Below are 57671 nucleotides of genomic sequence, written 5' to 3'. Positions count from 1 at the left end.
ACTTTCCAACTTTAAAACTTTCGAACTTCATTACCAGATCTCTCAGTCGCTTCGCTGCTTAGAAATGCCCATAAAAAAAAAGCAGAAATTTTGAATCCTGAACCTGGAATTTTGAATGCACTGCACTTTCAACTTTCCAACTTCAAAACTTTAGCAATTACAAACCAGATCTCTCCGTCGCTTCGCTACTTGGAAATGCCCCGTAAAGAGGAGAAATTTTGAATCTTGAACCTGGAATTATGAATTTAAAGCACTTTAAACTTTCCAACCTTAATACTTTCGAACTTCATTACCAGATCTCTCAGTTGCTTCGCTTCTTCGAGATGACCCATAAAAGAAGGAGAAATTTTGAATCCTGAACCTGGAATCTTGAATCCTGAACCTGGAATTTTGAATCCACTGCACTTTCAACTTTAAAACTTTAAACAAAAATTATCAATTCTTAGTTTTTGTCCTCAAGCAGTGGCACAAACCTGAAGGCTCCAAATTCCTTTTTATCGAACTCTTTAGCCGACTTACGAATGAAAAGGGTCATGGTTTGTACATTGCTTCCTACCGGAATTACCAGGCGCCCACCTACCTTTAATTGACCCAGCAGGTCCTTAGGTACTTCTGGAGCTCCAGCTGTGACAATTATTTTTTCGAAGGGAGCATATTCTGGCAAGCCCTTATAACCATCACCAAAGCTCAAATGTTTAGGCCTGTAACCTAATTTGGAAAGGAACAGCTTGGTTTTTTTATAAAGTTCCCGCTGCCTTTCGATACTGTACACTTTTGCCCCAAGCTCGCAAAGTACCGCGGTCTGGTATCCGCTTCCGGTACCGATCTCCAGCACTTTATCACCTTTTTTGACTTCGAGCAGTTCGGTTTGAAAAGCTACCGTGTATGGTTGAGATATGGTCTGGTCTGCAGCAATGGGAAAGGCCTTATCCTGGTAGGCATGATCTTCAAAACTGCTGTCCATGAATAGGTGTCGGGGAATCTTCCCGATGGCAGCCAGCACTTTTTCATCGGTAATCCCCTTTTTTTTAACGGTCTTTACCAATTGCTGTCTTTTTCCCTGATGTCTGTAGGTATCTTTCAACTCGGTTAGGCTTTTTTCAGGTTATAAAATTAACGAAAGCAGCTGATTTATGCCAGTTAAATCAGCCCCGGATTCCTGCGGGATTTATAAAGTATTTAATATCAAAATGCTATTTTTGTGAAAAATGCAAAAATATGCTGAAAGCTGGAGTTCTGGGTGCAGGCCACCTCGGAAAGATTCATCTGAAACTTTTACAACAATCTGAAGAATATGAGCTGGTTGGTTTCTATGATGCCAACATCGAAAATGCCGAGATAGTCGCCTCCAAATTCGGATATAAAATGTTCGAAAACCTGGATGAACTCATTGCCGAATGTGACATGATAGATGTGGTCACTCCTACCCTCTCGCATTTTGAAGTAGCCAAAAAGGTGATCACTGCAGGGAAACACCTGTTTATCGAAAAACCAATCACCAATACTTACAAGGAAGCTACAGAACTTATTGAACTGGCCAGTAAACACCGGGTAAAAGGCCAGGTTGGCCATGTAGAACGTTTTAACCCTGCTTTCCAGGCAGTTTCAAATCGAATCGAAAATCCTATGTTCATCGAGGCGCACCGTCTCGCCGAATTCAATCCTCGTGGTACGGATGTGCCGGTTGTGCTGGACCTGATGATCCATGATATCGACGCGGTGTTAAGCGTGGTACAATCTAAAGTAAAGAAGATCAACGCCAGTGGCGTTTCGGTAATTAGTGAAACACCCGATATCGCCAATGCCCGTATCGAATTCGAAAATGGCTGTGTGGCAAACCTTACAGCCAGCCGTATCTCGATGAAGAATATGCGTAAATCGCGTTTCTTCCAGCGAGATGCCTATATTTCTGTTGATTTCCTCGAAAAGAAATGTGAAGTCGTAAAAATGAAAGATGCTCCGGAAAATCCTGATGATTTTGCTATGATCCTTCAAAATGCGGAAGGTATCAGGAAACAGATCTATTTTGATAACCCGGAAGTTTCTCCAAATAACGCCATCCTGCAGGAACTGGAAAGTTTTGCAGATGCGATCAGGAACGATAAGGAACCAGTAGTGACCATGGAACAGGCTGCAGAAGCCCTGAGGGTTGCCAACCTGGTCATCGAAAATTTTAATGTATAATAGTATCAAACCTGTGAGGTCTTCGAGACCTCACAGGTTGTTAAAAAAACTAACTAAATGAAAAATATAGCAGTAATAGGTGCAGGAACCATGGGTAACGGGATCGCCCATACTTTCGCCCAAAGCGGTTATAAGGTAGAATTGATCGATATTTCAGAAGATAGCCTTAAAAAAGGAATGGATACCATTTCCAACAACCTGGACCGCATGATCGCCAAGGAAAAGATCAGCGAGCAGGATAAAAAAGCGACCCTTGAGAATATCACCACCCATACCGAAATTTCAAATGGAGTTAAGAAGGTAGATCTTGTGGTGGAGGCTGCTACCGAAAACACCGACCTGAAACTGAAGATTTTCAGACACCTGGACCAGAACACTTCAAAAGATACCATCCTGGCAACGAATACATCTTCCATCTCGATCACCCAGATCGCTGCGGCGGTTTCAAATCCTGAGCGCGTGATCGGAATGCATTTTATGAACCCGGTGCCAATTATGAAACTGGTGGAGATCATTCGTGGTTATAATACCAGCGATGAGGTTACCAACAAGATCATGAAACTTTCCATGGACCTTAAAAAGGTGCCGGTAGAAGTAAATGATTATCCCGGTTTTGTGGCCAACAGGATCCTGATGCCGATGATCAACGAGGCAATCGAGACACTATATAATGGTGTGGCCGGGGTTTACGAGATCGATACAGTGATGAAACTGGGAATGGCTCATCCTATGGGGCCGCTGCAACTAGCCGATTTTATAGGGCTGGATGTTTGCCACTCGATCCTTGAAGTGATGTACGACGGATTTAAAAATCCAAAATATGCTCCCTGCCCGTTGCTAACCAATATGGTGAGAGCCGGTAAGACCGGAGTGAAATCGGGTGAAGGATTCTATGATTATTCAGAATCTAAGAAAGCAGAAAAAGTTTCTTCTCAGTTCGGTAGTTAGTATTGAGTACTGATTAGTGAGGTTTTTTCCCTGAAGTTTTAAGACTGAAATTAAAAGAAGGAAAAATCTCTTAAAAAGCATGATCAAAATTTGACAAAGATACTTCCATTCAAGGCGGTTAGACCGGCCCCGGCTTTTGCGGGGCTGGTTGCATCCCGCCCTTATGAAGATTACAGCGAGAACGAATTAAGGGCCCAGCTCGATTATAATCCGTATTCATTCTTGCATATCATCAATCCAGGCTATAAGTTTCAGCATGAAATTGGAGGTGAAAAGCGCTTTGGAATGGTTCGCAATCGCTACCTGGAATTTCGGGAAGAAGGGGTATTCCAGAAAGATGAAAATGCCAGTTATTACATCTATGAAATTCACAGCCGGGAAGGTTCCTGCTGCGGAATCATTGCCGCTGCCAGCATTGACGATTATGAAAAAGATGTGATATGCAGGCATGAAGATACCATAGCCCACCGCGAAGAATTGTTCAAGGAATATTTGAAGGTGGTTGGTTTCAATACTGAACCGGTATTGCTTACCTATCCAGATAATTCAGTGATCAATGAATTGCTTGCCGAAAAAATGAAGATGCGACCCGAATACGAATTCGCGACCAATAACAAGGAACTGCACAGGCTCTGGCTTATTGATGATCCCGAACATGTTTCAAAGATCCGCAGCGAATTCGAAAAGCAGGAAAAGATCTATATCGCAGACGGCCATCATCGCAGTGCATCATCCTATTTGCTGGCTAAGGAAAGCAGGGAAAACAACCCCAATCATACCGGAGAAGAAAGTTATAATTTCTTTATGAGCTACCTGATTTCAGAAAGCAACCTTCGTATCTATGAGTTTAGCAGGCTTATTCGCGACCTCAACGGACATACCAAGGAAGAGTTCCTGATCCTGCTGGATGAATGGTTCCGCATCGAAAATCGGGGGTATGAAATATACAAGCCTTCCAAAAAGCATCATTTCAATATGTACCTGGATGGGGAGTTCTATTCCTTATATCTGCGGAAGACCAATTACGAGTTCACCGATTCCCTTAGCGAATTGGATTCCTTTATTTTGTTCGAAAAGATCCTGAAACCTATTTTAGGCATTGAAGACCTGAGGTATGATAAACGAATCGAATATATTCATGGCCGCAATGATCTAATCGAGCTGAAAACCCGTGTGGACAGCGGTGAATTCGCCGTGGGCTTCGGAATGTTGCCGGCCAGCATCGAAGAGATCAAACAAATTGCCGATGAAAATTTAACGATGCCGCCAAAAAGTACTTATATTGAACCAAAATTAAGAAGCGGTCTTACGATCTATGAATTTTAGGCTGCACTCTCCTGCCCTACCAGGAATTATCCTTAATCTAAAAAGACACAAAGGATGAACATTTCAGAAAATATAAAAAAATACAGAAGCGAACTTCCTGAACATGTGAAGCTCGTGGCCATTTCCAAGACCAAACCCAATGAAGACCTGCTGGAAGCCTACCGGGCTGGCCAGCGGATATTCGGGGAGAACAAGATCCAGGAAATGACCGATAAATGGGAACAACTCCCTAAAGATATCGAATGGCATATGGTGGGCCATGTTCAGCGGAACAAGGTAAAATACATGGCTCCATTCGTTTCCCTTATCCATGCTGTGGATAGTTTAAAATTGCTTAAAGAGATCAATAAAAGGGCAAAACAGAACGAACGAACGATCAACTGCCTTTTACAGATCAAGATTGCCGAGGAGGATTCCAAATTTGGAATTTCAAGGGAAGAGGCCCGGGAAATCCTTACTTCTGAAGCCTATTCCAAAATGAATAATGTGAAGATCATCGGGCTTATGGGAATGGCGACCTTTACCGACGATATGGAGCAGGTAAAAAGAGAATTTCAGCATCTTAAATCGGTTTTTGATGATTTTAGACAGGAATTTCCGGCGCTGGAAGAACTTTCCATGGGTATGAGCGGTGATTATCAGGTTGCTGTAGACTGTGGTTCCAGCATGGTTAGAATTGGAAGTAGTATCTTTGGAGCCCGGAATTAAAATTAACGAAGCAGAAGTATTTGTACGCGATATTAGACATAGAGACAACTGGCGGAAAGTATAATGAAGAGGGAATCACCGAAATTGCCATTTACAGGTTCGATGGTCACAAGGTCGTAGACCAGTTCATTAGTCTGTTGAATCCCGAAAAGGCCATTCAGCCTTTCGTAGTGAATCTTACCGGGATCAATAATGATATGCTGCGCAATGCGCCTAAATTCTACGAGGTGGCCAAACGCATCGTCGAGATCACCGAAGACTGCATTCTTGTGGCTCATAATGCTAAATTTGATTATCGCATCCTTCGAACCGAATTTCGCAGGCTGGGTTATGAATTTGAACGAAAAAGCCTTTGTACCGTAGAGCTATCCAAAAAACTGATCCCTGGTATGCCTTCTTACAGCCTGGGGAAACTCGTGAAATCGCTGGGAATCCCGCTTAGTGAAAGGCATCGGGCCGCTGGTGATGCGCAGGCGACGATCAAGCTTTTTAAAATGTTACTGAACAAGGATGTGGAAAAGGATATCCTTAAAGAACATATTCGAAAAGAACCTAAACGCTCCCTGGACACTAAACTGGTTTACTTACTCGAAGAACTACCAGCCGAGACCGGGGTATACTACTTCCATGATGAAAATGGTGAGATCATCTATGTAGGTAAATCCAGGAATATTAAAAAGAGGGTGAATCAGCATTTCACCAATGAGAATTCGAAATCCAGGGAAATGCAGCGCAAGGTGGCTTCGGTTTCCTACGAGCTTACCGGGAACGAATTGATCGCCCTGCTCAAGGAGAACCAGGAGATCAAAACCATCAAGCCCCGCTACAACCGCGCTTTGAAACGAGATGTTTTCAGCCATGCGCTATATCAATTCAAGGATGAAAATGGATATCTCAACCTTAAAGTTTCAAGGGCCAGCCAGAAAAAAGGGAATATCACCACCTTCGGAAGTTTAAGATCTGCAAAAAACGCACTCGCCAAATGGGTGGAAGAATACCAGTTATGTGAAAGGCTTGCCGGCCTGCATAACGGAAGTGGGAATTGTTTTGGTTATACTATTAAAAGCTGCCATGGAGCCTGTGTGGAAGAAGAATCACCTGAAGAATATAATGAACGAGTAAACCTCCTGATCAATAAATACTCCTACGAAAATCAAAATATGTTGCTGGTTGGAAAGGGCCGTGAAGTGGATGAGAAAAGCGCCCTTTTAATCGAAGACGGGGTCTTTAAAGGAGTTGGTTATTTTAACCTGAATCACCAGATCAACAATATGGACATCATTCGATCTATTATCAATCCTATGGATAATAACCGGGATGCCCAGCATATTATTCAAAGCTTCCTGAGAAAGAAGCACCAATTTAAAATCATCCAACTAAGCATCCATGAGTAAATTCTTCCTGAGCATCGCCTTACTTCTTGCCGTGCTCACCAGCCAATCACAGAATTATAATTCTGCCAATGCCACAGTTTCAATTTTTGATATGAGTGCAACCACCTACGCAAAGGATACAACGGCCAATGCGCTCTACATCTATGAAGAAGGCTTTAGCGAATTTCAACCCAAACATGATTACGACCTTGTCACTAATTACACCGCCAAGTTAAAGATCCTGAATAAGGAGGGCCTGGAACATGCGACCGTAGAGATCCCAGTTAGTAAAGGCAAAACTTCTTCAGAAAAAATTATCAATCTAAAGGCCTATACCTATAACTATATTAACGGGGTCAAAACTCAGTACAGGCTCAATCCGGAAAAAGTCTACAGGGAGGAATTTGAGACCTACGATATTTTGAAATTCACCTTTCCGAATGCCCAACCGGGATCGGTCCTGGTATATAGCTATGAATTGGTATCTCCTTTTATTTTCGATTTTCATACCTGGCATTTCCAGGACTATATCCCAAAGATCTATTCAAAATTCACAGCCAAGATCCCCGGAAACTATGAATATTATGTCACCAAGCGCGGGGAACTTGACCTGAAAAGTGTGAACAGCCGGATCATTGAACGGTGCATTAGCTTTAGTTCCAGGTCTGAGCCTGCGGGCTGTGGGGAAACGGTTTACGACATGGAGAACATTCCTGCTTTCAAGGTGGAAGAATACCTTACCTCAGAACGCAATTTTAAAAGCCGTGTCGAATTTGAACTAATACAGATCACCAGGCTGGATGGGTATGAAAGAAAGTTCACCAGGTCCTGGGCCGATGTGGACAAGGAAATTGAAAAAGTCAGTGATATTGGAAAACAACTGGGAAAGACCAGGCTGGTGGAAGACCTGCTTCCAGGGGAGATCATTTCTATGCCTAACAATCTTGAGAAGGCCACGAAGATCTATCAGTTCGTTCAGAAGAATTACAGCTGGAATGGCGAATATCGCATCCATGCCGATATGAACCTAAAAGACATCCTGGAAGATCAATCTGGAAATGTTCTGGCCGTTAACACCCTCCTCCACAACCTATATGTTACTGAAGGCTTTAAGGTCTACCCGGTACTTGCTTCTACCAGAAATAATGGATTCGCCGGGAAAGTCCATCCTGTATTAAGCGATTTCAACTATTTCTTTATCCAGCTTGTTCTGGATAAAAAGGAATTTCTATTAGACGCTACTGAAAAGAATCTAGATTTTGGTCGTCTCCCCTTCAGGGCACTGAATCAATACGCGCGAAAAATGGATTTTGAAAAAGGCAGCTCCTGGCTGGAAATCGTGCCGCAGGATTATTCGCAGATCACTTTTATCGATTCCTTAAAAGTCCAGCCAGACGGAACAGCCTTAGGTCAATCCCGGCAGATCATGACCGGATATCATGCCCTTAACTTTAGGGATCATATGAAGGAAGCCAGTGAAGAAGAAATATTCAATATCGTCTCCAAACCCAATGATCACACCAGGGCGATCGAAACTATTTTCGAAAACGAAGAGGCTCCTGAAGAAAACCTTTTTATCACATACGGACTGGAAAATAAAAGTCAGAAAATCGAAGACAGGATCTACCTGAATCCTTTCAGTTTTAAATTCTTTGACGGGAATCCGTTTAAACTGGATGAAAGACATTACCCTGTAGATTTTGGCTACAAAGATCTTTATAGCTATACCGTTTTTCTGGAAATTCCTGAAAACTATTCGATAGAAGAATTCCCGGAAAAGAAAGCGATCACAATGCCCGGAAATGGAGGAACCCTGATGTTCTCTACCCAACAGTTAGATGATCACACTTTAAGCGTAGTTTGTAGATTAAGCTTTAAGTCGGCTATGTACCCCTCGGTCATGTACGATGGCCTTAAGCAATTTTTTGATGAAATTATGCAGGTACAAACACAGTCGCTCATTGTACTAAAGAAAATTAGTTAAATTTGAAGGTAAACCTGTCTTTACTTTGAGAGAAGAAGAAAAGAAAAGTATGCCCCGGTGGAAATTCAAGCTTCATGAAGTGATCTATGAGGCCGATACTCCCGCAGGTAGATTCTTTGATATTGCCATCCTGGTCGTTATCATCATTAGTGTTGCATTAGTGATGATGGAGAGCGTTAGCGAATTGCTTATGAAATATGCATGGCAATTCTATATCGCGGAATGGATCATCACAGCGATCTTTACCATCGAATATATACTCAGGATCATCGCGATCAACAAACCCAAGCGATATATTTTCAGTTTCTATGGGATCGTTGATCTTTTGTCTACCCTACCCAGTTATATAGGATTTATTTTTGGAGGTGCCAACCTGTTATTTGCTATCCGGGCATTAAGACTGCTACGTATCTTCCGGGTGCTCAAGATCACCAGATATCTAGGAGAATCACGCAAACTTATGCTGGCATTGCGTAAAAGTCAGGCTAAAATCCTGGTCTTCCTTTTTGCTGTACTTATAATTTGCATCATAGCCGGAACCCTGATGCATTTAATAGAAGGTCCCGGTTCAGGTTTTGATAATATTCCCTTAAGCATCTACTGGTGTATCGTAACCCTTACCACTGTTGGGTTTGGAGATATTGCTCCCGTCACACCGCTGGGAAGGCTCATTGCCTCTGTTATTATGATCACTGGTTATGGGATTATAGCGGTACCTACCGGCATCGTTAGTGCTGAATTCAGCAAAACTTCGGAAAAAGCCCTTAATAATACTCAGGTTTGTCCTTATTGTAATGAAAAAGAGCATCTGAATGATGCTGAATACTGCCATAATTGCGGGAATAAACTAAATGAATAATTTTCTGGTCAATATCATAGGACCTACAGCTATTGGAAAAACCTCACTTGCTATTGAAGTGGCGAAATATTTCAATACCGAGATCCTTTCAGTCGATTCCCGACAGTTCTATAAAGAAATGAGCATAGGTACTGCAGTTCCAGATAAAGAAGAACTGGCCGCCGTTACTCACCATTTTATTCAGCATATTTCGGTAAGGGAAAATTACACGGTGGGAGATTTTGAAAAAGATGCGATCAATAAGCTGGAAGAGCTTTATAATAGTTCAAATATCGCCGTTATGGTGGGTGGTAGCGGACTGTACACCAAAGCGGTTACCGACGGCCTTGATGATTTTCCGAAGGTAGACCCTGAGATCAGGGAAAATTTGAACAAACATCTTGAGGAAGATGGGATAGACTGGCTTCAGCAGCGACTCTTCGCCCTTGATCCTGAATATTATAAACAGGCCGATGTTCAGAATCCGCATAGACTGGTTCGGGCTTTGGAGATCTGTATAGGGACCGGGCAAACCTTTACCTCATTTTTGAAAAGAGACAAACCCAGGCGAAATTTTAAAACCATTCACATTGGTTTAAAGGCAGACAGGGAAGTGATCTATGACCGAATCAATCAACGGGTGGATTTAATGATGCAAGAAGGCCTGCTTGACGAAGCACGGAAACTTTACCCAAACCGAAATCTGAATGCCCTGAACACGGTTGGTTATAAGGAACTGTTCCAGTACCTTGATGGTGAAATAGACCTGGAAACAGCCATTTCAGAGATCAAAAAAAACACCCGTAGATTCGCTAAAAGGCAACTTACCTGGTCCAGGAAAGACGACAGGATCAAATGGTTTGAATTCAACACAGACCGGGCTGTAATTCTCGAATACCTGGAACAGCAAATTAGTGCTTAAAGATCATTCGCTTTACCACTTCCCCTTCATTGGTATCCAGCTTCAGGATATAGATCGCTTCCTGTAAGCCTTCAACCTGCATATTATATTCCGTATCATTTTCGGTGAAATTCCTCGCCGTGACAAAACGCCCGCGATGATCAAAAATCTCAATCCGGCTGATTGTGATATCCCCCGGTGTGGCTACCTGGAACTCACCCGAATTCGGGTTGGGATAAATGAAAATATATTCTGAACCTTCGGCTTCCGAACAGATCCCTTCCTCAACAAAAACCGTGACTCTCACCATGGCGGTGGATACATTGCCTGAAGCATCTTCCGCAGTTACCCGCACCAGGTTCTCGCCAACCTCCTTACAGGTGAACACATTTTTGCTCAGGATATATACCACATTGGGATCGCAGGCATCAAAAGAGCCATCATTTATATCCTGGAAATTGATGGTCGCAACCCCTTCCAGATTCAGGTCGATACTGATATCCTGAAGGTTTAAGACCGGAGGTTCATCATCTATCACTTTCACAGTGATGTCGCAACTGCCTTCCAGCCTGCCGGTATAAGTTAAGCTAACTATATTATCCCCAATATCTTCACAGCCAAAATCCTGCCTGCTAATGCTGAATTCAAGACCGTCGCTATCCCCGGAATACAGGTTTGATATATCAAGGCTGGCTGCTCCATCAGGACCCAGGTTGAGCACAACCTGGTCTGCACAGCTAAAATCGCCGGAATCATCTATCACGTAAAGCGAAACGAACATGATATTGGAATCTAATTCTCCATCACTGGCGATATAAGTAAAATAATCCTGACCTATGAAATCCTGATCGGGAGTATAGATAAAGGAGCCATCTTCATTTAATTGAAGATTTCCGTTTTGTACATCGGTATCCAGTCGTACACTGAGTTCGTCATCATCCAGATCGTAATCATTAGCCAGGACGCCATCGGTTGCTGAAATATTGAGTTGGGTATTGACGGTTGTAGTATAAATATCCTCTATGCCCACGGGCGGATTATTTACATTTGAATCAGAAATAATGACTCTTACCAGGCTCTCGCAGGTGGCTGTATTCCCTGCTTCATCGGTCACTGTAAGAATTACCGTGTTATCTCCTTCATCTTCTGAAGTGAATTCGCTTTGATCTATACTCAGGCTTACTTCCCCGCAAGTATCGAATGAGCCATTATCGATCATCTCGGCGGTGATGATTCGGGTTTCACCTTCCTCAAGCACGATATCAAGCTGGCCTACACAAACCGCTTCCGGAGCCTTATCATCTACCAGTGAAACATACAGAATACAGGTTTTGATCTCCCCTTCATAAGACACGCTTACCTGCAATTCGGTGTCTTCTTCCAGCAGAGTTCCAGGGCTTATAGCCTGGGTGAATTCAGCATCCTCCGGTCCGTATTCAAGGATAGTGCTAAAGTCGGGCATTCTGTATTCACAATCTTCATTCGGCGAAAGTTCGTATTCCTCGATAATACAGCTAAAATCGATGCTTCCTTTCTCCCTGATGCTCAACAGGAAATCACACTGGGTCGTATTCCCGGCCTCATCGGTAATATTCAGAAAAATAATGGTATCATCTTCCAGTTCGGTGCCCGGGATGGGCTGCTGAGTGATTTCGGCTATTCCGCAATTATCAGAGCGGTCCAGTTCGTTTCTGAAATCTGGTAAGCTATATATTTCCCCTTCTTCTACTTCCACCGTACGATCGGCCAGGCAATTCACCACGGGAGGAGTCTCGTCCACTAAGAGCAGGTAGATATCACAACTTTCGGTTTCACCTTCGTAGGTCGCCCTAATGGTGATAAAAGGATCGGCATTGGTAATCGTGGTAGCACCTGGTTCAATGGACTGTTCAATTATGGCGTCCTCAGGAGTAAAACTGATGATTTCAGAAAAATCGGGAATTACATACTGACAATTCTCATCAGCAAAGATCTCATATTCACCCGGGCAGGAAAGCGAGAGTTGATTCTCCCTGATTACAACTATTTCAAAGCTGCAATCCAGCTGTCTTCGGGCTTCATCAATAGCCGTAAAACTTACCAGGTGAGTGCCTACCGGAAAAAGGCTACCCGAAGCCGGGCCCTGAGTTTGTTCAATTTCAACTTCACCACAAGCACCGGTAACGGTAGGTTCATCAAAATTCACAATTACTCCATCTTCTGAAGCATCTATTTCGTAAATATTCACCCCGGTTAAGGGGCAGAGCATACTGTAATCATTTGCCGGATTGATCACCTCCAGTTCGAACTCACAGGAAACGGTTTCACCATTGAGTGTTGCGCTGAAGTTTATTTGCTGGGTTGAACTGATCATGGTTCCTGGAGCAGGTGTTTGAATAACTTCCAGGTCAGGGTTGGTAGTAACTAAATCGGTATAATCTGGCAGGGGGATCTCGCAATTATCTCCTACATCCAGTGTTTGTTTATCCGGACAGGTAATTTCGGGAGTTGTATTGTCATTCTCCTCCAGTATTACTGTAACTACGCAGGTTTCTACATTATCATAAGTATCTGTTGCAGTAAGGTTGATCGTATAGGTTCCAGAACTGTCTAAAATAGTTCCGGGCTCCAGGTCCTGCACCAATTCCAGTTGTTCAATAGTATTACAATTATCGCTTACCCTGTTTTCAAAAAAGTCAGGAACCAAATAACCATCTTCGGGCAGGTCTAAGCTGATTGGTTCTGCCGGGCAGATTATTAGCGGTGCTCCCACATCCTCAACACTTACCTGGACCGTACATGAATATTCCTCCCCGGTTTCTTTATGACTGGCATTGATCTCAAGATCGAAAGTACCAATATCATCACAGGTAAACTGCTGAACATTTAATTCCAGGTCTAAATTCGAAATATCGCTGGTTATAAATTCTGAAGTAGGTATTTCGGTAACCGAAGAATTTTGAGCCTCCTCTCCCAGGAGTACGGTTAGCTCTCCGATACAACGGAATTCGTAGGCTTCCTCCACATTTATTTCAACAGTGAAACTACAAAGCTCAGATTCATTGCCCGATTCATCAACTGCCTTTAAAATCACTTGCTGGTCACTCGTTATTTCAGTTCCCCGTGGAGGCTGCTGAGTAATAAGCGGATCATTATCACAATTATCACTAACTAAAACCTGGGTCGTGTAATCATCTATAATGTGTGATTCCCCTTCCAGGATCGTAAAAGATGGATTCTCGTCGATACAATTTGAGATTACTGGAGCTTCATTATCTTCAATGCTAATCGTAAAACTACATTCAGAAGAGTTACCAGCTTCATCGGTTGCACGGTAACTGAGGGTTGTGGTTCCAACCGGAAAGTAATCTCCATTATCGAATTCGGTATTATCGATCCTGGTAATACTTACATCGCTGCCGCTATTATCGGTCGCTGTAACCTCCACAAAATTGACTATGGCTCTGCATTGCCCGGGATCTGTTCCCTGAAAAATATCATCTGGACAGTTAATCACAGGGGCTTCAGTATCTTCCTCCACAGTCACTGTGACCGTAAAACTACAGTCCTCAGTATTTCCTGAAGCATCGGTAATCACGAAGGTATTGGTGATGGTTTCACCCACAGGAAATTCCTCACCCGAAGCTATCCCTGCAGTTTGCTGAACAGAAAATCCTTTACAGTTATCATCAAATCCTACTGTATAGTTGACAATTTTACTGGTTTCTCCGAATGCTACAGTTTGATTAATATTCTCCGGACAACTGATGGTAGGATCTTCATTATCATCTATCGTGATCGTAAAACTGCAATCTGAAAAGTTTCCGGCTGCATCGGTCGCGCGAAAACTGATAGTAGTGGTTCCAACGGGAAAAAGATCTCCGGAATCCAGCCCGGTATTGTCGGTTCTGGTGACGCTTGCAGTCCCGCTATTATCGGTGGCAGTTGCATTGGGGAAGTTTACTATCGCACCGCATTCACCAGGATCGGTTTCCTGGCTAATATCATCTGGACAGCTAATTACAGGATCATCGGTATCTACATCCTCGTCTACATTTATCGTTACAATTGCCTGACATGTTGATTGCTGTCCATAATTGTCGATCACGGTTAGCGTAACAAGGTTATCACCCTCATCTGTGGAAGAAAAATTAACTTTATCTAACCTTAATTCAACTTCACCACACAGGTCAAAAGAACCAGAATCAATATCTGATTCTTGAATGGTAATTGTCTCATCAACACCAATGTTAAAAACCAATGGATCAGAAATACATACAGCCAACGGCGGAGTTACATCCATCGAAGGAGTTCTACGATAAATTTCTAGATCAAATTCTATAGTATTAGGTACATAACCAATGAAAATAACATTACCTCCGTCTACAAAACCATTATTGACATACATTTTGTCACAGGAATTAAAAGCAATGTCTACCGGAAAATCAATTTCTTGTTTATATAAATATGCGAAGGTTTGATCAGGTCTATAAATACGGATCCCAAAAGCATTATCATCTATTCCATTATCAATATCCTGAGCAATGTCCTGAGCCTCAGAAAACCCTATATTATCAAAATTTACAAACTTGCTAAAATCCAGTCTTCCTGCATATTCATTAACGTGAATGAAATCGAATGCATCAACAACTACACTTCCCGGAGATTGTACTTCTGGAAGTTCTCCCTGAATATCTAATTCGGAGTTCATTATTAAGACAGCAGGATTGTCTCCTCCTTCCTGACTTACATAAACCACACCTTGTGAGTTAACAGCAATTCTGTAAGGGCGGATGACATATGGATTATGATCTATTCTCGTCCCGTCCTGATTGTAAACACTAACCCTACTCATTTCGGTATTTTCACATCCACTACCACTAGGGTTATATTCCGCAACATAAATGTTACCGTTTCTTCCGACAGCTACACCTAACGGCCGGTAAAATCCGGTGTAGAATTCATTGACCTTGACGCCTTCAGAATTATACTTTTTGATTTTACCATTAGTACCACAAGATCCCTCTTCTGAATAATCTGCTACATAAAAAAAATCAGAATCATCAATATAGAAATCAACGGGACTATTTAAACCATTTATAAATGGAACAGGATTTCCTCCGGCTTCATTTCTTTTTTGAATACCGTTCCCAAAGGTTAAAACAAATACGTTATTCTCAGAATCGGTATCTATACTTATTGGCAATTCAGAAGTGTCAATACCAGAAAAACCTATGTTTAAATCCGCGAGTTGGATTTCATTCAAATGAGAATAGCTTGGAAGAATATTAGACCTTTGAGCAAAAGAGGAATTATAAGCAATAGAAAGTATTACACTTAATAGAACAATCCTTAGGTTATAGGTACCTAATGATATATTAAAAAGGAAATTACTTATCAAATCCTTGCTTATTTTTGAATGATAAAGATAAGTATTGTAAGAAAACCTATCTTAAAAAAGAAAGGGAATGTAAGAATATGAAATTCAGGAAGTTTTGAGGTGTTCCTGAGCGCTGTTTCAGTTTCACCGGAATCTAGGAAGAAGCTGCACCACAGGCAGGCTGTGATGCAGAATTTCCCCGGAAACTGAATTTGATATTATGCCTCGGTCTCTTCCTTGTTCTTTACAACAAGCCTGAAACCTTCACCGTGGATATTCAGAATCTCCACGTTTTCGTCTTTTTTCAGGTATTTCCTCAATTTGGCGATATAGACGTCCATACTTCTTGAAGTGAAGTAGTTGTCGTCTCTCCATATTTTGGTTAAGGCCAGTTCTCTTGGCATCAGGTCGTTTTCATGCAATGCCAGCAATCTCAACAACTCATTCTCCTTCGGAGAAAGTTTTTGAGGCTCCTCATCCCTGAAGGTAAGGAATCTCAGTTTTGAATTCAGGTGGAAATCACCGATCTCGAACTCGAACTGCTTGCTGTCTGCCACACTATCGGTAGCTTTACGCTGCATGATCGCCTTGATCTTCATCAGCAGTACTTCAGAGTCGAAAGGTTTGTTCAGATAATCATCGGCTCCAACCTTATATCCTTTTAGTACATCTTCCTTCATCGCCTTTGCGGTTAGGAAAATGATTGGAATTTCCTCGTTTTTATCCCTTATTTCCTTGGCCAGGGTGAACCCATCCTTATAAGGCATCATTACATCAAGAATGCAAAGATCAAAATCATCTTTCTTGAACTTTTCAAAACCTTCCATTCCGTTTTTTGCATGAGTTACCTCGTAGTCGTTCATCGCAAGGTAATCTTTAAGTACCGTTCCAAAGTTTGGATCGTCCTCTACTAGTAGAATTTTCTTGTTTTCAGTTTCCATGTATTTAAGATATTAGTGGTAGTTTAATTATAAAAGTGCTTCCTTTTCCTTTTTCGCTTATCACACTTATCTGGCCATGATGGTCTTCAATGATCTGCCGGGCATAAGCCAGGCCAAGACCATGACCTTTCACGTTGTGAATGTCGCCAGTATGTTCGCGATAGAATTTTTCGAATATTTTCTTCTGCACCACCTTGCTCATCCCTACTCCCTGATCCCTGATCTCACAGTAGATGAAGTTCTTCACGTTGGTGGTATAGATATCGATCTTTGGTGATCCTTCTGAATATTTGATCGCATTATCCAGGATATTTACGATCACATTGGTAAAATGGTCCAGGTTTGCCAGAATTGATGAACGAAGCGCACCAAAATGGGTTTGAATATAACCTCCCCTGTCTTCGGCTATGAGCTCCACATGACCAACAGCATCATTAATGATATCGTGCAGTTGATGACGTTCCTTTTTTAGGTCGAGTTCATTCTTTTCCAGTTTTGAGATGCGTAAAACATTCTCGACCTGCGCGTGCATTCTTCGGTTCTCGTCCTTGATCATTTGCAGGTAACGAGACACCTTGCTTTGATCATCCATGACCTTCGGATTCTTGATCGCGTCCAGAGCAAGATTGATGGTCGCTATGGGAGTCTTGAATTCGTGGGTCATATTATTAATAAAATCGGTCTTAATTTGTGAGATCTGCCGTTGTCTTATCAATTGTGATAAGGCACTGGAATAGGCAATTACGATGATCAATGTAAATATGATCGAAAGACTTGCCATAAGAACTACTGAAGATAATACAGCTTCTTTCTTATTGGTGAAATTCACCAGCAACTGGTAACCGCTTATCCCTATACTATCCATAAACAAAGGCACAGCATAGGTTGCAGGGTGATCCAGGCTAAAATTTTCTGAATGCAGGCTGGTAGCGATCGAGTTGTTGTAAACAGCATATTCAAATCCACTCTTTAACTCGCGCTCTTTCAGTTCCTTTGCCAGTAATTCTGAAATGGCTTCTTCAGATACTCTCCTGTGAATAGGTAATTTCCCTACAAGCTCCGAAATAGCCGACCGCAGAATATCCTTTTCAACTTCCTCCATCCTGGAGATTCGCTGAATATGTTCAATTCTTTGCCTCGCGCTTAGATCCCGATCATCAACCTGGTTCTTATTTACAATATCGCTCACCCGCTTGTTGATCATTTTGGTGAACTGGATACTGTCTTCAGCAAATTGCAAAAAGCCGGATGAAACCTTATAATCTTCCTCCAGTATGCTTTCTGAATTGAAATAAGTCTCATTTCCCGGACCCCTGTGAGAATAAAAATACTCGGTTAAGGTTCGGTTATTCAACCTGCTATTGCTGCTATCAGGGTTTTTGAACTGAAAATAATAACGCTCGAATTCCCTGTTCTGGATCTCTTCAGAAACGTTTAATAAAACCTGTCTTGCCTCATGCGAAAATTGTTCCTCCCGGTCGTCTATCGTACTCTTTATCCAGTATCCCTGTACAAAAATAATTCCGATTAAGGATAGACTCATTAGGGCAACGAGAAGAACAAAAAGCTTCTTATTCATGCGGTCAAAAGTAATATTTTAACATTTAGAGCTTAAAGTGTTTAACCAAATGTTAACAGAACTTCTAGCAATTTTGACCTGCTTTTAAGATTTTGTTGTGGATATGTTCAACCTGAAGCCTGGTATCTTTCAGGTCTTCGTTTTTTATTAGGAAATCTGCCAGTTCAGCCTTCTTTTCATCGCTCCACTGGTTGTCCATTCGTTGCTTGATTTCAGACTTTGTAGACTGGTCTCTTTTCTGTAACCGCTCGATCCTTAACTTTTGTGGAGCAGTGACCAGGATGCTGAAATCACATTTCTTATAACTCCCGGTTTCGAATAGAATGGCCGCCTCATAGATCACATACTCAGCTTCCTGTTTGGAAACCCAATCCCTGAAATCGCTTTCCACCGCAGGATGAATGATCTCATTGAGTTTTTTTAATTGTTCCTGGTCATTAAAAACTTTGGAAGCTATGAATTTTCTATCGGGCTGTTTTCCATTATAGGCAGCTTCTCCAAAAAGAGAAACAATCTTTTCCCTGATATCTTCTGAAGTTTCCATCAGGCGTTTTCCAGCATCATCGGCAATATAGACCGGTATCTCCAATTCCCTGAAGAAACCTGCAACGGTTGTTTTCCCGCTTCCAATTCCGCCTGTTAATCCTACGATCTTCATCTTTTGATCACGAATTGAATGCGACGCTCGTTTAGCCTTACGTTCGTGATGAAATCAGGCTTTTCTTCCACCTGGGCGATCATATAATCCTCACCCTGCTTAACCTTTTCATAATCACAGATCACCCTGAAGTCTGATGTATCCACCTCGTCAAATAACTGGAGGTTCACCTGGTAGTAAACCACCACTGTTTTAGGGAAATAGGCCAGGTTAAGGCCCGCTGGCACGTTGATGACCTCTACAGAGATCTCGGCACTGCCCTCTGTAAATTTCTCAACCTTCTGTGAGTAGTTCACGCTGTTGGTATAAAAGCTCAGCATTCCCAGGCCAGTGGTATCCAGTTCCACGCTACCTTCAATATTAGAATTGACCTTTCGAAGGCTTAATTCCCTGGTATATACTGACTCTATACTATCGATCACGGCCTGTGGACCGCTTACCTTAACCGAATCTGGTTCCAGTTGAACCGGGTTTTCGGCAGAAAAACCAACCGCATAATTCACCTCGATACGGGGAATTACCTCAACCACTTTTTCTTTTTTATACTGAAATGGGATGAGGATCTCATCCTGAATGATCCTGGATTTTTCAAAATTGATCTTTAACTGCTCTTCGATCTGAGATAAATGATTTTCCAATATATAAACCAGGTTGTTGGGAGTCTCGGTTGCCTGGGAAAGATCAATGCTGAGAACAGGGTTAAAAACCTTATAGTAAAAAATATTAAATGCATTATCCTGCATCTGAAGGTCTACATGATCTGGCCTTTCTTCACTTAAACTTTTATCCAGCGGAATATTTTCATAGATCACCGGGATCTCGATAACCTGGGTATAGGTTTTCGAAAACTGTACAAGCACCCAGATCACTGCAGAAAAAAACAGGAAAAAACTGAATGTCTTTAAACTGGATTTCTTGAATGTTGGTCTTTTAGGCACTGCTGTGTTTTTTAAAAAATAACTTCGGAAAAGCTTTTTCTGGCTGTATCTTCAGGATCCCGATCTTATAAGTGGAATTTAAGAATCCATATCCATACCCCAAAAACTGGACAAAAACCGCTCTTATTGCCAGCAATCCAATATAAATACTTTTATTCTTTATCGCGGCATCGATCCCTACAATTAAAAAATAGATTGCGAAAATTCCAAGAAATTCAGGCACTCCAAGGATTGCGAGAATCAGGGAAAGCAACAATCCCAGCATAAAAACGCTCGGAAACCAGTAGGTGATCCTGGCCGAGCCTGGATGCCATAAATTAAGGATGGGCCGTACCAGTCCGAATTTTTTAACCTGGATATGAAATTTTTTCCAGTCTATTCGCCGCTTATGAAAAACCCTGGCATCAGGAATAAGGCAGATCTTAAATCCCATTTTTTTCAGCCTGAGACTAAGATCGGGATCTTCTCCGGGATGAATTTCGCCAAATCCGGCACTGCTTTCAAAAGCGTTACGGCTAAGCCCCATATTGAAACTTCTCGGCTGGAATTCGTTCACTGCTTTCTTCCCTCCTCTAATTCCGCCGGTGGTAAGAAAAGAGGTCATGCTGTAATCGATAGCTTTCTGAACATTGCTGAATGATGGATGGGCAGCATCGGGGCCTCCAAAACAATCACAGGGATTCTTTAATAAGAATTGGTGAACCTGTTCCAGATAGTCTTCCGGCAGCAGCACATCAGAATCAAGGATCAGGAAATAATCGGCTTTCGCCTTTTTCATCCCATAGTTGCGGGAATCACCCGGACCGGAATTCGGCTTAAAATAATAGGAGATCTCCAGCCTGTTTGAGTATTCGCGAACGATCTCTTCCGATCTTAGATCTGAACCGTCTTCCACGATCACCACCTCAAAAGGAACGGGAGCTTGTAGATGCAACATACTTTCCAGCAACTCCCTGATCTCTTCGGGCCTGTTGTAAACCGGAATGATAAAAGAATATTCGGGCCGCATCCTGTGTATATAAAAGAAAACTGCCGAAACCCTTCATATTAAAGGGATTTCAGCAGTTTAAATGGTGTGAACTTAATCTTTATCTTCGGTAAAAGCTTCCATAACTTCCTGGCTTACTCCGGTATTGGAGAAACCTCCGTCGTGATATAGATTCTGAAGCGTTACTTTTTTAGTAAGATCAGAGAACAGGGTAATGGTATAGTCGGCACATTCCTGGGCAGTTGCATTTCCAAGCGGCGACATTTTTTCAGCAAAAGCGATAAAACCGTCAAATCCTTTTACACCCTGGCCAGCTGTTGTAGGAGTTGGTGACTGGGAGATCGTGTTGACACGCACTTTTTTATCCTTTCCGAAGAAATAACCAAAGCTACGGGCAATAGATTCGAGGTATGCCTTATTATCGGCCATATCGTTATAATCTGGGAAAACCCTTTGGGCAGCCATATAGCTCAGAGCAACGATACTTCCCCATTCGTTCATCGCATCTTTTTTGTAAAGCACCTGCATGGTCTTGTGGAAAGAAACTGCAGAAACGTCCCAGCCTTTGGTAGTGAAATCATAGTTCATATTGGTATAATGATTTCCTTTTCTAACGTTTACCGACATCCCGATGGAGTGAAGAACGAAATCGATCTTCCCGCCAAGGATATCAACTGCCTTTTCTACTAGGTTCTCAAGATCTTCAACTTTAGTGGCATCAGCAGGGATGATCTCAGAATTGGTCTTGGCTGCAAGATCTTTAATACTACCCATTCGCATGGCGATAGGTGCATTGGTCAATACAAATGTTCCTCCCTCTTCGTGAACTCGTTCTGCTGTTTTCCAGGCGATCGAATTCTCATCGAGCGCACCAAAAATGATTCCTCTTTTACCTTTGAGCAGGTTATATGACATGTGATTTTATATTTTGTGGTTGTTCGCCTGTAAAGATAGGAAAGTTGTTTGAATATGATTCCCGCTTTTCATCTTAGAATTCGGTATAAAGATCTCATCAAAACAGAAACCAGACATCCCGGCCATGGCATGATCGAAATTTTAAATCTTAAATCCGGAACCTTGAATCTTGAATACTGAATCTTGAATCTGAAATTTTGAATTAATTCAGTAATGACTTCGCATGAGCACGAGCCGAGTCGCTTCGGCTTTCTCCGCCCAGCATCAGAGCCAGTTCATCGATTCGCTCCTGCTCTTCCAGCCTAACGATCTTGGTTTGAGTTACCTGTTCGTTGTCTTCCTTGAAAATCTTGAAATGCGTGGCTCCTTTTCCGGCGATCTGCGGAAGGTGAGTAATGGCGATCACCTGCATGTTCTGTCCCATTCGTTGCAGGATCTCTCCCATTTTCTGTGCAATTTCACCCGAAACCCCCGTATCGATCTCATCGAAAATGATGGTTGGCAAATTGCTTTGTGCAGCGAGGATACTTTTAACCGCAAGCATGATCCTTGAAAGTTCTCCTCCCGAAGCGGCTTTTTTCATTTCCTTGAAACTGCCTCCTTTATTCGCAGCCAGGAACCATTCCAGCTGATCACTTCCGTTGGAAAGAAATTCGGTTCCTTTTTTTAACTCGATGTTCAACCGGGCGTTGGGCATCCCGAGATCTTTCAGGATCTGTTCGGTTTGCTCGATAAAGGCCGGGATGATCTTTTTTCTATTTTCATGTATCCTGTCGGCCACCAAAGAAAGTTTTTCCTGCTGTTCCTTTATAGCCTTCTGAATTTCATTCAGCGAGTTTTCAGCATTTTCGGTAATAGAAACCTTTTCGCGAAGTTCCTCCAGGATCTGGAGCAATTCCGCTACATTTCCGGCATTATGTTTTTTCTGAAGATTATAGATCAACTGAAGTTTCTGGTTGATCATTTCCAGTTCATCCGGATTGGCCTCTACTTTATCCAGAGCATTTTCCAGCTCGGCCTGCAGATCATCCAGTTCGATGATCACGCTTTGTACCCGCTCGTAGAATGATTCATAGGTTGCAGCAAACTGGGCAATTCGTGATAAATTACTTCTAACCGCTTTTAAACTTTCCAGGCTTCCTACTTCTTCCTGCTGCAGCGAATTGATCGCGGCACCCAGGTTTTCGGTAAGTTCTTCCACATTGTTCAATTCTTCGTAACGCTCCTCAAGCTCCTCCTGCATTCCTTCCTTTAATTGAGCTTCTTCCAGTTCGTTCAGAAGGAAAACATGGTAATCATATTCCTTGGCAGCCTGGGACTGCTCTTCCTTAAGCTGTTCGAATCGAGACAGCAATGCTTTATATTCCTTTAATTCTTTCCTGTACTGCAGGATCTCCACCTCATTTTTAGCGATGGTATCTATCACCTTAAACTGGTATTCTGCATTTCCCAGGCTTAGCGTCTCATGCTGGCTGTGAACATCTATGAGGTAGGAACCCAGTTTCTGCAATGCAGCGATCTTTACCGGTGTATCATTGATAAAGGCCCTTGATTTCCCCGAAGGCAATATCTCCCGCCTGATGATACTCTGGGTTTCATAATCCAGGTCTTCCTTTTTAAAGAAATTCTGAAGCTTATAATTCGAAATTGAAAAACTGCCTTCTATCACACATTTCTTTTCGGCGTTTCGAATCGAGCTGAAATCTGCCCTGTCACCCAGCAACAAGCCAAGTGCACCCAGCATAATGGATTTTCCAGCCCCGGTTTCTCCAGTTATAATGGTAAATCCCGGTTGAAGATTGATATTGATATCTTCAATTAACGCGTAATTCTTAATGGAAAGCGATGTTAGCAAATCGGTAAAAATTTGAGCTAAATATACGTGAGAAATAAATTGAAATCAACCTAAAAGCCTACTGAATATTTCTCCAGTTCTTGGAATATCTGGGCGCGATATTGTTGAGGGTTTGAATAAGGGCGTTGCTGTTCACAGGCGGCCCTCCGGAATAGATCTGAGAGATCTCATCAGCCTTTGCATCAAAAAAAGTTCGCAGTAACAAGGAATTATTTCTCCGGTTATTCATCACCTCTAGCTTTTCCATGGCTTCCGCGATCGCCTCCTTTCCTAAAAGAATATCATCATGCATCACATCCAGCCCCAGCCGGTGATATTCATACATAGAAATTCGATATTCAGCAAAGGTATTGGCCAGCAGATCGGCATTTAGCCTGAATCGCGAACGCTGCCCGTCGGCCCCTCGCCAGCCCTGTGAATTTCCCTGTTGAGCCGTAGTGACTATCCGGTTGGCCTCTTCGAAATATGGAGTGCCGCCCTGGAGTTCAAAAGTATCGGCATCCAGCCCTAAAATGGTGTATACATAGAATGAAATAACCGAAATAAGGTTGGAAGTATAGGTATTCTGACTATAATTGAGCGGCTGATATTCCCGGTAGGTAAAACCAAGCTGCTCATCCTTGAAATTGAACACCGGCGTGATCATGGAAGTTCCGTAAACAGGCCGCGAAGACTGCACCTGTATACTGCCATTAAAACTCTCGCCTTCAAAACTGGAAATCGTAATGAACATACTGCAATTGATGCGCTCATGATCCTGGAATTTCACATCGGTCCAGTTAGTTTGATTCACGAACTCGGTCAACGCGCGTTGCAGGGTCTTGAATACTGAAAGGTTGGCCTGCCCGGTCTGTTCGGCATTGATGATGACCTCGCAATTGAGTTCCTGGGCCTTGGTGACCTGCAAACTTAAAAGTATCAATATGAAACTTAAAATCTTACGCATTCAGTAAATCTACGATCTCTTTTATAATGTCCTGAGCAACCTCTTTTTTGCTTTTCAGCTCAAAATCCTTTTTTGAATCCGGGTAAATAATGCTCACTTTATTGGTTTCGGACTTAAATCCGGCACCCTTATCATTGAGTGAATTTAAAACAATAAAATCAAGATTCTTCTTTTTCAGCTTTTTTCTTGCATTCTCCAGTTCATCGTTGGTTTCCAGGGCAAAACCTACCAGCTTTTGATGCTGCTTTCGCTCGCCCATACTGGCCAGGATATCCCGGGTTTTGGTTAATTGAATAACCGGGTCTTCGCTGGTCTTTTTGATCTTCTTATTGGCCACCGTCGCTGGACGGTAATCGGCTACCGCGGCTGCTGAAATGAACACATCGGCTTCAGAAAATCTTGACTCCACCTTTTCATACATTTCTTCAGCACTGGTCACCCGAATGAGTTCCAGGTTGGTTCGTTCCAAATTCAGATGGGTAGGCCCGGACACTAATGTGACCTGAGCTCCAAGATTAAGTGCCGCTTCTGCCAGTTCATAACCCATTTTTCCGCTGGAATGATTTCCTATAAAACGAACCGGGTCTATAGCTTCGTATGTGGGACCTGCAGTGATTAGAATATTCTTTCCGCTAAGAGGATAACTTTCGGAATAATGCTTTTCCAGGAATTCGATGATCTCTTCAGGCTCGGCCATCCTGCCTTCGCCGTGAAGACCGCTGGCCAGTTCACCGCTTCCTGCCGGGATCATGATATTCCCGTACGATTCCAGTGTTTCGAAACTCTTTTTGGTAGACGGATGTTTATACATATCCAGGTCCATCGCCGGGGCGAAGAACACAGGACATTTAGCTGAAAGGTAGGTTGCCAGTAAAAAATTGTCGCTATTGCCCGATGCCATTTTGGACAGACTACTGGCTGTGGCAGGGGCTATAAGCATGAAATCGGCCCAGAGGCCGAGTTCAACATGATTATTCCATTTTGCGTTCTCATCTTCCTCATCTGTGAACGAAGAAAATACTTCGTTTTTAGAGAGAGTAGAAAGCGTAAGCGGAGTTATAAAATCCCGGGCAGCCGGTGTCATAACGACTTTCACCTCGGCCCCCGATTTAATGAACAAACGCACTAAACTGGCAGTTTTGAATGCAGCAATACCCCCGGTAATGCCCAACAATACTTTCTTGCCTTTTAGTACAGACATGTTCCTGAAAATCCGGATTCTATTCTTCGGTATCTTTTGTGTTGCGGAAGTAGATCTTATCTTCCAACCATTCCTGGATGGCTAATGCCTGCGGCTTTGGAAGTCTTTCGTAGAACTTGGAAACCTCAATTTGCTCCTTGTTCTCAAAGATCTCATCCAAAGAATCGTTATAAGTAGCGAATTCATCCAGCTTCTCAAGAAGTTCCTTTTTGATCTCTCCGTTGATCTGGGTCGCTCTTTTAGCGATCACCGAAATCGCTTCGTAGATATTCCCGGTAGGGTCATCAACCTTATTACGGTCAAAAGTAATTGTATTTACCGGTGCATCAATTTTCTTAAAATCCATCATTCCTAAAATTAAAAGTTCTGTAACCTACTGTCTATATCTGTAAGGGATTCCTCAATTTGCTGAATATATTCCCCTTCAGGATAATATTTTTTATACGATTTATAATATTCTTTAGCCTCTTCCAGTCTTTCTTCCATCAAAACCTCGTAACTGTTGATCGCGAGTTTATATGCCGAATCGAACCTGTAATAATAGGCTGCTTCCCTGAACGGGGAGCCCGGATAATCGGCAATGAAATTATTGAAAGACGCAATTGCGGCTTTGTAGAACTGTGTTAAGTGATATTGTTTGGCGATCTCGTAAGATTTCTTTTCAAGCTTGATCCTGAGCTCGGTAGCCATATCGTTGGCGGATTCAACAAACTCTCCTTCCGGATACCGGTTAAGATATACCTGCAATTCTTCGATCGCTTTATTGGTTTCGCTCTGGTCAAGGTTGTACCGTGGTGAACGATAATAAAAACTCGCCGCCATTTTGAAGGCTGCTTCTTCGGCTTTTTCACTATCCGGATAAAGCTGAAGGAATCTTTCAAACTGAAAAGAAGATAAATAATAATCTTCAAGCCTGTAATACGTATCCGCTAAAAGGAAGGCGATTCGCTGCCCCTGTGGTTTTCCACGAAACTGGGACTCGATCTGTTCCATCAAGCCTAAAGCCCTTCTCAAATCCCTATTGCTGTCTTCTTCTAATCCCTTGTTATAATAGGCTTCTGCCTTTGTATACTTGGCAGCAGTATCGTCACTTTTTAACAGTTTTTGATATTCACTGCAGGACAGGCAAAGAAAAAGTAAGCTAAGTAAGAGAATTCCTTTTTTCATGATACGTAAAAACATCTGGCAAAAATACATTTTTTGTGACTATAAAAAAAACTTTCCTTAAGGCTTGAAATAACCCAATTCTTGAGGCTTTATTGCTTATTACAGAAAGATTTTCCAGATAGATCTAAAAAAGTATCCTTTAAAATTGGTCTACGAAATCATCTATTTTCTCCTGAAGCTTTTCAGTTGCTTCCACAAGCGGAAGCCTTAATCGATTCGTTATTATTTGCTTTTTTGCCAGAAGCGCCTTAATACCTGAAGGGTTACCTTCGGCAAAAATAAGGTCTATGGAAGGAGCTATCTTATAATGCAATTTGTAGGCTTCTGCAACTTTCCCGTTAAGCCCGGCTCTTACCATATCTGAAAATTCCTGTGGAAAACCCTGCGCGATCACCGAGATCACCCCTTTTCCGCCAGCAAGCGTCATTGGTAAAGTGATCATATCGTCACCAGAAATAACCAGAAAATCATCAGGAACCAGGCTTATTAATTTCATCGCCTGGACTATATCCCCGGCTGCTTCCTTAACGCCAATTACATTATTAGTATCTCTCGCTATACGGTTGATGGTTTCCGGAAGCATATTCGAAGCAGTTCTTCCCGGTACATTGTAAAGAATGATAGGTAATGGCGAAGCTTCTGAAACTGCTTTAAAATGACGGTAGACACCTTCCTGGCTTGGCTTGTTATAATAAGGTGAAACCGAAAGTATGGCATCAAACCCTTCTAGATCTGAAGTTTTGATCTCCTCGACGACACCGGCAGTGCTGTTTCCGCCAATTCCAAGAACCAAAGGCAATCTTCCCGCATTTACTTTTTTTACTTCAGCTTTCACCAGCTCCTTTTCCTGCTGACTCAAAGTTGCACTCTCGGCTGTGGTTCCGAGAACCACCAGGTATTCAATACCATTGGCGATCTGGCTCTCCACCAGTTTACCTAAAGCTTCTGTGTCTACACTAAGATCTTCTTTAAAAGGAGTGATCAATGCTACTCCCGTTCCAATAAAAGCTTTCATTATCTATTCTTTTTAAATATTTCTATATACTTTAAGGTTTCCTGCTGAAAAACATCCGGATTTTCAGCTTCGATCTCCAGGTCAAATACTCCAAATTCATCCGGAGAATTGCCAATTTTCACACTGACCTTTGAACTGGCTGCAAGCAGCATTCCATGCAGGCAGCTTTCAGAAAAATTACAGATCAGAAAATCGAATTCCGTAGCTATAAAATTCCTGATATCTTCCGACTCAAATTTTCCGCCAATTGATATTTCTGAAGGATCCAGGATCACCGGAAAATTTACGTCCACAATTTCCTTCCGGGAACCGCAGATTACCAGCTTGCAATCCTTTTTAGGATACCCCGCCAGATCATGGATCTTCAAAAGACCCGACTTCTTTTCCAGATCTTTGGCGTCGACGATCAAACCAATTCTTCCAGAACCGGAAACCAAAGGTCGCGCATTCGCCTTTTTTGCTTTCCTGATCAAACCCGGAAGCAGTTTAGCCTTAATTTTAGAGCCTATCATGGTCTGGATTTTCTGGGGGCAAATGTATATAAATTAAGACGAGAATTCAGGGAATACTTTAGCTGCTGTACAGGACAGTTTAGGAATTTAACAGCTTTGCAGAATTTGTGAAATAAAAAGGCTCTAAACCAGGTTGATCAATCTAAGCTTTTTTTCCCTGGTAGTAAAAAACAGGAAGGCAAGAACTATGCTCCCAAACCTTAGTAAACTTTCCAGTAGCAGAACACTGGTTACCTGAAGATAGAAATCTGCCATATCCCTAAGCACATCGGCCAGGACCAGCATCATTACAAGGCTAACAAAATAAACCGATTTTCGCGAGTACGAATTGAGATAATAGACCAGCCCCACTATCCCAAGGATAAGCAAATTGATATAATAAAGAGAATAAAAACTCAACTCAAGAAAATTCATAGACTGGCTACCCATTTCTTCCAAATGACCGTAGAGAAAATATACATTAAGCGCTATTAACAGAAAGAACAGTAGTAACATGTATCTATTTGCAGCCTGGCGTTGGGTATATTTTAGGGCCTCCCGCGCCAGGAAAACATAAGAGAACATTCCAAAAAACAGGAATATAAGATTGAGATGATCGATCTCCACCAACCCGGCTAAACCGGCAAGTACAGTGAGAACTATAAAAACAGAACTATTTATATTAGACCAGTCCAGCTTCCTGCCGAATCCCACAAAAAGCGGAATAAAAACAGCCAGAAATGAAACATTGGCTACCAGATCCCAATTATAACCTACAGCAAACAGGTTAATGATTAAAGGTGGTACGCAGGCTAAAACATAAAGGCCGCTTGATCTCATATTTGAACAATCCGATATGGATGTCGAAATATCCTAAAATTTTCTTAAAAAATCAAAGATTACCAGATTATCATTGGGTTTACCAATAAACCATTTCAGTAAAAGTGCTGAATACTTAACATTTACTCAACCGGAAAATCAAAATAAGTATCAGGATAAGTTTCTAGTTTATAGGTATAATGCCACCATTCTTCAGCATAAGGCCGGAAACCATGCTTCATCATCATACTTTTTAAAAGCAGCCGGTTCTTTTTCTGGGTTTCGCTAATCCCGGGAGCTGAATGATGGGATATCTTTCCAAAAAAGTCATAAGGACTCCCCATATCCAATTCTTTACAGGTGTTGGCATCAACCAAAGTCAGGTCTACAGTGCTTCCACGTGAATGGCCAGATCTACTGGCAATGTATCCCAGCTGGAAAAGTCGGGATTTGGGAATATCCGGGTAAAATTGAGCCTTCATAAGGGTATCTTCTTTATCCCTTGCCCACCTGATAAAATGATCTACTGCCTGCTGCGGACGGTAAGCATCAAATATCTTCAGCATCAGGTCTTTTTGTATCAGTTCTTCCTGAACTTTTAAAAGCGCATCTGCGGCCGGTTCACTCAAAATCGCCTGAGGTTTATGATAACCACTTACCGGTTTACCGATGAAATTATTACTACCGGCATACCTTATATCATAAACGATTCCTGGGATCTTCTCATCAAGGTAAACAAAACCGTCGGAAAGGCTTTTTTCCTGTGCACTTACGGCTTCGAATAAAAATAACAACAGGAACAGCATATACCTCATCTATTCCAGCATCTTTAAGAAATCATCTTCGCTAATGATATTCGTGCCCAGTTTTTCAGCCTTTGCCAGCTTGCTGGGTCCCATATTGTCACCTGCTACCAGGTAATTGGTTTTTGAAGAAATAGAACTCGCCACCTTTCCCCCATTGTCTTCGATGAGTTTCTTCAGTTCGTTCCTGGAAACTTTTTCAAAAACCCCGGAGATCACAAAGGTATTTCCGCTCAAGATATCGGTCTGATTGGCCAGTTTATCGGCCGCAATCTCCATCTGCACTCCGAATTCTCTTAATCGCTCAATGTTCTCCCGGTTCTCTTCATTGCTAAAAAAATCGGTTACACTCCAGGCTATTCGTTCACCTATCTCATCAAGGTTAATTAGCTCTTCTTCTGAAGCTGCCATCAGGGCGTCGATGCTTTTAAAGTGCTTGGCCAGTTTCTTTGCTACAGTTTCTCCTACATAGCGGATCCCAAGAGCAAATAACACCCGCTCGAAGGGGATCTCCTTGGATTTTTCAATTCCGTTGATCAGGTTTTCAGCCGACTTATCCGCCATTCTTTCCAGCGGTAATATATCTTCTTTTTTAAGTGTATAGAGATCGGCATAATTATTTATCAATCCGGCGTTAACCAGTAAGGCTACTGTTTCACCTCCCAGGCCTTCAATATCCATTGCCTTTCTTGAAATATAATGCTGGATCCTTCCAGTGATCTGGGGAGGGCAACCATTGGTATTTGGGCAGTAATGTTGAGCTTCCCCTTCATTTCTTACCAGATCGGTTCCGCATTCGGGACAGTTCGTGGCGTATTGCGTAGGTTCCGAATCCGGATCGCGTTTAGTAAAATCCACTCCCACGATCTTAGGGATGATCTCGCCGCCTTTTTCAACAAACACAACATCTCCTTCGCGTACATCCAGTTTCTCGATCTGGTCGGCGTTATGCAAAGAAGCTCTTTTCACCACCGTACCTGCCAGTTGAACCGGCTGTAGATTGGCAACCGGGGTAATGGCACCGGTACGCCCAACCTGGTAAGTGATCTTTTCAAGCTTAGTGCTCTCCTGCTCTGCCTTGAACTTATAGGCCATGGCCCAGCGTGGTGATTTGGCGGTATGCCCCAGCTCTTCCTGTTGCTGTACGCTATTCACCTTTACCACAACGCCATCGGTTTCATAAGGCAGGTCATGACGATGCTGGTCCCAGTAATTGATATAATCCAGCACTTCCTTAATACTGGATTTCAATTCAGATTCAGGTGGCACTTTAAAACCCCATTCCCGGGCTTTTTCCAGTCCTTCGAACTGTGTGGGAATATTGGTGACACCAGCCAGGCTGTATAGCAAACATTCAAGCGGTCTTTTTGCAACCTCTGCACTATCCTGAAGTTTTAAACTTCCGGAAGCGGTATTTCTTGGATTCGCGTAGGGTTCCTCACCGAGATCCACCCGTTCTGCGTTCATTTTTGCAAAACCTTCATAAGGCAGGATGATCTCTCCCCTTATGTCGAATCTATCCGGGTAATCGCCTTTCAGCTTTAAGGGAACCGATCTTATCGTACGAACATTATTGGTCACATCATCTCCCTGGAAGCCGTCGCCACGTGTAACCGCTCGCGATAACTCCCCATTTTCATAAGTAAGACTTATGGAAGCACCGTCATATTTGAGCTCACAAACATACTCCACTTTTCCATCTACGATCTTCCGGATCCTGGTTTCCCAGTCTTCCAGCTCTTCTTTTGAATAGGAATTGGAAAGCGAATACATACGGTGGTCATGAACCACTGTCTCGAAATTCTTGGTTACAGCGCCGCCCACTCTCCTGGTGGGAGAGTTTTCATCCTGGAATTCAGGATGCTTTTCTTCCAGCTCCTGAAGCTCCTTCAACTTCATATCAAATTCATAATCGCTGATCTCGGGTTTATCCAGAACATAATAGTTATAGTTATGTTCCTGTAATTCCTTTCGAAGCTGCTGGATCTTTTGTTCGATTTCCATTCAGAAATTAAATTTTGCTAATATCTAGTTTATTTTTGTCAAATTTCAGAGCAAACTGCTTATCCTCATGCTCGATCTCAACCTTAAATGCCGACATGTAAGCCCGGTCCCCGGTGGGAAACCAGTCTTTAAGGTCTTTATTGATTGTGATAACAAGTCCTTCAGGGTTACCAATGGCACAGAAGCGTTCAAGGTCTCCGTCAAACTTCTGAAGTCCGATCTCCTCTTTCATCTTGCGGAATTTTTGTTCCACATCATCTGTCGCCAGCCCGATCTCGGCAATTCCTACAATATTGACTGGTTCGAAGATCGCTGATTCCGGTTTACTGAAGTCTCTGCGGGAGATAAATTCCATGATATTGCGATCGGCATCATAGAAATAAACCGATTTTGCATGCCAGTTGCTGAAATCGATGATTTTTTCCTCGTTGTTCTTTAGGGCCCCAAGATTGGTTTCCACCCATTGAAGCACTTCCTCTTCCTGCCTGTCTGGAACATGTAATGCGATATGATAGGGCGTGGCATGTTCGCGGTATTCAAACCTGAGAACAGAATACCCCAGTTTTAGTTCGAAGCTTTTTTCAGCATACTCCCTGATCTCAAAACCGAGCTCATCCCTGTAGAATTTCAGCAATTTCTTGATCCGGCTCGAATAAACCGTTAGTTTGTTGATCTTCATAAATTCAGGTTTGGTTCTTATTCATCCATTTCGGTACGGGCTTCGGCCTGTAACTTCTCATTTTCTCAAGCAACTCATCAAAATCATCTGAAATAAGCAGAATATCGAGATTGTCCTTTTTAAGCAGACCTTTTTCCGTCATTTTATTCAGCATATTCACCAGGTCGTCGTAAAAACCGTTGATATTCAAAAGGCCGATTGGTTTTCGATGCAGGCCTAACTGTGCCCAGGTCACGATCTCGAAAAGTTCCTCGAAAGTTCCGAAACCGCCGGGCAGGGCGACAAACGCATCGCTTAGCTCGTTCATGCTCAATTTACGTTCGTGCATGTCCTGGGTGGTGATCAACCGGTCCAGATTGGTATGAACAACCTCCTTGGTCTTTAAAAAATCGGGGATCACCCCGGTAACCTTGCCATCATGATCCATGACTCCCCTGGCGACCTGGCCCATAAGGCCCAGTTTACTTCCGCCATAAACAAGCCTCATCCCGTTTTCTGCCATTTTCTTACCCACCTCATACGCGGTCTGATAGATCTGCTCATCATTCCCATCACTGCTTGCGCAAAAAACGGCCAGATTTTGAATCGTATTGATAGCTGTGTCCATTAATTTCAAATTTTGATGCCCTTCAGCATTCTGAAGTTTCCAAAAATATCCTTTTTAAGCTCGGTTTCAAAACCCATTTTTTTAACCAGGGCTTCGGTTTCGTGAGCAAGATACTGGTTGATCTCGAAATACAGGAGTCCGTTAACCGGTAAAGATATTTGAGCCAGGCCTGCTATCTTTCGATAAAAGACCAGGGCATCCTGGTCTTCCACATAGAGAGCGGTATCGGGTTCGTGTTCGAGGACATTCCGGTTCATTTCCTTTTTTTCCAGTTCCCGAACATAGGGCGGATTAGACACGATGATATCAAAACTTTCATCGAGTTTTTCCAGTTTTAATATGTCCTGCCTCTTAAGTTGAACCTCAGCCTTATTTATTTCAGCATTTTGCGAAGCTATTTCCAGCGCCATTTCCGAAATATCGTAAGCCTGCACCCCGGCATTTTTCAGGTAAGCAGCCAGGCTAATTGCGATACAACCGCTACCGGTACCGATATCGAGGATCTTAAGGTCATTTTCTTTATTTGGAATATCATCCAGTATCCATTGTACCAGCTCTTCGGTTTCCGGCCTTGGCACCAGCACATTTTTATCAACCCTGAATTCCATCCCGAAAAATTCCTGTTTTCCGGTTATATACTGAATAGGTTCGTGCGATTTTAAGCGCTTTAAAGCACTTTCTAGCTTTATTAATTTTTCAGATTCGATCTTAGTTTCAGGATTTATGGCAAGCTGAAGCCTGTCTATGCCAAGGTATTCAGAAATAAGAATATAAAAGAAGGAGTCAATTTCGGTCGCTGGAAATTCTCCCTTTAATTCTTTCCTGAAATGATCTCTGAAGTCTTTTAAAAGCATGTAGGTTCTATTCAGCCGCCCTAAGATCCTTGGTCATAAAGACGGTACAGTTATAATGACCGGTGTTGCCCATGGGTTTTTCTATGACCTTAAAACCTTTGCGATCGTATAAACGCCGGGCATTTTCCATATATGGAAGGGTTTCGATATAGCAGGTGTCGAAATCCTGATCGCGTGCAAAATCCATACATTGAGTGATCATTTGCATACCTATTCCTCTACCCCTGGCTTCCGGCAGGAAATACATCTTCTGAAGTTCACAAACCTTTTCCTCCAGTCCAGTTAAGGGGGCGATCCCAGCTCCACCAATTATCTTATCATTTTCTTCCACCACAAAATAAGCCATACGTTTGCCTTCATAGGTGCTGGTCATATCGTCCAGCGCCTTGTCTTCGTATGCGGTTCCTACTTTTGGAACCCCCATTTCAACCAGTACCTCTCGTATTAGTGCTTTAACCTGCTGATTGTCTTCCGGTTCAATTTCCCGGATTTTCCATGTCTCCATTCTGCCTAATTAATTCTATTTTTGTGGCGTGAATATACACGAAAAATACATAAAACGCTGTATAGAACTAGCCCGAAACGGGCTTGGAAACACCTACCCGAATCCCATGGTTGGTAGCCTTATCGTTTATAAAGGTAAGATCATTGGCGAGGGCTGGCACCGAAAAGCAGGTGAAGCTCATGCCGAGGTCAATGCGATCAACTCGGTGAAAGATCAGGAGCTTTTAAAGGATGCTAGCATATATGTAAGCCTTGAACCCTGCAGCCATTTTGGAAAGACTCCGCCCTGCAGCGACCTTATCATCGCAAAGGGCATCAAAAGAGTAGTGATTGGCACCATAGATCCTTTTGCAAAGGTTGCCGGAAGGGGCATTAAAAAACTGATGGACGCCGGTTGCGAGGTAAACGTGGGAATCCTGGAAAAGGAGTGCTATGAACTGAACAAGCGTTTCTTCACTTTTCACCAAAAGAAACGACCTTATATTATCCTAAAATGGGCCCAAACCCAGGATAGTTTTATAGCCCCCCTGGCAAGAGACGAAAAACGGCCGGTTTGGATTACCAACAACCATTCCGGGCAACTGGTTCACAAATGGCGCAGCGAGGAAGCCGGCATCCTGGTTGGCACCACCACTGCGCTGAATGATAACCCAAAACTGAATGTTCGAAAATGGACAGGGAATGATCCAGTTCGCATTCTTATTGATAAGTACCTGAAAGTTCCGGCAGATTCGGCCATCCTGGATGATCAGCAAAAAACCATCGTGCTTTGCGACGACAGTTCAAAAGCTGAGAATAAAAAAAATACGATCTACGATAACATCGATTTTTCTGAAAATATTGCGAAAGAGGTTTGCCGGGTACTGGTAAAACACGAAATACAATCGGTGATCATTGAAGGCGGCAGCAAAACGCTTCAGCAGTTCATAGAAGCCGGACTTTGGGATGAAGCCAGGCTGTTCACAGGAAAATCCTATTTTGGAGAGGGTACGCCCGCTCCCAGGCTTTCAGCTTCAGCAAGACTGAAAGTCGAAAAATTCATCGAAAACGACCACTTAAAAATTTACAGAAATGATCAGGGCGATACTATTTGATTTTGGAGATGTTTTTATCAACCTGGATAAGGAAGCTACCGGGCGGGAACTCAAGAAGATGAATATTGATGAACTTTCGGAAGAGGTTCACGCCAGGAATAAAGAATATGAACAGGGCTTTATTACATCTGATGAATTTTCAGAGTTTTACCGGGCCCAGTTCCCCGATCTTAAATCGGAGGAATTTCTGAAATCCTGGAATGCGATCCTGCTTGATTTTCCGGAATATCGCTTTAAGTTCATTCAGAAGTTAGCCGAAGAGAAAGACTACAAACTCATCCTCCTGAGCAATACCAATGAAAATCATATTCAAAATATTAAGAAACGTGTGCCATTTTTTGAAGATTTCAAGAATTGCTTCGACGCTTTTTATCTTTCTCATGAAATAGGGATGCGAAAGCCAGACCCCAGGATCTTTGAATTCGTTCTGGAACACCACGACCTTAAACCTGAAGAATGTCTTTTCGTCGATGATACGCCAGAAAATACCGAAGCCGCAGCAAACCTGGGCTTTCATACCTGGAACATCGAACCAACCCGCGAAGACATCATCGACCTGTTTACCACTAAAAGCGAGTTATTTTGATCTACCTGCTGCTTAGCGTCCTGTCTTCTACGGTCATCTTTATCGTATTCAGGCTCTACACCAAATTCGGGATCAACACCCTGCAGGCCATTATCGTTAACTATTTTATAGCCTGCACCGTTGGATATTTCGGGTACATTGATGGCAGTTCAAATATTTCCCAGGTTTCATCGCAGGAATGGTTTCCCGGGGCCCTGATGCTGGGTGTACTATTTATCACCGTTTTCAACCTTGCTGCCATCACCACTCAAAAAAGCGGACTTTCAGTCGTCGCGGTGGCAACAAAAATGTCTGTCGCCATCCCGGTACTTTTCGGCATCTTTTTATATAATGAAAGTACCGGCTTTTTAAAAATCCTGGGGATCATCCTTGCACTGGTGGCGGTTTATCTTACCTCGATAAAAAGCAAGGAAGGCATCAGTATAAAATATAAGAACCTCATTTTCCCCTTATTGGTTTTCGTAGGAAGTGGAATCATAGACACTAGTCTTAAATACCTGGAAACCAGCTATGTTTCAGAAACCGATGTGGGACTTTTTTCCTCTACCATTTTTGCCACGGCGGGAATCATCGGGATCATCATCCTGATCATCCAGGGATTTTTAGGCAAATTAAGTATCAGTTTCAAAAATATTCTTGGCGGAATTGCACTTGGAATCCCTAATTATTACTCGATCTATTTTTTAGTGATGGCATTAAGGAGTGAAGGATTTGAAAGTTCCACCATATTCACCCTTAACCATGTGGCGATCGTAACCCTGTCTACCCTGGTGGGAATCTTTTTATTTAAAGAATACCTAATCAGGAAGAACTGGATAGGCCTTGCAATTGCTGTAATTAGCATTATCCTGGTAGCAAATTCGGCGATATGAAAGACACCTATCAAAGCATAACCGAGGCATCTCCCGAGGTTCTCTTCAAGGACCGGAATTCGAAGTTTTTCGGCTATGCCTTTCCCATCAAAACCGAAGAGGAAGCCAATGAGCATTTAGCCGAATTAAAAGCCAAGCATCATAAGGCACGGCACTGGTGCTACGCCTGGCAACTGGGAAAGGAGGAGGACAACCAGCGTTATCGCGCCAATGATGACGGGGAACCTTCAAATTCTGCCGGGATGCCCATTTACGGGCAGATCCAGGCATTTGATGTAACCAATATATTGGTTGTAGTAGTTCGGTATTTTGGCGGAGTGAAACTAGGCGTTGGCGGACTCATCAATGCCTATAGAACTGCAGCCCAGATGGCGCTGGAAGAATCAAATATCATCAAAAGAACCATCGACGAGGTCTATGTGGTGAAATTCGATTATCCCGAAATGAATAAAGTGATGCAGGTGATCAAGCAGAACAATTTAAATGTGATCGATCAGAAATTAGAGATCGATTGCCAGATCTTTATTTCGGTTCGGAAAAAAGATGCGGAGGATATTTATTCCAAATTCGATAACACCTATAAAGTAGAAATTAAAAAACTGGAAATTTAATTTTCCAGCTTATCGAGAATAAACTTTGGGCACCTGATAGGCCGCCTGGAATTGGCATCCATAAATACCAAAACAGAGGTCGCTGAGGTGACCAGTTCACCCTGTTCATTGAATACTTCGTAGTCGAAAATAATTTTAACATTTGGCAAATCCCTCAAGCGGGTAACCACGCGAATATTTTCATGAAAGGTTACGGGTTTGTGATATTTTAGATTTAATTCGAAAACCGGCAACATGATGCCTTCCTTTTCCATATTTTTGTATGAAATACCGAGGGCCTCAAGCCAGTCAATCCTAGCAATTTCAAGGTATTGCGGGTAATTCCCGTGATGCACCACACCCATCTGGTCGGTTTCGGCATATCGTACTTTAACAAAAGTTTCGTGTGATTTCATGAGAATTTAATAGCCTTTTAGATAAAGGTTTTTTATATTCAGGCTCGGAAGTAAGTATGCATAAAATTTTCTTAAAATTCAACCCAAAAATGGTTTTTTTTTTACATTTTTTGTTCACATATTTGTTCCACTCGAGTTGGGAAACGCATATTTTTTCCGGCTTCCATTTAGAACTTACTACTAACCTAAATTTGTTCAACTAATAATGTCGAAAACTGCGCAATCAGTTTGGAATAACTGTCTTTCGTTTATACAGGATAACATTACTCCTCAAGCCTATAAAACATGGTTCGAACCTATCCAAGCAGTAAAACTAACAGATTGTGCTCTAAGCATCCAGGTGCCTTCCAAATTCTTTTATGAATGGCTGGAAGAGCATTATGTCAAGCTTCTGAAAGTTTCTCTCACCCGCGAACTAGGGGAAAAAGCAAAACTGGTTTATGTGATCAAAATGGAGAACACTTACGGTAACAAGTTACCTTTTACCGAAAAGATTCCAAGTACACAACGAACTCAAATGGCATCACAGGAAGTAGATGTACCCATAAAAAACAAGAGCCCGGAGTTAAAGAATCCTTTTATCATTCCAGGAATACGGAATGTAAAAATCGAATCTCAACTTAACCCGAACTATAATTTCGAGAATTTCCTGGAAGGTGAATCTAACAGGCTGGCAAGATCGGCAGGTCTGGCAGTGGCTAACAAGCCCGGAGGCACCTCTTTTAACCCACTTTTAATATTCGGAGGAGTGGGACTTGGAAAGACTCACCTTGCCCATGCAATTGGTGTGGAGATCAAGGATAAGTACCCTGAAAAAACGGTTCTTTATATTTCTGCTGAAAAATTCACACAACAATATATTGAATCGGTTAAAAAGAACAATCGTAACGATTTTATTCACTTCTACCAGATCATTGATGTGCTGGTAGTGGATGACATACAGTTACTTTCCGGAAAAGCCGGAACCCAGGATGTTTTCTTCCATATTTTCAACCACCTGCACCAAAATGGAAAACAGGTGATCCTTACCAGTGATAAGGCACCGGTTGATATGCAGGATATCGAACAGCGTTTGTTATCCCGATTCAAATGGGGACTTTCAGCTGAACTTCAGCATCCAGATTTTGAAACCCGCGTTTCAATCATCAAGAACAAGCTGTATCGCGATGGAGTGGAGATGCCTGAAGATATCGTTGAATTCCTGGCCAATAATATCAAGACCAATATCCGGGAACTGGAAGGAGCCATCATTTCCCTGATCGCTCACTCTTCTTTCAACAGAAAGGATATCACTTTAGAGCTGGCCAAGAAGATCGTGGACAACTACGTAAAGAATACCAAACGCGAGGTTTCTATAGACTATATTCAGAAGGTGGTAAGCGATTACTTCCAGATGGATGTGGATACGCTTCAGTCCAAAACCAGGAAAAGACATATCGTACAGGCAAGGCAACTGGCGATGTTCTTTGCCAAGAAGTTTACCAAGGCTTCACTGGCAAGCATCGGCTCCCAGATTGGAAGCCGCGATCATGCTACGGTTCTTCATGCGTGTAAAACGGTAGACAACCTGGCCGCGACCGACAAGCAATTCAAGAAATTTGTTGAAGACCTCAACAAGAAACTCACTCTCTAAATAAGCAATTATGAAAACCAGGGTATTGATGGTGTGTCTCGGGAATATTTGCAGATCACCCCTGGCAGAAGGAATCTTAAAATCCAAGGTAGACCAGTCTAAGGTTTTTGTCGATTCGGCAGGTACCGGGAGCTGGCATATAGGCGAACAACCAGACCGCCGATCTATTGCGATAGCAAAAAGAAATAACCTGGACATCACCCAGCAGCGCGGCAGGCAATTTTCTGAAAAGGATTTTGACGATTTTGATCATATTTTCGTGATGGATAATTCAAATTTTCGCGACGTGATAGCCATGGCCCGAAATGATGAAGATAAGCAGAAGGTTCACCTGATCCTTGAAGAGATCTTTCCTTCAGAAAATGTAGATGTGCCAGATCCTTATCACGGTGGCGAGCAGGGATTCGAAAACGTATATCAAATGCTGAACGAAGCCTGTGAGGAGATCGCTGAAAAACTGAATAACGGAACTTTATGAGTTCCGGTAATGCATACGGAAAATTATACCTGATCCCTGTTGGCCTTGGAGATTCGAATCCAGACAGGGTTTTTCCTCCTTTGAATAAAGATATTATCGAGGGCATCGATGATTTTATCGTGGAAAATGAAAAATCGGCCCGGCGGTTCATCAAACAGATACTTCCTGAAAAATCACAACAGGCCCTGGTATTACATGGCCTGAACAAATTCACCGAAGCTTCCGAAATACCTTCATTTCTTGAAGCAGCCAAAGAAGGTAAGAATATGGGACTGCTCAGCGAAGCGGGTTGTCCCGGCGTTGCCGATCCCGGTGCCGAAATCGTAAGACTCGCACACCAGTTCAACATTCAGGTAGTGCCGCTAATAGGGCCTTCTTCGATCTTACTTGCGATGATGGCAAGCGGAATGAATGGACAGAGTTTTACTTTTCATGGGTACCTGCCAATTGACAAAAAGGAAAGAAAACACGAGATCAAACAACTCGAACGGATCTCTGCAGAAAAGAACCAGGCACAGATCTTCATAGAAACCCCGTACCGAAATATGAAATTCCTTGAAGATCTTGTGCAGAATCTTCACCCGGCAACGCGTATTTGTGTGGCCTGTGATCTAAGTCTTGATACCGAATTTATAAAAACCGCCACGGCTTCAGAATGGGCAAAAACAAAAGCCGATCTTCATAAAAGACCGGCCATTTTTATCATTCAGAAGGATATTTAACCCGTAAATTTTTCCAGGTCTACCCTCGCGTTCTTTTCGGTAGCAACAAAAGATACATCATAACCACCAAAACGCTTCATATAATTTTTGATGGTTGTTCCAAAAGCATCACTAAAAGCCTGTGCACCCCAGCTTCGAAGGTATTTCTTCACACTTCCGGGGCCAGCCAGGTGAGCAGCGGCAAGGATCCCAGATTCGGTAACCTTAACTCCATTGATCACTTTGCCTTCAAAACGCCTGATGTCTCTTTGCAGGATCCATTTGTTACGAGAAGCGTTAGCATAAAAGGCCGCTTCTTGTAAGGCCGGGGTATTTAAGAACTTGATGGTATCATAGACTCCAACCAGTTTTAAGGTTCCCTTCCCGAACTGGTATTTTCCTAAATACCCGAATTCGTTAACAGATTTGTAATCCCCGCCTGACTCTTTAAAGGCCACAGCTTCCTTAAATCCTACATAAGATTTGTCCAGCATATGGGCAGGTTTTGATAAGTTGAATCCTGTTTCAATCTCTTCCTTTAGATCCTCAACGGTATAAACAAGCTCAAGATCATTGGTGGAATATTTTTCCAGATTCAGTTTAGCAGCATCTTTAGTAGAAAAGCTAAAAAAGATTGAGCCCGCTGCCAGAGGCAAGATTGAAAATTTTGCAATTTTCTTTCTCATTACATTTGGTTTCGAAAGGTTACGGTGAAGCTTAAAATTTCAGGCTTCACCCCTCTCATATTTGCCGGGCAAATGTATAACAAATTTTAATAATCTGAATAACAGGCTGTTAATACTTTTTTAAAATTCTGTAAGATTTAACTTACCCGTAAGACTCTGCCGATCAACGACTTAAAAAGACGTTAAAAGAGACAGGCTTATCTTTTAATTCCCTGCTTGTTGATCCAACGAATATATTCCTGCTTATTTCGGTTATGTTGAGCCAAAGTTTTGGCGAATTTATGATAACCAAAATTCTCCACATCGGCCACAAAATAGAAGTAATCATGATCTTCATAATTCAGCACGGCATCAATAGAGGAGATATCGGGCATAAAGATAGGTCCGGGAGGTAATTGCTGGTATTTGTATGTATTATAAGGAGAATCCAACTCGAGGTCCTTATAAAGCACCCTTTTGATGATGGTATCAAAATTCCCGGTCTCTTCCTTGATTGCATAGATCACGGTAGGATCGGCATCCAGTTTCCAGCCGTTCTTGTAGCGGTTCATATAGACTCCGGCTACTTTAGGCCGTTCATCTACTTTAGCAGTTTCCTTTTGAACGATACTGGCAATGGTCATGACCTCATGTGGGCTCAATCCTATTTCTTCAGCTTTCTGAAGCCTGCTCTCGTTCCAGAATCTTTCATATTCTTTTTTCATCCGCTCACGGAATTCTTCAGCCGAAGTATTCCAGTAGAATTCATATTGATTCGGAATATACATACCCAAAGCGTTCCGCTGGGTAAATTCATTGGAACTTAAAAATGAAGTGTCCCTGAAGACCTCGAGCAAAGTACTGCTATCAGCCTCTATCTGACTGGCAATTCGCCCTGCCAGATCTTCCAGTCGTTCCTGGTTATTGAAGATCACTTTAATTGGTGCATTCCCGGCTCTTAGGGCATTGACCAGCTCATTATTGTTCATCCCTTTTTTCAGGATATAGCGCCCGGGACGTACACTCCCGGCATAGCCTTTTTTCTGGGCCACCAGCTGGAAGCTTTGCTCATCCTTGATCAAAGGCACCAGCGAATCCATGACCGTCTGGAAATTTGCTCCGGTTGGAATGTAGACTACCTCCTGCTCTGCCTCGAAAGCTGTATTTGCCGAAAATATGCTGTTGTAGATATAATAACTGAATATTCCCAGTGCGATCAGGCCAAGCAGGACGACCGCGATAAGTATCTTTCTAATGTACATTATTCAATAATTGATAAAGCCATTCATCCTTGAATTCTCCGTTGAACAGCGTCCAGTCCTTTTTAAGACCTACTTTTCTAAACCCGTTGCTCTCAAATACTCTCATGCTATCCTTATTACCTTCAGTAACATTCGCATAGACCTGGTGAAGCCCCAGGTGGGTAAAACAATAATCGCAAAGCAGGGAAAGGCTTTCAGAACCAAAGCCCTTTTTACGGTCTTTTTTATTCGCGATCAAAATTCCTATGGCTGCTCTCCGGTCTTTTGGTTCCAGTTCAAAAACATCAATTAAACCAAGCCTTCGATGCCGTTTGGAACAGATCATTAGCCTTAATTGTTTGATATCATAGATATCCCTATGGGCATTCTCGATGTATTGCCGAATCAGAAATTTGGAATACGGCGCCTGGGTAGAACTGATCTCCCAGAAATCCTCGGTGTTTTCTATCTCGTGAATAAAGTCAAGATCCTCTGGTTCCAGTGCTCTTAGATATACTTTTTTACCTTGAAGTGTTAACATACAATCTCTCCTTTAAAAACAAATTCCGCAGGCCCGGTAAGCCAGATATCCTTGAAATGAGCTTCTTCTTTTCTGAAACTAACCGAAAGATCTCCGCCCTGGGTTACCAGCTTCACCTGATTTGCTTCTGTCTTTCCAGAAACGTACGCAGCCAAAGCAACGGCCGTTACTCCTGTCCCGCAGGAAAGAGTTTCATCTTCTACTCCACGCTCATAAGTCCTTACCGAAAAACTATCCTTAGAAAGTTTCTTGACAAAATTAACGTTAGTGCCCCCGCCGTTTTTATATCTTTCAGAATATCTCACGGCTGCTCCTTCCTTTTTAATATCCATGGTCGCGATATCTTCTGAAAATACCACGTGATGAGGGGAGCCTGTATCCAGGAAAAGAAAGTCCTGGAATTCATTCACATTCTTAACATCCTGCATTTTTAAACTCACCAAGCCGTTTTCGATGACCGCTTCATGGGCGCCGTCTATCGCTGTGAACCGGGCCTTTTCTTCTACGATTCCCAGGAATTTAGCAAATGCGACCAGGCATCTTCCACCATTTCCACACATGCTGCTCTCATAACCATCGGCGTTGAAATAGACCATTTTAAAATCATCTGCTTCCACATCAGGATTTTCGAGCAGGATAAGTCCGTCAGCACCTATGCCAAATTTGCGGTCACACAGGCGTTGAATTATTTTGGTATTGTTTTTGGATAATTTCTGTTCCCGGTTATCGATCATCACAAAATCGTTACCCGTTCCCTGATATTTATAGAATGTCAACTTCATAATCTTTTTTCAAGAGTGGCAAATATACAATTTTGATCAGGAAATCAGAGGTGTTAAATAGCGGTTAAAGTGGGGGTAGAATATACGAACAGGGAAAAGAAAAAAGTTAAATTCATTAAATAAATATCCGAAAATGAAAAAAATAGCAACATTACTATTTGTATCCATTCTTGGAGGTGTATTAACATTAGGAAGTTATAAATTGTTTCTCGAAGAAGAAGCACTACAGCATCAACCACAGAATATTACAACATCCAGCAACTTTTTACCGGTTAGTAATTCTGGTAATATTTACGGAACAAATGCCGATTTCACCGAAGCTGCCGAAAATACGGTTCATGCGGTGGTTCACGTCAAGAACGTAGCTGTATTCAAAGGTCCCAGGAACATCTGGGAATATTATCAATATGGCAGTGGCGGCGGCAGGGCGCTGCAGGGAGCCGGTTCTGGAGTGATCATTACCCCAGATGGCTATATCGTTACAAACAACCATGTTATTAAAGGAGCCAGCGAGATCGAAGTAACCCTGAACAACAACGAAACCTACAAAGCCGATGTGATAGGCGCCGATGCCAAATCTGATATCGCTCTTATTAAGATCGATGCTCAGGACCTTGATTATATCCCGTTTGGAGATTCAGATAATGTTCAACTTGGGGAATGGGTACTTGCCGTAGGAAACCCGTTCAATTTAAAATCAACGGTAACCGCTGGGATCATTAGTGCCAAGGCACGTGACCTGAACTCAAGGGATAATTCTCCACAATCTTTTATACAGACTGATGCTGCGATCAACCCTGGAAACAGCGGTGGTGCACTGGTAAATATCAAAGGGGAGCTAATTGGAATCAATACAGCTATCACCTCCCCCAGCGGAAGTTATATAGGTTATGCCTTTGCGGTGCCATCTAACAACGCACGTAAGATCGTAGAAGACATTATGGAATATGGTGATGTGCAGCAGGGAATTCTTGGAATTCGAGGTGGAAACCTTACTCCGGACATCATTAATGAATTCGAGCTAAAGGAGACCCAGGGGGTACTGGTAAGTTCAGTAACTCCCGGAAGCGGTGCCGAAAAAGCCGGTTTAAAATCTATGGATATTATTAGAAAATTAGACAATATAAGGATCACTAAATTCTCAGACCTAACTGGTTACATCAACTCTAAACGGCCTGGAGACAATGTAGTGGTTCAATATGTTCGCGATGGAAAAACCCGCGAAGTGAATGTGGAACTTACCAAGCTTGACACCTACCCGGTGCGAGTTTTAGGCCTGGAAGTAGCGAATGCTTCAGCCGAAGAGCTTAAAGCCTATAAAGCTCCTAATGGTGTTCGAATCAATCGTACCCTGGTTGAAGACCTGGAATCGGCTGACCTGGTTGGAGGGATCATTTCAGAAATCAATAACCAGAAAGTAAACTCCATCAGGGATGTTCAGAACATTATTGAAAACAGGAATGATGCAAAACCTATAGTAGTTACATATTATAACCAGAATGGAGAGGAAAAAAGAATGGTCTGGAGGTAACAAGCAATTCTAAATAGAAAACGAACCCTTCTTTTTAAGAAGGGTTTTTTATTTGAAAAAACTTTACGAAAACGTTTGAAATATATACTTTTGCCCGAAATTTTTAACAACACAACTTTAAAATGGACTTTAATCAAGTTTACGAAAAAGAGCTTTCCTTCCAGGCAGATCGCCGAAAAGCAACCGTTGAATTCATTAATATCGTAAGTGATCTCTGGTATGACAAATCCATAGAACTTGTTCTTTTCAGGAATCAGTTAATCAACAGGAATGTTAGTGATATTCTGGACCTTCACGAATACGCCGGCGAATTTGTTGGGAAGCCTATTTCCATATTCGATTCTGTAGAGATCGCCAAGGCGATCCAGGATTTGAAGTTACCTCCAGCCAAACTGGATATTGGAAAACTTACTTACGAATACCACCTGGAAGATCAGAAATATTCGAACGCGATGGCTTTTGTTTCCAATAAACTGAAACATGCGAAAAAGACTGAAGCGGTTACACCAAAAGACGTGGTACTTTATGGCTTCGGAAGAATTGGAAGACTGGTAGCTCGTGAACTTATGACCCGAACCGGAAAAGGAAACCAACTTAGGTTAAGAGCCGTGGTTACCAGGGGAAAGATCGATGCTACTGTTCTGGAAAAAAGGGCTTCGCTTTTAAAAAGCGACTCGGTTCATGGTCCTTTCAGCGGCACGGTTAATATAGACGAAAAGAATTCGGCTTTGATCATTAACGGCACCACCGTTCATATGATCTCAGCCAATCAGCCGGAAGATATAGACTACACAAAATATGGCATCAACAACGCTCTTATCATTGACAATACCGGGGCGTTCAGGGACAAGGAAGCTTTAAGCCGACACCTGAGCTCCAAAGGCGCAGCCAAGGTTCTATTAACAGCTCCCGGGAAGGAAATACCAAATATCGTCCATGGTGTAAACCAGAAGGAATACAATCCGGATGAAATTGATATTTTCTCTGCAGCTTCCTGTACCACCAATGCCATAACCCCTGTGCTAAAAGCCGTACAGGACACCCTTGGAGTTGTTCACGGGCACCTGGAAACGATACATGCCTATACAAACGACCAGAACCTGGTGGACAATATGCATAACAAATATCGTCGTGGTCGTGCGGCAGGACTTAATATGGTCATCACCGAAACCGGGGCAGGAAAAGCCGTTTCAAAAGCGCTTCCGGTCTTTGAAGGCAAACTTACTTCCAGCGCGATTAGAGTACCAGTTCCAAATGGCTCTCTGGCCATTCTCAACCTGGAGGTAGAAAAGGATACCAGCCTGGAAGATGTTAATGGAATTCTCAAGAAATATGCTCTAGAAGGAGACCTGGTTGAGCAGATCCAGTATTCAGTAGACAACGAGTTGGTTTCTTCAGATATCATTGGATCTTCGGCTCCTGCTATCTATGACAGCAATGCGACCATCGTTTCTGCCGATGGGAAGAACGTGATACTATATATATGGTATGATAACGAATATGGCTATAGCCACCAGGTAATTAGGCTGGCAAAATACATCGCCAAAGTAAGAAGATTCACTTACTACTAGGAAGAATAATTTTTATTAAAAAAACCCTGTCATTGGCAGGGTTTTTTTATTTTTGCGCAACCTATAAAATCATACATAACTAATTCAAAACAAGAAGCGAAAAGCCTCCGTAATCTGAAATACTAACCTTACAATTCGCTCGTTGTTCAATGAAAATTAAAAACTCAATCCCCAAAAAATGAGAACTAAAGATTACGTATTGGCAATTTTTGCTTGTATTTCAGTATTTCAGGTAAACGCTCAGCAGGACAGTATCGCTGCCCAAACTCCTGTTCAGGATGAATTCACAAGACTTATTGAAGAATCGAACAACTACCAGGGTTATAAGGTTGTGGAATATGACAAGCTTATTGAACTTAGGAATACCACCCGGAATTTTATTACCGAGCTGAAGGAGGAGATCATTGTTCAGCAAAACACAGTTGATCAGCAGAACGACCAAATTCAACAACTAAAAAGCGATTTAGCCGCTACTCAGGAAGACCTTAAAAGAGTTTCAGAAGAAAAAGATGCCCTGATGTTCCTTGGAATGCCATTTAGCAAAGGTGGTTATAAAGCGATGATGTGGGGAATCGTAGGTGGATTGCTTTTGATCCTTGGTGTGCTATTCTTCCGGTTTAAAAGCTCCAATGCGGCTACCAAGGAAGCCAGGCAAAAGCTGAGTGAAACTGAGAAAGAATTTGACGCTTACAGATCAAAGGCTCTTGAAAAGGAGCAACGATTAGGAAGAATGTTGCAGGACGAAAGAAACAGGGCTGCCGGAAACTCTTAAAGGCAAACTTTTTAAATTAAGAACATGCGAATTGATATCATAACCGTAGTCCCCGATATTCTGAAAAGTCCGTTTGAAGCTTCCATACTTCAACGGGCGATCAAGAAAGGCCTGGTCGAGATCCATTTGCATAATTTAAGAGACTACACCACTGATAATTATAAAACGGTAGATGACTATCAGTTTGGCGGAGGAGCCGGGATGGTGATGATGATCGAACCTATCGATAAATGCATCAGTGAACTGAAGTCGGAGCGCGAATACCAGGAGGTGATCTATATGACACCCGATGGCGAAAGACTTCAGCAGAAGATGGCCAACAGGTTATCCCTTCATGAAAATATAATTATTCTTTGTGGTCATTATAAAGGCGTGGATCAGCGCGTTCGAGATCAATTTGTAACAAAGGAAATTTCGATAGGTGATTACGTTTTGTCGGGTGGTGAACTTGGAGCGGCCTTGCTTTGTGATGCGGTGATCCGATTGATTCCCGGTGTTCTTGGCAATGAAACCTCTGCCCTTACCGATTCTTTCCAGGACGACCTGCTGGCACCTCCGGTCTATACCCGGCCTGCCGAATACAAAGGATGGGAAGTTCCAAAGGTATTAACATCGGGAAATTTCCCAAAGATAGAAGCCTGGAGAGAAGAACAGGCCCTGGAACGAACCAGGAAATTAAGACCTGATCTTTTAAAAGATGAATAATTTAAAATCAGGCTTGTAGAATAATATAAAATCATTAATTTTGCACTCATTCTAAAATAACCTCTGGCGATAACCGTGAATGTTGTTTTGGATTTTACTTTAAACTATCAAACATGGAATCGTTAGTAAAATACGTTCAGGACGAATTCGTAGACAAAAAAGATTTTCCTCAGTTTTCAGCCGGTGACACCATCACTGTTTATTATGAAATTAAAGAGGGGCAAAAAACCAGAACACAGTTCTTTAAAGGAGTTGTGATTCAGCAAAGAGGGACCGGAGCTTCTCAAACCTTTACCATTAGAAAAATGAGTGGTACAGTAGGTGTAGAAAGAATTTTCCCGATAAACCTTCCAGCTATCCAGAAGATAGAAGTGAACAAAAGAGGTAAAGTTAGAAGAGCACGTATTTTCTACTTCAGAGAGCTTACTGGTAAGAAAGCACGTATCAAAGAAGCGATTAGAAAATAATCATTCTTCAAATACAATTTATTTAAAAAGCCCCGATCTCGGGGCTTTTTTTATGGATATTTAAATTATAAAAAAGTTAAAGAGGTCACCTAAAAAAAGCCTTTTCAGTATCTTTAATAATGGAAATAATTGAGGTCTTAAAGACGAAATTCATTTTGTTCAATAAACCGGATTTCCCGTAAAGCATGTTCTTTACATAGGGTTTTATCTTCTATATAACACCATTAATTTTGCATAGTCAAAACAAGTTTGAAAGGTAAGACCATTTGATGCACTTCTTATAAAATATGAAGTCATCTGAAGCAGCATACACCTAAAAGTAATCCTACTTTTGATCATCAGAGTGATAACATGCTGTTTCTTTAGAAGCCATTTCATTTTATAATTTAGAATGAAATGGCTTTTTTATTTGAAATTTAATATTTCTTAACAGCCCAACCGGCCACCTCACTTAGGAAAAAAAGCCTAAAAACTGTATATTGCGCGTGAATGTTCGCCCTGGTAATGCCAGGGCTTCTTTGAATCAAATACAATCCAAAAAATCATAAAATGTCACAAAAAGAGAAAATAATTTATACCAAGACCGATGAGGCCCCTATGCTGGCAACCTATTCATTCCTTCCCATAATCGAAGCTTTTACCAGGGCCGCCGGGGTAAGTCTCGAAACTCGTGATATTTCACTGGCTGGTAGAATTCTCTCCCAGTTTCCCGATTACCTTAAAGACGATCAAAAAGTATCAGATGATCTTGCTGAACTTGGCGAACTGGCCAAGAAACCTGAAGCCAATATCATTAAACTTCCAAATATCAGTGCTTCTATTCCCCAGTTAAAGAATGCAATCGCTGAATTGCAGTCAAAAGGTTTTGCACTGCCCGATTATCCGGATGAACCTGGCACTGCCGAAGAAAAAGATATTAGATCGAGATATGATAAAGTAAAAGGAAGTGCCGTGAATCCTGTTTTGAGAGAGGGAAATTCAGACAGGCGTGCTCCTAAGGCCGTGAAAAATTTCGCTAAAAAGAATCCACATCCAATGGGAGAATGGAGTTCTGATTCCAAAACTCATGTAGCAACCATGAACGGAGGCGATTTCAGGTCTAATGAAATTTCTGTGACATCCAAAAAAGATGATAGTTATACCATAGAATTCACTCCAGAGAATGGAACGAAGAAGAACCTGAAAGAATCTATAAAAATTCTTAATGGTGAAGTGGTAGATGCCAGTGTAATGAGCAAAAAAGCCCTGTTGGACTTTCTGCGCAAAGAAGTTAAAGATGCCAAGGAAAAGGATGTTCTTTTCTCACTTCACATGAAGGCTACCATGATGAAGGTTTCAGACCCTATCATTTTTGGCCATGCTGTGGAAGTGTTCTTTGAAGATGTTTTTGAAAAATATGGTGAAGAACTCGAAAAAGCAGGAGCCGATCCAAATAGTGGTTTGGGTGATGTACTAAACGCCATCGAAAACCTTCCTTCAGATAAACGAGATGAAATAAAGTCGGCGATTGAAAAGGACTTAAAAGAGGGACCAGACATCGCCATGGTGAATTCAGATGAAGGAATCACCAACCTACATGTTCCAAGTGATATCATTATCGATGCATCTATGCCGGCCATGATAAGAACATCAGGCCAGATGTGGAATGCCGAAGGGAAAACACAGGACACTAAAGCAGTAATTCCTGATAGTTCTTATGCAGGACTTTACCAGGCTACCATCGATTTCTGCAAGGAACATGGTGCATTTGACCCTACTACAATGGGAACGGTACCAAATGTTGGGCTAATGGCTCAAAAGGCTGAAGAATACGGGTCTCACGACAAAACTTTTGAAATACCATCTGCCGGGGTAGTACGAGTGATCGATTCTGAAGGTAATACAATGATCGAGCACAAGGTAGAAAAGGGTGATATCTGGAGAATGTGCCAGGTGAAAGACGCTCCTATCCAGGATTGGATCAAACTTGCTATTTCAAGAGCAAGGGCAACTGGTATGCCTGCAGTATTCTGGCTTGATAAAGATCGTGCTCACGATGCTGAACTGATCAGTAAAGTGAACAAATACCTTCCAGATCACGATACCAGCGGGCTTGAGATCAAGATCATGGCTCCGGTGGAAGCTACCAAATACACCCTGGAAAGGGTTAAGGCTGGAAAGGATACCATTTCGGTAACCGGAAACGTATTAAGAGATTATCTAACCGACCTGTTCCCTATCCTTGAACTGGGAACCAGTGCCAAGATGCTTTCCATAGTTCCGTTGATGAATGGTGGAGGTTTGTTCGAAACCGGTGCCGGTGGATCTGCTCCTAAACACGTACAACAGTTCCTTAAAGAAGGTCACCTAAGATGGGATTCACTTGGTGAGTTCCTGGCCCTGGCTGTTTCACTTGAACACCTTGGTGAGAAGTACGATAATGAGAAAGCGCTTACCCTTTCTGAAAGCCTGGACGAGGCTACCGAACGTTTTCTAAACGAAGGAAGGTCTCCATCCCGTAAGGTGAATGAACTGGATAACCGTGGAAGCCATTTTTACCTGGCATTGTACTGGGCAGAAGCGCTTGCAAAACAAAAAAGAAATACCGATTTGAACATCTATTTTGGAAGGATCGCGAAAATGATGGAAGATAACCAGGAGAAGATACTTCAGGATCTGCTGGATGCCCAGGGATCACCTGTTGATATTGGAGGATATTATCAGCCGGACGAAGAAATGACAAAAAACGCCATGCGTCCAAGCCAGAAATTGAATGAAATCCTGGCTACCGATCCAAACATACAATAGGCAACTATTGATTTGATACCAAGCCCTGTTCTGCAGGGCTTTTTTTATGCTGAATATCGAAATCGTAATAGTTTAATCTTTCGTTAAATCAGGAGCGAAATTAGACCAGATTAAACCTGTTGCTGAAATTTGCAAAATGCAGGATATGTCTGGAGAAAGAAATAAAAGAAAGGAATATCTTATCCTGGTAGTTTTAGGCACCCTGATCGCACTGGGTCCATTTTCAATAGACGCTTATTTACCCGGATTTCAAAATATTGCCTCAGACTATAATACAACGGTTAGCGAGGTAGGCCTATCCCTTACCAGTTACTTTATAGGTATTTCGATTGGCCAACTGGCGTACGGGCCCATTATGGACAAATATGGTCGAAAAAAACCTTTGCTTATTGGTCTCGGTATCTTTTTCCTATCAGCTTTGAGCTGTATCTACTCCCCCAGCCTGGATTGGCTGATCGTTTCACGTTTCTTCCTGGCACTTGGAGCTGCGGCTGGAATGGTAGCTGCCAAGGCTATGGTACGGGATATCTTCCCGGTAAATGAAGTTGCGGGCGCCATCTCATTCCTGATGCTCATTATGGGAGGTGCTCCCATCATTGCCCCAACGGTTGGTAGTTTTATCATTGACAGCTTTGGCTGGAAAATGATCTTTTTATTCCTGGCCATCTTCTGTCTCCTTATGGTGATTAGCGTAACCCGGTTTTTACCGGAAAGTATCATTCCAGATAAACTGGTAGACCTGAAACCCAAACAGGTTGCTATAAATTATTACAAGATCCTGACGCATTTTAAATTCTGGTATTTTGCCATCGCAGGTAGTTTTGCAATTGGTGCGATGTTCGCATATATTTCAGATGCGCCAAAACTATTCATGGGGAATTTTGGGCTTAGCGAAAAAGAATTCGGCTTATTGTTTGGTTTAAATGCCGGTGGGCTCATCCTCGGAAGTCAGCTTAACCGCTTATTCCTGAGAAGGTACACTGCATTACAGATAAGCCTTTTCAACAGTGTGTTTCTGGTTGTCCTGGCCATATTATTGCTGGTAAGCGCCTATCTCAAGCTGGGGTTCCTACCAACCGCTGTTCTCATATTTGGAATGCTCTTCCTGCTTGGATTCCAAAATCCGAATACAACAGCTTTATCCCTTGAACCTTTTACCCGGAAGGCCGGGAGGGCTTCGGCTTTAATTGGAAGCTTAAAAATGATTTTCGGCGCTTTAACCTCCTTTATTATTAGCCTTTTTCATACAACAAGCATCGTTCCGCTCGCGATAGTCGTCTTAACTTCACTATCTTGCAGCAGTATTCTACTATTTGTCTTCATAAGAAAACAGAATACTCAAATAAGTTTAAGTGAAGTTTAAACTGTCAAGTTAAACCTGTATAATTCTATTTTTGAATAAAAAATTGGTGCCCCGTTTTTACTATTTTCTGTTCCTTTTAATCGCGATGCCAAACATCATTTGGTCGCAGGAATCATTTACTCTAAGTGGAACCATCACCGATGCAGCTAGCAACGAAACTTTAATAGGTGTCAACCTTATTGTTCCTGTAGCCGGTACCGGGGTTATCACCAATGAATATGGCTATTATTCGATCAAATTAGCTGAAGGCACCTACGAGATACAGGTTTCCTACCTGGGCTACGAGACCATAGTGGATACGATCGAGCTTACCCAGAACAGAAAAATCGATTACGAAATGATCCAGGATTCTGAAAGCCTGGATGAAGTGCTTATTACCAGTGAAAATGAAGGGATAAATATCAGAAAGCCGGAGATGAGCGTCAACAAATTATCCATTAACACAATTAAAAGCCTACCGGTTGTTTTTGGTGAGGTAGATGTGGTTAAATCATTGTTACTGCTTCCAGGTGTTTCCAATGCGGGGGAGGGATCTTCGGGATTCAATGTGCGTGGGGGCGCGGTAGATCAGAACCTGATTCTTCTCGACGAAGCCACTATTTATAATTCATCGCATTTGTTCGGATTCTTCTCGGTTTTTAACCCTGATGCGATCAAAGACCTTAAACTCTATAAAGGAGGAATTCCCGCAGAATACGGTGGCAGGGTTTCATCTGTCCTGGACATCTATCAACGAGATGGGAATAGTAAGGAATTCAAAATGCAGGGAGGAATTGGAGCCATATCAAGCAGGTTGCTGGCCGAAGGTCCCATCGTTAAAGATAAAGGCTCTTTTCTTATTGCTGGCCGAAGTTCGTATGCGCATTTATTTCTGAAGCTTACAGATAATGAAAACTCGGCCTATTTCTATGACCTGAACACAAAACTAAGCTACCAGCTGGACAGCAATAATAAACTTTTACTTTCGGGTTATTTTGGCAGAGATGTGTTCAATATCAGTCAGAATTTTGAGAACACTTATGGAAATGCAGTTCTAAATCTTCGTTGGAATCACATATTTTCTGATAATATCTTCACTAACCTCTCCACTATTTTCAGTGATTATTATTACGGGCTTAACCTGAACTTTGTAGGCTTCAACTGGGACAGTGGTATCACCAATATGAACGTGAAGTATGATTTCAACCATTATGTGAACGACCAATTTCAGTTGAAATACGGGATCCATAACAATTACTATGAATTCAATCCCGGGGAGATCAACCCGATCAACGATGATTCCGGGATCAACTACTTTAAGCTTACTAATAAATATGCATTTGAAAATGCTATCTATATTTCAGCCGAACACCGGATCTCCGATAGTTTTTCAGCAGAATATGGCCTTAGACACAGTAGTTTCTTCAGGCTTGGGCAGGATGAATTCAATTTATATGAAAATGACCAGCCTGTAGACTATAATGCTGAGCGGGGTTTGTATACAGAAGCCGAAATTCTGGAAACCGAATCCTATTCCCGTGGAGAAATACTTAAAAGTTATAACAATTTTGAACCTCGAATAGCCCTGGCCTATACACTGAACGATGAGAACTCTATAAAAGCCAGTTATAACAGAATGGTCCAGTATTTACACCTGATCTCGAACACCAGTTCTCCCACTCCCCTGGATGTGTGGACGCCAAGTGGCCAATATATTAGACCTCAGTTACTAGATCAGTATGCAGTGGGTTATTTTCGGAATATCAATAACCGCAGGTATTCACTGGAAGTAGAAAGTTTTTATAAGCAAATCGATAACCGGCTTGATTATATTGACGGTGCGAACCTGATCGCGAACAATGCCATTGAACGCATCGTTCTAAATGGAGAAGGCAGGGCTTACGGTTTGGAAGTCCTTTTCAGAAAAAACAAAGGTCAGTTTACCGGTTGGTTGAGTTATACACTCTCTCGTTCTGAGCAAAGAACACCTGGCCGCACCCCGGAAGAGATTGGAATTAATAATGGGAACTGGTATCATTCCAATTTCGACAAGACTCACGACCTGAGCTTCACCGGCACTTATGAGTTAAATGAAAAATGGCAGTTCAACGCTAATTTCATTTACCAGACCGGGCTTGCTACCACCTTTCCTACTGCACAGTACACCTATGAAGGTATCACGATCCCGGTATATGGAGATAGAAATGGCGACCGCTTACCCGCATACCATAGGCTGGATCTTTCGGCTACTTTAACGCCAAGGCAAAGTAGAGAAAGAGGTTTCGAGTCTTCCTGGAACTTTGGGATCTATAATGTCTATAATCGCAGAAATGCGAATTCGATAAGTTTCCGGAAGAATCCTGATACCAACATCAATGAAGCAGTAAGGCTTTCATTGTTTGGTATTATTCCGTCTGTAACCTATAATTTCAAATTTTAGATGGAACGTTTTAAAACATTTATTTTCCTCGTTAGCCTGTTTTGCCTGTTCTCATGTGAAGACGTGATAGATGTTGACCTTGATGAAAGCGAACCTAGGCTGGTTGTAGATGCTTCAATTATCTGGAAAAAGGGAACATTGGGCCAGGAACAGCAAATAATTCTATCTTTAACTACGCCATATTACGAAGAGGCGATTCAACCGGTAGAAGATGCCACAGTGAAAGTTATTTCAGGATCGGGAAAGGAATTTAATTTTATTCACATTGGGAATGGGGTTTACCAGAACCTGGTTTTTGAACCCGTTTTGAATGAAACATATCAGCTCGAGCTTATTTACGATGATGAATTATACACTGCTACCGAAAGCCTCGTTCCGGTAACCGATATCGATTTTGTGGAGCAATCTGCATCAGGTGGATTTTCGGGAGAGGATATAGAGATAAAAGCTTTTTATACCGATCCAGCTGATGAAGAAAACTATTACCTGTTCAAGTTTTATAATGATGATATAAGTCTAGAATTTTATGAGGATGAATTCACGAATGGTAACCAGATCTTTGGCTACTATTCCAATGAAGATATCGAACGGGGAGATGAAATTCAAATCGAAATGGAAGGGATTTCACAAGATTATTTTGAATATTTGTTCATTCTTCGCTCACAGATAGGTGATAGCGGTGGAGGGCCTTTTGAAACCCAGCCGGCTACGGTGAGAGGAAATGTAATCAACAGGTCAGATAATGAGAATTTTCCATTTGGATATTTCAGATTATCACAGGCAGACACAACTTCTTATACAGTAGAATAATGAAGCATACTAACAAAAAGATCTTATCTAAAGGAATAAAATATCTAGCTGGAGCCCTACCCTTGGTCATGATAGGACCATCCATACTTTTTTCAGCGTTTAATAACCAGGATAAGGCTTTATATATCCCTATTTTACTTGTGGGGATTTTAGCCTCAGCGGCGGCGATCTTTTTAATGTTCAAAGGTATACTTACAATAGTTAAAGCTTTATTCGACTAATTATTCGATTTTGAGCCTGAATCTACCATCAGTGACGCTTTGTAGACTGCTATCGTTTTTATTTAAGCCCGTAAACTGAAAGTTTCCATCTATCATTTTACCGTCGTCTGCCAGAATTTCAATGAAATTTTGTTCTAGTTCGTTCGGGCCGGGGTTATTGCATTCCCATTGGCCGAATGGAGACAGTTTTTCGTATACTATCAGACTGGGCAACATTGGGTTCTCACCGATCACGTATCCGTTTGGTCCATTATAATCCGGAATCTGGAAGCGTACTGATTCGCCGTTCTGGGCAACAGCCTGTACTTCCAGTCTTAACAATCCAGTTGGATCAACAAATCTTCTCGCATTGATGATGGCAGACTCGCAATTCATATGGTAATTGATACCATTAATTGTTGCGCTTAAAAAAATCTCGTCATTAAAATCCTCATTGTCATCATCAGATGAACAGGAAACAAGAGCGATAAAAATAAAGAGAATGATGAAATAGGGGCTTTTTGATTTTCTAGAGTAATACATAACTAAATCATTTTGATTGATAATTGATGTACTGAAAGTAGTATAATAAGTAGCACAGCACAATAGGGAAAAATCCCCTAAATTATTTATAACCAATTCATTAGGCGCTTACCAGGAAAGAAGGACAAGGTTAAATTGAAGTTTTAAAGTTCTATTGGAGATTCCATATCTGAAGTATACGCATAAAAAAACCCTCATCATAAGAATGATGAGGGTTTTCAAAAGGAAGGCGGCGACCTACTCTCCCACAATGAAAGCAGTACCATCGGCGCTAACGGGCTTAACTTCTCTGTTCGGAATGGGAAGAGGTGAGCCCCGT

General features: G+C 42.2%; 53 protein-coding genes and 1 rRNA gene. 25 read left to right on the top strand and 29 right to left on the bottom strand.

Annotated features, from left to right (window positions below; all coding sequences use genetic code 11):
- Positions 1–442: 442 nt before the first annotated feature.
- Positions 443–1084, bottom strand: a complete 642-nt coding sequence (locus tag MKO06_RS07600; protein WP_241551577.1) for a protein-L-isoaspartate(D-aspartate) O-methyltransferase — start codon at positions 1082–1084, stop codon at positions 443–445.
- A 134-nt stretch (positions 1085–1218) separates the two neighbouring features.
- On the opposite strand from MKO06_RS07600, the gene MKO06_RS07595 reads away from it, so the two are divergent.
- The 8 genes from MKO06_RS07595 (at position 1219) to miaA (ending at position 10283) form a co-directional block, all read left to right on the top strand.
- On the top strand, positions 1219–2184 hold the full coding sequence (locus MKO06_RS07595; protein WP_241551576.1) for a Gfo/Idh/MocA family protein: 966 nt from the start codon (positions 1219–1221) through the stop codon (positions 2182–2184).
- A gap of 57 nt (positions 2185–2241) precedes the next feature.
- A complete protein-coding gene (locus MKO06_RS07590; protein ID WP_241551575.1) occupies positions 2242–3132 on the top strand; it encodes a 3-hydroxyacyl-CoA dehydrogenase family protein in 891 nt (296 codons plus the stop codon).
- 90 nt (positions 3133–3222) lie between these two features.
- Positions 3223–4458 carry a DUF1015 domain-containing protein gene (locus MKO06_RS07585; RefSeq protein ID WP_241551574.1) on the top strand — a complete coding sequence of 412 codons (1236 nt, stop codon included), beginning with the start codon at positions 3223–3225 and terminating at the stop codon, positions 4456–4458.
- A gap of 54 nt (positions 4459–4512) precedes the next feature.
- On the top strand, positions 4513–5166 hold the full coding sequence (locus MKO06_RS07580) for a YggS family pyridoxal phosphate-dependent enzyme (protein ID WP_241551573.1): 654 nt from the start codon (positions 4513–4515) through the stop codon (positions 5164–5166).
- A 20-nt stretch (positions 5167–5186) separates the two neighbouring features.
- Complete coding sequence (locus tag MKO06_RS07575) at positions 5187–6560, top strand: exonuclease domain-containing protein (protein WP_241551572.1); 1374 nt, start codon at positions 5187–5189, stop codon at positions 6558–6560.
- Positions 6553–8523 carry a DUF3857 domain-containing protein gene (locus tag MKO06_RS07570; protein WP_241551571.1) on the top strand — a complete coding sequence of 657 codons (1971 nt, stop codon included), beginning with the start codon at positions 6553–6555 and terminating at the stop codon, positions 8521–8523. The genes MKO06_RS07575 and MKO06_RS07570 overlap by 8 nt, the downstream gene beginning before the upstream one ends.
- 49 nt (positions 8524–8572) lie before the next feature.
- Positions 8573–9382 (top strand): ion transporter, encoded by an 810-nt coding sequence (locus MKO06_RS07565; protein WP_241552035.1) that lies wholly within the window; start codon positions 8573–8575, stop codon positions 9380–9382.
- A complete protein-coding gene (gene miaA, locus MKO06_RS07560) occupies positions 9375–10283 on the top strand; it encodes a tRNA (adenosine(37)-N6)-dimethylallyltransferase MiaA (RefSeq protein ID WP_241551570.1) in 909 nt (302 codons plus the stop codon). The genes MKO06_RS07565 and miaA overlap by 8 nt, the downstream gene beginning before the upstream one ends.
- Here the strand turns inward: miaA and MKO06_RS07555 are convergent.
- The 21 genes from MKO06_RS07555 to MKO06_RS07455 all read right to left on the bottom strand — a co-directional run bounded on the left by MKO06_RS07555 (position 10273) and on the right by MKO06_RS07455 (position 34586).
- Positions 10273–15507, bottom strand: coding sequence for an HYR domain-containing protein (locus MKO06_RS07555; RefSeq protein WP_241551569.1), 5235 nt, complete (start codon positions 15505–15507; stop codon positions 10273–10275). The two genes, miaA and MKO06_RS07555, sit on opposite strands and share 11 nt — an antisense overlap.
- Positions 15508–15839: 332 nt before the next feature.
- On the bottom strand, positions 15840–16562 hold the full coding sequence (locus MKO06_RS07550; RefSeq protein WP_083642999.1) for a response regulator transcription factor: 723 nt from the start codon (positions 16560–16562) through the stop codon (positions 15840–15842).
- A 4-nt stretch (positions 16563–16566) separates the two neighbouring features.
- Complete coding sequence (locus MKO06_RS07545; RefSeq protein ID WP_241551568.1) at positions 16567–18141, bottom strand: sensor histidine kinase; 1575 nt, start codon at positions 18139–18141, stop codon at positions 16567–16569.
- A gap of 64 nt (positions 18142–18205) precedes the next feature.
- Entirely contained in the window at positions 18206–18799 is a 594-nt protein-coding gene (gene coaE, locus MKO06_RS07540; protein WP_241551567.1) for a dephospho-CoA kinase, read from the bottom strand.
- Positions 18796–19737, bottom strand: coding sequence for a CdaR family protein (locus MKO06_RS07535; protein WP_241551566.1), 942 nt, complete (start codon positions 19735–19737; stop codon positions 18796–18798). Before MKO06_RS07535 ends, coaE begins: the two co-directional genes overlap by 4 nt.
- Positions 19730–20746 (bottom strand): glycosyltransferase family 2 protein, encoded by a 1017-nt coding sequence (locus MKO06_RS07530; RefSeq protein ID WP_241551565.1) that lies wholly within the window; start codon positions 20744–20746, stop codon positions 19730–19732. Before MKO06_RS07530 ends, MKO06_RS07535 begins: the two co-directional genes overlap by 8 nt.
- A gap of 72 nt (positions 20747–20818) precedes the next feature.
- Positions 20819–21640, bottom strand: a complete 822-nt coding sequence (locus tag MKO06_RS07525; RefSeq protein ID WP_241551564.1) for an enoyl-ACP reductase FabI — start codon at positions 21638–21640, stop codon at positions 20819–20821.
- Positions 21641–21842: 202 nt separating this feature from the next.
- Positions 21843–23495 carry a DNA repair protein RecN gene (gene recN, locus MKO06_RS07520; RefSeq protein ID WP_241551563.1) on the bottom strand — a complete coding sequence of 551 codons (1653 nt, stop codon included), beginning with the start codon at positions 23493–23495 and terminating at the stop codon, positions 21843–21845.
- A gap of 58 nt (positions 23496–23553) precedes the next feature.
- Entirely contained in the window at positions 23554–24441 is an 888-nt protein-coding gene (porD, locus tag MKO06_RS07515) for a type IX secretion system protein PorD (RefSeq protein WP_241551562.1), read from the bottom strand.
- Positions 24434–25642, bottom strand: a complete 1209-nt coding sequence (gene coaBC / locus MKO06_RS07510) for a bifunctional phosphopantothenoylcysteine decarboxylase/phosphopantothenate--cysteine ligase CoaBC (RefSeq protein ID WP_241551561.1) — start codon at positions 25640–25642, stop codon at positions 24434–24436. The genes porD and coaBC overlap by 8 nt, the downstream gene beginning before the upstream one ends.
- A 19-nt stretch (positions 25643–25661) precedes the next feature.
- Positions 25662–25988, bottom strand: a complete 327-nt coding sequence (locus MKO06_RS07505; RefSeq protein WP_241552034.1) for a DNA-directed RNA polymerase subunit omega — start codon at positions 25986–25988, stop codon at positions 25662–25664.
- A gap of 11 nt (positions 25989–25999) precedes the next feature.
- Positions 26000–26824 (bottom strand): outer membrane protein assembly factor BamD, encoded by an 825-nt coding sequence (locus tag MKO06_RS07500; protein ID WP_241551560.1) that lies wholly within the window; start codon positions 26822–26824, stop codon positions 26000–26002.
- A 124-nt stretch (positions 26825–26948) separates the two neighbouring features.
- On the bottom strand, positions 26949–27824 hold the full coding sequence (dapA, locus tag MKO06_RS07495) for a 4-hydroxy-tetrahydrodipicolinate synthase (RefSeq protein ID WP_241551559.1): 876 nt from the start codon (positions 27822–27824) through the stop codon (positions 26949–26951).
- Positions 27824–28336 carry a DUF6913 domain-containing protein gene (locus tag MKO06_RS07490; RefSeq protein ID WP_241551558.1) on the bottom strand — a complete coding sequence of 171 codons (513 nt, stop codon included), beginning with the start codon at positions 28334–28336 and terminating at the stop codon, positions 27824–27826. The genes dapA and MKO06_RS07490 overlap by 1 nt, the downstream gene beginning before the upstream one ends.
- Positions 28337–28459: 123 nt before the next feature.
- On the bottom strand, positions 28460–29155 hold the full coding sequence (locus tag MKO06_RS07485; protein WP_241551557.1) for a hypothetical protein: 696 nt from the start codon (positions 29153–29155) through the stop codon (positions 28460–28462).
- 122 nt (positions 29156–29277) lie between these two features.
- Entirely contained in the window at positions 29278–29949 is a 672-nt protein-coding gene (locus MKO06_RS07480; RefSeq protein WP_241551556.1) for a M15 family metallopeptidase, read from the bottom strand.
- Positions 29950–31941, bottom strand: a complete 1992-nt coding sequence (gene ligA / locus MKO06_RS07475; protein ID WP_241551555.1) for an NAD-dependent DNA ligase LigA — start codon at positions 31939–31941, stop codon at positions 29950–29952. It abuts the gene before it with no gap.
- Positions 31942–31948: 7 nt separating this feature from the next.
- The gene (locus MKO06_RS07470) at positions 31949–32620 is read right to left on the bottom strand and encodes a VOC family protein (RefSeq protein WP_241551554.1); all 672 of its coding nucleotides are present in this window, start codon (positions 32618–32620) and stop codon (positions 31949–31951) included.
- Positions 32621–32624: 4 nt separating this feature from the next.
- On the bottom strand, positions 32625–33227 hold the full coding sequence (locus MKO06_RS07465; protein WP_241551553.1) for an LOG family protein: 603 nt from the start codon (positions 33225–33227) through the stop codon (positions 32625–32627).
- A 5-nt stretch (positions 33228–33232) separates the two neighbouring features.
- The gene (prmC, locus tag MKO06_RS07460; protein ID WP_241551552.1) at positions 33233–34081 is read right to left on the bottom strand and encodes a peptide chain release factor N(5)-glutamine methyltransferase; all 849 of its coding nucleotides are present in this window, start codon (positions 34079–34081) and stop codon (positions 33233–33235) included.
- A 7-nt stretch (positions 34082–34088) separates the two neighbouring features.
- Positions 34089–34586, bottom strand: a complete 498-nt coding sequence (locus MKO06_RS07455) for a GNAT family N-acetyltransferase (protein WP_241551551.1) — start codon at positions 34584–34586, stop codon at positions 34089–34091.
- A gap of 28 nt (positions 34587–34614) precedes the next feature.
- Here MKO06_RS07455 and ribD point away from each other — a divergent pair, with 28 nt between their 5' ends.
- From ribD to MKO06_RS07435, 4 genes are read left to right on the top strand one after another with little or no spacing between them, the layout of a single operon-like run.
- Positions 34615–35679 (top strand): bifunctional diaminohydroxyphosphoribosylaminopyrimidine deaminase/5-amino-6-(5-phosphoribosylamino)uracil reductase RibD, encoded by a 1065-nt coding sequence (gene ribD / locus MKO06_RS07450; protein ID WP_241551550.1) that lies wholly within the window; start codon positions 34615–34617, stop codon positions 35677–35679.
- Entirely contained in the window at positions 35657–36265 is a 609-nt protein-coding gene (locus MKO06_RS07445) for an HAD family hydrolase (RefSeq protein ID WP_241551549.1), read from the top strand. Before ribD ends, MKO06_RS07445 begins: the two co-directional genes overlap by 23 nt.
- Complete coding sequence (locus MKO06_RS07440; RefSeq protein WP_241551548.1) at positions 36262–37137, top strand: EamA family transporter; 876 nt, start codon at positions 36262–36264, stop codon at positions 37135–37137. Before MKO06_RS07445 ends, MKO06_RS07440 begins: the two co-directional genes overlap by 4 nt.
- The gene (locus tag MKO06_RS07435) at positions 37134–37748 is read left to right on the top strand and encodes an IMPACT family protein (RefSeq protein WP_241551547.1); all 615 of its coding nucleotides are present in this window, start codon (positions 37134–37136) and stop codon (positions 37746–37748) included. The genes MKO06_RS07440 and MKO06_RS07435 overlap by 4 nt, the downstream gene beginning before the upstream one ends.
- Here MKO06_RS07435 and MKO06_RS07430 read toward each other — a convergent pair.
- The gene (locus MKO06_RS07430; protein ID WP_241551546.1) at positions 37745–38143 is read right to left on the bottom strand and encodes an acyl-CoA thioesterase; all 399 of its coding nucleotides are present in this window, start codon (positions 38141–38143) and stop codon (positions 37745–37747) included. The genes MKO06_RS07435 and MKO06_RS07430 overlap by 4 nt on opposite strands.
- 205 nt (positions 38144–38348) lie before the next feature.
- Between MKO06_RS07430 and dnaA the strand changes: the two genes are divergently transcribed.
- Genes dnaA through MKO06_RS07415 form a run of 3 tightly spaced genes read left to right on the top strand, consistent with a single transcriptional unit; the run spans position 38349 to position 40976 of the window.
- Entirely contained in the window at positions 38349–39776 is a 1428-nt protein-coding gene (gene dnaA, locus MKO06_RS07425; RefSeq protein WP_241551545.1) for a chromosomal replication initiator protein DnaA, read from the top strand.
- A gap of 10 nt (positions 39777–39786) precedes the next feature.
- The gene (locus MKO06_RS07420) at positions 39787–40254 is read left to right on the top strand and encodes a low molecular weight protein-tyrosine-phosphatase (protein WP_241551544.1); all 468 of its coding nucleotides are present in this window, start codon (positions 39787–39789) and stop codon (positions 40252–40254) included.
- Positions 40251–40976, top strand: a complete 726-nt coding sequence (locus tag MKO06_RS07415; protein WP_241551543.1) for an SAM-dependent methyltransferase — start codon at positions 40251–40253, stop codon at positions 40974–40976. Before MKO06_RS07420 ends, MKO06_RS07415 begins: the two co-directional genes overlap by 4 nt.
- Here MKO06_RS07415 and MKO06_RS07410 read toward each other — a convergent pair.
- The 4 genes from MKO06_RS07410 to dapF all read right to left on the bottom strand — a co-directional run bounded on the left by MKO06_RS07410 (position 40973) and on the right by dapF (position 44184).
- Entirely contained in the window at positions 40973–41641 is a 669-nt protein-coding gene (locus MKO06_RS07410) for a lysozyme family protein (protein WP_241551542.1), read from the bottom strand. The genes MKO06_RS07415 and MKO06_RS07410 overlap by 4 nt on opposite strands.
- A gap of 197 nt (positions 41642–41838) precedes the next feature.
- Entirely contained in the window at positions 41839–42882 is a 1044-nt protein-coding gene (gene mltG / locus MKO06_RS07405; RefSeq protein WP_241551541.1) for an endolytic transglycosylase MltG, read from the bottom strand.
- The gene (locus MKO06_RS07400) at positions 42872–43402 is read right to left on the bottom strand and encodes a GNAT family N-acetyltransferase (protein ID WP_241551540.1); all 531 of its coding nucleotides are present in this window, start codon (positions 43400–43402) and stop codon (positions 42872–42874) included. Before MKO06_RS07400 ends, mltG begins: the two co-directional genes overlap by 11 nt.
- Positions 43396–44184 carry a diaminopimelate epimerase gene (dapF, locus tag MKO06_RS07395; RefSeq protein ID WP_241551539.1) on the bottom strand — a complete coding sequence of 263 codons (789 nt, stop codon included), beginning with the start codon at positions 44182–44184 and terminating at the stop codon, positions 43396–43398. Before dapF ends, MKO06_RS07400 begins: the two co-directional genes overlap by 7 nt.
- A 133-nt stretch (positions 44185–44317) precedes the next feature.
- Between dapF and MKO06_RS07390 the strand changes: the two genes are divergently transcribed.
- The 10 genes from MKO06_RS07390 (at position 44318) to MKO06_RS07345 (ending at position 56830) form a co-directional block, all read left to right on the top strand.
- Positions 44318–45715 (top strand): trypsin-like peptidase domain-containing protein, encoded by a 1398-nt coding sequence (locus MKO06_RS07390; protein ID WP_241551538.1) that lies wholly within the window; start codon positions 44318–44320, stop codon positions 45713–45715.
- Between the two features lie 122 nt (positions 45716–45837).
- A complete protein-coding gene (locus tag MKO06_RS07385; RefSeq protein WP_241551537.1) occupies positions 45838–47286 on the top strand; it encodes a glyceraldehyde-3-phosphate dehydrogenase in 1449 nt (482 codons plus the stop codon).
- A gap of 178 nt (positions 47287–47464) precedes the next feature.
- On the top strand, positions 47465–48058 hold the full coding sequence (locus tag MKO06_RS07380; protein ID WP_241551536.1) for a hypothetical protein: 594 nt from the start codon (positions 47465–47467) through the stop codon (positions 48056–48058).
- Positions 48059–48082: 24 nt separating this feature from the next.
- The gene (trmD, locus tag MKO06_RS07375) at positions 48083–48763 is read left to right on the top strand and encodes a tRNA (guanosine(37)-N1)-methyltransferase TrmD (RefSeq protein ID WP_241551535.1); all 681 of its coding nucleotides are present in this window, start codon (positions 48083–48085) and stop codon (positions 48761–48763) included.
- A gap of 113 nt (positions 48764–48876) precedes the next feature.
- Positions 48877–49230 carry a 50S ribosomal protein L19 gene (rplS, locus tag MKO06_RS07370; RefSeq protein ID WP_241551534.1) on the top strand — a complete coding sequence of 118 codons (354 nt, stop codon included), beginning with the start codon at positions 48877–48879 and terminating at the stop codon, positions 49228–49230.
- A gap of 549 nt (positions 49231–49779) precedes the next feature.
- Complete coding sequence (locus MKO06_RS07365; RefSeq protein WP_241551533.1) at positions 49780–52017, top strand: NADP-dependent isocitrate dehydrogenase; 2238 nt, start codon at positions 49780–49782, stop codon at positions 52015–52017.
- Between the two features lie 145 nt (positions 52018–52162).
- A complete protein-coding gene (locus MKO06_RS07360) occupies positions 52163–53380 on the top strand; it encodes a multidrug effflux MFS transporter (protein WP_241551532.1) in 1218 nt (405 codons plus the stop codon).
- An 85-nt stretch (positions 53381–53465) separates the two neighbouring features.
- Positions 53466–55799 carry a TonB-dependent receptor gene (locus tag MKO06_RS07355; RefSeq protein WP_241551531.1) on the top strand — a complete coding sequence of 778 codons (2334 nt, stop codon included), beginning with the start codon at positions 53466–53468 and terminating at the stop codon, positions 55797–55799.
- Positions 55800–56609, top strand: a complete 810-nt coding sequence (locus tag MKO06_RS07350) for a DUF4249 domain-containing protein (protein ID WP_241551530.1) — start codon at positions 55800–55802, stop codon at positions 56607–56609.
- Positions 56609–56830 carry a DUF6095 family protein gene (locus tag MKO06_RS07345; protein ID WP_241551529.1) on the top strand — a complete coding sequence of 74 codons (222 nt, stop codon included), beginning with the start codon at positions 56609–56611 and terminating at the stop codon, positions 56828–56830. Before MKO06_RS07350 ends, MKO06_RS07345 begins: the two co-directional genes overlap by 1 nt.
- On the opposite strand, the gene MKO06_RS07340 is transcribed toward MKO06_RS07345, so the two are convergent.
- Positions 56831–57352, bottom strand: a complete 522-nt coding sequence (locus tag MKO06_RS07340; protein ID WP_241551528.1) for a hypothetical protein — start codon at positions 57350–57352, stop codon at positions 56831–56833.
- Between the two features lie 224 nt (positions 57353–57576).
- Positions 57577–57671 (bottom strand): 5S ribosomal RNA (gene rrf / locus MKO06_RS07335); the annotation flags it as partial.

It is taken from the genome of Christiangramia oceanisediminis (assembly GCF_022570735.2).
GTDB classification, from domain to species: Bacteria; Bacteroidota; Bacteroidia; order Flavobacteriales; family Flavobacteriaceae; genus Christiangramia; species Christiangramia oceanisediminis.
Note: the sequence above shows the minus strand (reverse complement) of the source record. Positions and strands in the feature narration are given on the sequence as shown.

Bases quoted from the DNA above. Each gene is read 5' to 3' on its own strand.
- MKO06_RS07595 (WP_241551576.1), top strand. From the start codon at position 1,219: ATGCTGAAAGCTGGAGTTCTGGGTGCAGGCCACCTCGGAAAGATTCAT.
- MKO06_RS07590 (WP_241551575.1), top strand. From the start codon at position 2,242: ATGAAAAATATAGCAGTAATAGGTGCAGGAACCATGGGTAACGGGATC.
- MKO06_RS07580 (WP_241551573.1), top strand. From the start codon at position 4,513: ATGAACATTTCAGAAAATATAAAAAAATACAGAAGCGAACTTCCTGAA.
- MKO06_RS07570 (WP_241551571.1), top strand. From the start codon at position 6,553: ATGAGTAAATTCTTCCTGAGCATCGCCTTACTTCTTGCCGTGCTCACC.
- MKO06_RS07565 (WP_241552035.1), top strand. From the start codon at position 8,573: ATGCCCCGGTGGAAATTCAAGCTTCATGAAGTGATCTATGAGGCCGAT.
- miaA (WP_241551570.1), top strand. From the start codon at position 9,375: ATGAATAATTTTCTGGTCAATATCATAGGACCTACAGCTATTGGAAAA.
- MKO06_RS07550 (WP_083642999.1), bottom strand. From the start codon at position 16,562: ATGGAAACTGAAAACAAGAAAATTCTACTAGTAGAGGACGATCCAAAC.
- MKO06_RS07545 (WP_241551568.1), bottom strand. From the start codon at position 18,141: ATGAATAAGAAGCTTTTTGTTCTTCTCGTTGCCCTAATGAGTCTATCC.
- coaE (WP_241551567.1), bottom strand. From the start codon at position 18,799: ATGAAGATCGTAGGATTAACAGGCGGAATTGGAAGCGGGAAAACAACC.
- MKO06_RS07530 (WP_241551565.1), bottom strand. From the start codon at position 20,746: ATGCGGCCCGAATATTCTTTTATCATTCCGGTTTACAACAGGCCCGAA.
- MKO06_RS07525 (WP_241551564.1), bottom strand. From the start codon at position 21,640: ATGTCATATAACCTGCTCAAAGGTAAAAGAGGAATCATTTTTGGTGCG.
- porD (WP_241551562.1), bottom strand. From the start codon at position 24,441: ATGCGTAAGATTTTAAGTTTCATATTGATACTTTTAAGTTTGCAGGTC.
- coaBC (WP_241551561.1), bottom strand. From the start codon at position 25,642: ATGTCTGTACTAAAAGGCAAGAAAGTATTGTTGGGCATTACCGGGGGT.
- MKO06_RS07505 (WP_241552034.1), bottom strand. From the start codon at position 25,988: ATGGATTTTAAGAAAATTGATGCACCGGTAAATACAATTACTTTTGAC.
- MKO06_RS07500 (WP_241551560.1), bottom strand. From the start codon at position 26,824: ATGTTTTTACGTATCATGAAAAAAGGAATTCTCTTACTTAGCTTACTT.
- dapA (WP_241551559.1), bottom strand. From the start codon at position 27,824: ATGAAAGCTTTTATTGGAACGGGAGTAGCATTGATCACTCCTTTTAAA.
- MKO06_RS07490 (WP_241551558.1), bottom strand. From the start codon at position 28,336: ATGATAGGCTCTAAAATTAAGGCTAAACTGCTTCCGGGTTTGATCAGG.
- MKO06_RS07485 (WP_241551557.1), bottom strand. From the start codon at position 29,155: ATGAGATCAAGCGGCCTTTATGTTTTAGCCTGCGTACCACCTTTAATC.
- MKO06_RS07480 (WP_241551556.1), bottom strand. From the start codon at position 29,949: ATGAGGTATATGCTGTTCCTGTTGTTATTTTTATTCGAAGCCGTAAGT.
- ligA (WP_241551555.1), bottom strand. From the start codon at position 31,941: ATGGAAATCGAACAAAAGATCCAGCAGCTTCGAAAGGAATTACAGGAA.
- MKO06_RS07470 (WP_241551554.1), bottom strand. From the start codon at position 32,620: ATGAAGATCAACAAACTAACGGTTTATTCGAGCCGGATCAAGAAATTG.
- MKO06_RS07465 (WP_241551553.1), bottom strand. From the start codon at position 33,227: ATGGACACAGCTATCAATACGATTCAAAATCTGGCCGTTTTTTGCGCA.
- prmC (WP_241551552.1), bottom strand. From the start codon at position 34,081: ATGCTTTTAAAAGACTTCAGAGATCATTTCAGGAAAGAATTAAAGGGA.
- MKO06_RS07455 (WP_241551551.1), bottom strand. From the start codon at position 34,586: ATGGAGACATGGAAAATCCGGGAAATTGAACCGGAAGACAATCAGCAG.
- MKO06_RS07445 (WP_241551549.1), top strand. From the start codon at position 35,657: ATGATCAGGGCGATACTATTTGATTTTGGAGATGTTTTTATCAACCTG.
- MKO06_RS07435 (WP_241551547.1), top strand. From the start codon at position 37,134: ATGAAAGACACCTATCAAAGCATAACCGAGGCATCTCCCGAGGTTCTC.
- MKO06_RS07430 (WP_241551546.1), bottom strand. From the start codon at position 38,143: ATGAAATCACACGAAACTTTTGTTAAAGTACGATATGCCGAAACCGAC.
- dnaA (WP_241551545.1), top strand. From the start codon at position 38,349: ATGTCGAAAACTGCGCAATCAGTTTGGAATAACTGTCTTTCGTTTATA.
- MKO06_RS07420 (WP_241551544.1), top strand. From the start codon at position 39,787: ATGAAAACCAGGGTATTGATGGTGTGTCTCGGGAATATTTGCAGATCA.
- MKO06_RS07415 (WP_241551543.1), top strand. From the start codon at position 40,251: ATGAGTTCCGGTAATGCATACGGAAAATTATACCTGATCCCTGTTGGC.
- MKO06_RS07410 (WP_241551542.1), bottom strand. From the start codon at position 41,641: ATGAGAAAGAAAATTGCAAAATTTTCAATCTTGCCTCTGGCAGCGGGC.
- mltG (WP_241551541.1), bottom strand. From the start codon at position 42,882: ATGTACATTAGAAAGATACTTATCGCGGTCGTCCTGCTTGGCCTGATC.
- MKO06_RS07400 (WP_241551540.1), bottom strand. From the start codon at position 43,402: ATGTTAACACTTCAAGGTAAAAAAGTATATCTAAGAGCACTGGAACCA.
- dapF (WP_241551539.1), bottom strand. From the start codon at position 44,184: ATGAAGTTGACATTCTATAAATATCAGGGAACGGGTAACGATTTTGTG.
- MKO06_RS07390 (WP_241551538.1), top strand. From the start codon at position 44,318: ATGAAAAAAATAGCAACATTACTATTTGTATCCATTCTTGGAGGTGTA.
- MKO06_RS07385 (WP_241551537.1), top strand. From the start codon at position 45,838: ATGGACTTTAATCAAGTTTACGAAAAAGAGCTTTCCTTCCAGGCAGAT.
- MKO06_RS07380 (WP_241551536.1), top strand. From the start codon at position 47,465: ATGAGAACTAAAGATTACGTATTGGCAATTTTTGCTTGTATTTCAGTA.
- trmD (WP_241551535.1), top strand. From the start codon at position 48,083: ATGCGAATTGATATCATAACCGTAGTCCCCGATATTCTGAAAAGTCCG.
- rplS (WP_241551534.1), top strand. From the start codon at position 48,877: ATGGAATCGTTAGTAAAATACGTTCAGGACGAATTCGTAGACAAAAAA.
- MKO06_RS07365 (WP_241551533.1), top strand. From the start codon at position 49,780: ATGTCACAAAAAGAGAAAATAATTTATACCAAGACCGATGAGGCCCCT.
- MKO06_RS07360 (WP_241551532.1), top strand. From the start codon at position 52,163: ATGTCTGGAGAAAGAAATAAAAGAAAGGAATATCTTATCCTGGTAGTT.
- MKO06_RS07355 (WP_241551531.1), top strand. From the start codon at position 53,466: ATGCCAAACATCATTTGGTCGCAGGAATCATTTACTCTAAGTGGAACC.
- MKO06_RS07350 (WP_241551530.1), top strand. From the start codon at position 55,800: ATGGAACGTTTTAAAACATTTATTTTCCTCGTTAGCCTGTTTTGCCTG.
- MKO06_RS07345 (WP_241551529.1), top strand. From the start codon at position 56,609: ATGAAGCATACTAACAAAAAGATCTTATCTAAAGGAATAAAATATCTA.
- MKO06_RS07340 (WP_241551528.1), bottom strand. From the start codon at position 57,352: ATGTATTACTCTAGAAAATCAAAAAGCCCCTATTTCATCATTCTCTTT.